This is a genomic window from Streptomyces sp. NPDC015144 (assembly GCF_043079735.1).
Taxonomy (GTDB): Bacteria; Actinomycetota; Actinomycetes; order Streptomycetales; family Streptomycetaceae; genus Streptomyces.
This window is the reverse complement of the sequence record NZ_JBIBUU010000015.1, coordinates 114,783-171,037: the sequence shown is the minus strand read 5'-3', so window position 1 is coordinate 171,037 and position 56,255 is coordinate 114,783. Positions and strand designations below refer to the sequence as shown.

The window sequence follows — 56,255 nt, the reverse complement described above, 5'->3', positions numbered from 1 at the left end:
GGCGGAAACGATGTTCTCGGCCGTCGGGCCCTTCTGGCCCTGCGCGATGTCGAAGCTGACCTTCTGGCCCTCCTGCAGCTCGCGGAAGCCCTGGGCGGCGATGTTCGAGTAGTGCGCGAACACGTCAGGACCGCCACCGTCCTGCTCGATGAAGCCGAAACCCTTTTCCGCGTTGAACCACTTCACGGTGCCAGTAGCCATGTCATATCTCCTTTGGGCAGTACACCGGAATCCGCACTGTACGGAAACCGTGTCGCCGCGATGATGCCCGCCCGGAAAATGACCGGAAATACAAAGCGCTTCCCTGTGGCCTGAAGGCCGACCGGAGGCGCTTGAAGTTTTTTTGGGTACCAAAACTGCAACTGAGTCCGACAGTAGCACGCCGCGGCGGATTGTGCGTGTCACATTTAATTCCCGTGCGCGCTGCGGCAGGAACTCTCCCGGTAAGGGCTGTCAAAGTCTGAGACCGCCGACACAGATATTCATTTACCTCGGGCATGTCGCTACCGGACCCGAGAATGCCGCGCGTGCCATGTCGAACATGCCGCGGTTGCCGCAGGGCCCGGTACGCAGCAGGGCCCGGGACGGCAGCAGGGCCAGAACCGCGCGTCGTGGTTCCGGCCCTGCTGCGTGCGGTGCCGCCCCCGGCGGCGGTGGTCAGCTCTGTGCGTTGCCGTCACCCGTCTGCCCGGCACCGTCGGCCGCGCCGGCCTTCTCGCGCATCTTGCGCACCAGCTCCGCCTTCCGGTCGGCGGCACCCTGACGGTCGAGGTTGCGATGCGGGCCGTTGTTCTGGCGTTCGGCGCGGGACAGCCTCTTGCGCTGGCCGCCGCCCATGCCCACAGGGTTGTTGATGTTCTTGCTCACGGTCATGGGTTCTCCGGAATGAAGTGAAGTGATCTAGCGATTGAACGGTGCGGAACGGGCGTGGCGATGCCGAGGAACGTCAGCAGAGGCCCGGCCCGGACAACAAACAAGGCCCTGGTCTCCGACCAAGGCCTTCGTCATGGAGCGGGTCACAGGGGCGAAGTGGTAGGGGCGTGCGTTGCGTTGCCCAGGGGCGCGGCAGTTGTTCAGATGGCGGCCGAGAGCACCTTGACCGCAAGGGGCCGGTAATCGTCCTCGCTCGCCTCCGCGACGTACCCAAGTGCCCCCAGCATGCAGAGGATCGTCGACGCCATTCGTTCCTGAATGCGACCCGCTGCCGCGATCACCGGGTCATCGAGTCGTTGTCCCCGGAGAGCCTCGATTGTTGCTTCCCGGAGGGAAGGGTGTCCCTCCCAGTGGAGCCAGATGCCGCCTGCGGCGTCGTCGAATTCATCCACTTCGACTCTCAGCCCGCCGACCGACGTTTCCCGATGCTGATTCTGCTGGCCGGATACGACGAGCCCGGACCGGGCCAGGTCCGCCGCAACCGCTGCGGCGAGCCCCCGGAGGCGGTCGGCTTCGCTTGGCGCGAGTGGCCGCAGCCCCCATTCGTTCTCTTCCGTCACGGCGGACACGGTACAGCCGAGGCCGGTGGAGCCACGGGGCCGGACCCCTTTGTGCGGGTGTGACTGCTCAGGCGGACGGTGCACCCCGCACATGGCGCACCAGCTGTTCGAGCGCGTGCCAGCTCTCGGCGGTCTCTCCGTCCCCGAGCGGGTAGTAAAAGCCGGGGCGGGCGTCCGGCCCCAGTCGCACCGGGCGTTCCTCGAGAGGTGTTCTGCTCGCGGTATCGCGCCCTGCCTCCCGGACCTCCTCGGGACCCAGTACGAAGGCGTAGGGCAGTGGTGGGTCTTCGAAGTGGGGTGGGGTGCTCAGGTCTTGGCGTGCCGCGCGGAGTTGGCACAGCATGGTCTTCAGCCCGTGCCGGGTCACCAGGTCGTCGGCCAGTTCCGGCAGTGCTTCCAGGGGCGGCTTCTCGTCGGGTCCGTAGCCCACTGTGAGGGTGATGTCCTCCTCGACGCCTTCCGGTGTGCGGATCACGCGCAGGGTGGCGAGGGCGGGACGGTCCGGGGCGCCGACGACCACCGTCCAGGTGGGCTTCGGGGCACGCCCGTACGCCAGCTCGGTCAACTGCCGTTTCGACCAGGACAGACCAGCCGGTTCCGATGTTCCCCAGCCGGTCGGCGGGCCGCCCGCCAGCGCCTGCCAGGCGGCTTCCAGCGCGCCGCCGAGAACGAGGTCCGCCCTGGGAGCGTGCAGGGTACGGAAAGAAACGACGAGCTGACGCTCGCCGCTGGGCCGAACCTCTGCGAAGGCGTCCGCCACCAGGGTCTCCCCGTTCTCATCCCGGACCGGGGAGAAGGCGTCGTCCTGCCAGCGCAGCACTGCGCCGGTCAGTCCGTCGTAGTAGCCGCACCGTTCGTCCTGGACCACCCAGCGCGAGGAGGTGGACTGCAGCAGCGTGCGGGTGGGCAGGGAGAGCCGGCTGTGCGGCGGGGTGACGATCTGAAGGGACCGGTCGCTGTCCACGGTGGCCCGCAGTGCCTCGGAGAGCCAGCTGGTCATGGGGACGACCGGCCGGTCCTGGAGGACAACGGCAGCCTTGTCGGTGAGCATGTCGACGGCCGGCTGGGCAGCGGCGGGAGCCGGTACGGCGGTGATGCCGGAGACATCGACCGGGCTGGCCGCACCGACGGTGCCGTGGGCATCCGACGGCCAAACCCTGCCGCCCAGAAGCAGGGTCAGCCGGGCTGCGAAGGCACCCGCGAGCTGTTCGGCCTGGGGAACCCCCGCGGCGGCACGGGCCTCGACCCACCACGCCGGACCATCGCCGGACGGCTCGAAGCGGGGCCCCAGCAGCCGAGCCGCCTCCCCCCGCGCCTGGAGCAGCAGCGGCACCTCGATCGAGACGAGCGGCCGCCCCCCGGCATCACACAGCTGGACCACGGCCCCCTCACCGGCAGTCTCGACCAGCAGATCCGGGCCGCCCGCGAGCAGGCCGGCCAGCACACTCAGCGCATCCGGCATGCGCTCGGTGAGCGCGATCACGTCCTTGGTCATGCGATGTCCCCCAGGTCATATGTGGTCGGCCGCCGTCCGCAGCGTCGAGCGCTGTCTGAACCAGCCAGGTCGCGTTGCCCGGGCGCCACGAGCGTGCCGCGCCCGGGCGGCGGTGTGCCCGGGTACATGCCGGGAACAGTACGAACGCGTGGTGCGTCACGTCGTCGGAGTCGTCCATCGGCCGGCCGTCGAAATTTGTGCCGAGCAATTCACGATATGTGTGCACGGGCCGGCTCCTCTGAATCCCCCGGAATTCGTTGCCCGCTGAGCTGCTCGTCCTCGAAGCGAGAACGAGCGGCTCAGCGAAACCGGTCACACACGTGAAAGCCATGGATTCCGGAAGGGCGCCCGCTCTACTGCTGGAGGCTCCCCGGAGCGGTCACCTCGACCTGGCCACCCCGCTCGCCGATCCACGCCTCAAGTTCCGCACCGGCCAGCTCCCGGGAGGATTCGCCACTGAAGACCGTGATCGGCCCGAAAACGGTACCCGTCAGGCCACGTACTACCGTAGCGTCGTCGACTGTGACCTTGAAGGTGTTCTGAAACAGGACCGCGTTGGTCAGGTCCGCTCCCCTCATATCGACGCCGAAGAGCGAGGCCCCCATGATCTGCGTTCCTCTGAAGCTCGCTCCCGATGCGTCGACCCCTTGCAGTGAAGCGTTGATCATGTCGGCACCGTCGAGCCGCGCCGAACGGAGCACAGCCCCGTCAAGATTCGCCCTGACGAGGTCGGCGCCAGTCAGATCCGCACCAGTGAGGTCCGCCGACTGAAGGTCGGCGCGGTAGAAGATCGCTCCCGCGAGCCGCACACCCGCCAGGACCGCCTGGGTGAACCACGAGTTCGAGAAGTCTCCGCCCGACAGGTCCGCACCTCGGAAGTCGTGCCCGACGCCGAAAAGGCTGTAGCCCTCCTCCGTAAGCCACTCCTGCAACTGGTGCGTCGCCTCAGGGTCGGCTGGGAGCGTCTTCGGCTTCCAGTTCTTATGGGTACCAGATGACATGATCTCCCCAACCATGGCTTTCAATAATTCCCTTGATGCTGTCGATCGCCGCTTGATCCGCGTTCCGAATGTCGACAATGACGACACGATGCTTTTCGGCAATCTGCTCTGTGAATGTATTCACCCAGGTCTGGGCATGCCTAGCCGGGTTGTATGCGCCAGGGAACGGCTGGGCGAGCATGGCCGGATTGCGCACATTGTTGAATGGAGGCCAGAACGAATGGACGCCTTTGATGTCATAGTACTTGCCGGTGGTTTCGGAGTAGAACTCTCCCCTATCGGCTAGCTCCGGACGGCGGATGTCCTTCGGAAGACGTCCGCTCTCCCGAAGGTCGAGGCCGACCCGGGCCTCATCCATGGATTTGTCATCGATCTGATTCCTGTGATCCGGGTCGTGCTTCAGGTGATCGAATTCTTCCGGAGACCGCTTCTCCACTTCTTCCAGATGGCCCCAGTGCGCTGCCTTTTCCTCCGCCGTCAACTCCGGAACCGGCTCGTTCACACGATCTCCGGGCGTCGTGCCCGTCTCACCCGAAGTATCCGATGTTCCTGTTCCCTCGTCCCGCGTATCCCCGCCGGGCGGGTGCTTCTCCACCTGGCCATCGGCACCGTCACCGGATCCGTGATCGGCGGAACCGGACGCAGAGTTGTCACCATCCGCGTCGCTGCCGTGAGCTCCGTCGCCGCCATGGTGGTTTTCCGAGTGGCGGCTCGCGCCCGCACCCGGGGTTTCGCCATGGCCACCGCCGCTGGAAGGCGTGTACGAACCTGCGGCGCTGGCCGAGTCTCGACCGGTCGTCAGGTGGTCCGCGGTGTGGCCGCCCGTGGGCGGTGTGTGGTGTGTGCCACCGCCATCCGTCAGGTGGGAAGCACCGCCCGGGTGCGCCGAGTCGGTCGGGTGGCTCGCCGTGTTCTCCGCGCGGCCGGGTCCGCCCGCGCCCTCGAGCACCTTCTCCTCGCCGGGTATGGTCTCGTGCGTGTTGGGCAAGTCGTCCTTGTGCGGCTCCGGGACGGGGTGGGTATCGGGAACGACATTGCCGTGCTCGTCCCTGATGTACGCGTCGTCGCCGATGATGCGCTTGTTGCCCGCGTGGTCGATGTATTCACGGCCGGGAGACGGAACCCCGGTGGGTGCGTTGCGGGCCATGTCGTCGATACCGGCCTGGCTGGCCTTCAGGCCCTCCATGAAGTCGCCGACCTTGAGCTTGGTGACACCCGCTGCCTTGCCCAGGTAACTCATCGGGTCGACGAGCACGCCCGCCTTCCCCAGCGCTGTCACGGCCTCCGCGCCCACACCCAGCTTTCCGGCTTTGCCGAGTTTGAGTAACGAGCCTGAACCGAGCGTCGCACCGTTGAAAAGCACCGCCCCGACCGCCCGTGAAGGATCCTTGTCCCACTCGTCCCATGCGACCAGCGACTTGCTGAAGTTACGCAGAACCGCCTTCTGCTTCTCGCGGTCACTGTGGTCGACCGGACCGAACATCTTGTCCATGGCCCAGTCGTAGGGCGTAATGAGGTAGGCGCTGACACCTCCAAAGGTATTGCCAATGCTTGACCAGGTGTTCTTGAAATTATCCCAGTCGAACACGTTGACCATGCTTCCCAGGCCCTTGAGGGTGCCCCAGACGCCATCGACGAAGAACCCCTTCAGTCCGCCGCCGACGTGGTCCTTCGTCCACTCCCACGCGGCCCGGAGACCCGTGTATTCACGTTCGTCGACCGTTCCCCAGGGTGTTTCCGTGGCGTCCTTGACGTCGCTTTCCTTGAAGCCGTACATGCCGGCCTTGTGTGACCCGTCATCGATTACGAAGCGCGTACCGCCCACCAATGAAGTGATCTTGTTGGCCGCATCACGCTCGACGCCCTGGAACGCCACCCATGTCGTGCCGACCTCACGGACAAGACGCGCGTTCTCGTCGATCTTGTCCTGATCCTTCTGCCAGTCGTCGTCTTCCTTGTTCTCCGCGACGAATCTCTCCGCATCCTCGCGGAGCTGCTTCATCTTGGTCACCAGTGGACGGGCAGTCGACGCGAACTCCGTCAACGCACCACTGACCGACTCCAGCTTTTTCGCGAACTCATCCGCCCCGTCCCGGACCGGGATGGTCGAATTAAGTAACTCTTCCTGCTCGGGAGCGTCATAGACCGCGTCCAGAGCTTGGAAAGCGTTGTGAGTGTCCTTGCCCGTGCCACGAATGCTGGAGGCGGTCGTCTTCAGTGAAGTCGCCTGCGTCTCCAAGGTCTCTAGATCGCCTGTGAAGGTCGGAATCTTCTCCAGGTCAATCATTTTTTGAGGCCCTTCAGCTCTTCCGGAGTCGGAGCCTTCGAATACTGCTCCTGCTTGTTCCTCGCCATCTCCAAGTCGCCCTTGATGTACTCCTCAGTGGCCAAGCGCGCCCCGGTGATGGATTTCCCCGTCCGGACGGCAAGGAACTTCAAGTCGCCGCTCGTATGGTTCTGGAACTCCTGCAGCGCCTGAGCCACGGGACCGAACGCACCGCCCTTGGGGATTTCGGTCCCGCCCAGAACCATCGTTCCCGCACTCGTCGCGGCCCCCAGCAGGCCTTCGCCGTACGAGGTGAACTCTTCCTCGAACTCACCACCGACCTCGCCTGTCCTGCTCAGAACTCCGCGAACACCATCCGGCTTGATGTCCCACTTGGACACGGTCCCCCCGCTCCGTAAACGTCTCTTTCCAGTGCCCCGGCGTCCGCCGATGGCTCCGACGGCGGCCGTGGCCCTGACCGGCGGCTGGTGCGCCGTGCCGTTGCTGTACCCCAACGTCGAGCGCGCGATGGTCAAGCAGGTGTCGTCACCATCCCGTGTCAGTCGTCGGTCCGGTCAACATCGCTTGATCACACCGCACTTCACGAGCTGGACTCCGCCGCTTCCCGGGGCCCGCCGTCCGGTCGCCATGGCCTGCACCGGTGCGTCATGTCTATCAACAGGGCATTACCACTTGCAAAGTGGATAGAGGAACGTCCACATACCTTTTACCGTAGCAATGGTATTCATGAGGGAATCAGCCACCGCTGCAATGAGTTTGCGGCAAATTGCGGCTCGGCCGGACAGATGAGCTGCCGCGCCCGGCAGGGACGATATGGCGGCTGACCTCGGCGGGAGTCGGGCATCGCGCCGGCCACCGTGACCGCTCCCCGTGTCGGCAAGCACAACGTGGTCGCAGGCGGGCTGCTCGTGGCGACCGTCGGCTACGCCACGCTGACTGCGCTCCAGGCCGACTCGGGAATCGGCCGCCTCGTCAGCGGTGTGGCCGTCGTCTTGGCCGTCGTCACCGAGGTGATCCTTTCCGCCGCGCCCCCGGAACGGGTCGGGGTGGCCTCGGCTCTCGCCGAGACCTCGGCCGAATTCGGTGGTGCCCTGGGCATCGCACTCCTGGGCAGCATCGGCACCACCGTCTACCGTTCGGAACTGTCCGCCACGGCTCCCGACGACCTCACGCCCGAAGCGCTGGGGGCTGCGAAGGGTGCCCTCGGCGGCGCGGTCGAGACCGCCGCAGCCCTCCCGCCGGGCATCGTGAACTGCCTGCGGAGTGCGGCCTTCGACACCTTTGCCCGGGAGGTCGGATCGCCTCGGTGATCAGCGCCGTCCTGATGGCCGGGGCGGCGATCCTCGCTGCCCTCCGAGCGAACGAACCATGGCCCCGCCCGTGCCGGAGAAAGGGCGCGAGGCTGTCCGAAGGGCTGGACAACGACGGAGCCCCAGGTCGCTGACCTGGGGCTCCGTGGAAGAGCGGGTGACGAGAATCGAACTCGCGCTCTGAGCTTGGGAAGCTCATGTTCTACCATTAAACTACACCCGCGAAAGCAGCCCGCCCGATCGGCGGCTACCGTCGCACACTGTACCCCATGCCAGGTCCCCGGCGTTTGAGCCGTGGGGCCTTCTTGGTGTGAGGGGTGGGTGGACGCGGGTGCGGGGGGCGGGAGTTGGGGCGTAGCGTGGGGGGTCGGAGTGCCGCGTGGAGCGGCGTCCCGTTCATCCCCTAATGTGGCGGTCTCGTCCACGGTTTGGTTGGGGAAGGGACTTGATGGACTCCATGGAGCGCACCGTCGTCCGCTGTGCCGAAGGGCACGTTTTCGCTACCGCTACGTTCCCGATGCAGCAGCTCGGGGCCGGGCGGATCGGTCCGGGGCGGCTCATCCGCTGTCCGCGCTGTGCGCGGCTGCGGCATGCCGTGCCCGTGGTTTCGGTGCGGCGGTAGCGGTTGACGGCAGGCGCGCGGGCGGACCTGATTGGGGTGGGCCCGCGCGTTCTGCGTATCCTCGGGACGTGCTTCTCTCAGATAAGGACATCCGGGCCGAGATCGACGCCGGACGTGTACGCATTGATCCGTTCGACACGTCGATGGTGCAGCCGTCGAGCATTGATGTGCGGCTCGACCGCTACTTCCGGGTGTTCGAGAACCACCGCTATCCGCATATCGACCCGGCCGTCGAGCAGGCCGATCTGACCCGCATGGTCGAGCCGGACGGGGACGAGGCCTTCATCCTGCACCCCGGTGAGTTCGTGCTGGCCTCGACGTACGAGGTCGTTTCGCTGCCGGACGATATCGCCTCGCGGCTGGAGGGGAAGAGTTCGCTGGGGCGGCTCGGGCTGGTGACGCATTCGACCGCCGGCTTTATCGACCCCGGTTTCTCCGGGCACGTCACGCTGGAGCTGTCGAATCTCGCGACGCTGCCGATAAAGCTGTGGCCGGGCATGAAGATCGGGCAGCTGTGCATGTTCCGGCTGAGCTCGCCGGCGGAGTTCCCGTACGGCTCCGAGCGGTACGGGTCGCGGTACCAGGGCCAGCGCGGGCCCACCGCTTCGCGTTCTTTCATGAATTTCCATCGGACCCAGGTGTGATGCCCCGTGAGCGGTGACATGAGCGTTGACATGAGTGGTGCCGGGACGACCGACGAGCGCGAGAACCTGACCTACGAGGGGTTCGGCCGCGCGGTGCGTGAGCTGGCGCAGGCCGTGGCGGACGACGGGTTCGAGCCCGATGTGGTGCTCAGCATCGCGCGCGGCGGGGTCTTCGTCGCCGGTGGACTGGCCTACGCGCTGGACTGCAAGAACATCCATCTGGTGAACGTGGAGTTCTACACCGGCGTGGGTACCACGTTGGAAATGCCGGTCATGCTGGCACCGGTTCCGAACGCGATCGACTTCTCCGACAAGAAGGTGCTGATCGCCGACGACGTCGCCGATACCGGAAAGACGCTGAAGCTGGTGCACGATTTCTGCATCGATCACGTCGCCGAGGTGCGCAGCGCGGTCATCTACGAGAAGTCGCATTCGCTCGTGAAGTGCGAATACGTGTGGAAGAAGACCGACAACTGGATCAACTTCCCGTGGAGCGTGGAGAAGCCCGTCGTACGGCGCAGCGGGCAGGTTCTCGACGCCTGAGTCGCCCCACGGTGTGGATGAACGGCTGAAGCCCCGGCACGGGAAGTGCCGGGGCTTCAGCCGTTCGTCCCCGGGCGGGCCGGGGCTGTGTATCAGAGCGTGCCGAGCTTGATGATCGACAGCAATGCGATGAGCTGGATCGCGGAGGCGCCCAGTGCCTTCGGCCACGGCAGGTCGTGGGATTTGCTCACCATCGAGGTGAAGAGCGCGGCCGAGGCGAGCCAGGTTGCCCAGCCGAGAATCTGGACCAGGGAGTTCTCGCCGCCGAGGAAGAGCGCGAATATCAGGCGCGGCGTGTCCGTGATCGACATGATCAGCATCGACAGGCCCACGGTCGGCTGCCAGGCCCCGTCGCCGCCGAGCTGGCGGGCGAGCGTGTGGGTGACCATGCCCAGGACCAGTCCGCCGAGGACGAAGCCGACGCCGGTGATGATCACGTACGGCACCGCGGTGGAGATCGTCGCGTGGATCGCGTCGTCGCGGGCCTGGTCGAAGCCGAAGAGCGCGAGCAGCCCGTACAGGAAGGTGACGATGAGCGCCGGGCCCCAGACGGGGTAGTCGCGCATCTGCCAGAACGTCGGTCCCGGGCGGAGCACGATGCCGCTGAGCAGCTGCTTCCACGGCAGCCGGGGGCCCGTGGGCTGGGCGGGGGCCTGGCCGGCGCGGTAGGTGTCGCCGGGGCCGTACGGGTCCTCGCCGATGCTGAAGGCCTGGGTGTGGCCGGGGGCGTCGGCGTACGGGTCGCCCGGCTGCGGGGAGCCGTGGGGGTGGTGCGGATTCTGGGGGTGCTGGGGCTGCTGGTACGGGTCGCCGAAGTACTCCGGCTCACCGTGGCCGCCACCGTGGCCGCCGCCGTGCCCGTAGCCGCCCTGGCCGCCGCCGTTGCCGTACCCCGGCTGGCCGCCGTTGCCGTAGCCGCCGTTGTTGTACGGGGGCGGGGCCGCGTTGCCTCCCGCCGGGGGCCATGACTGCTGACCGTACGGCGGTGGTGCCTGTGTGCCGTACGGCTGCTGCCGCGGTTGCTGTTGCGCCTGCTGCGGGGTGCGGTTGTCCCGGCCGCGTCCGATCCTGAATCCAGCCACGTCACTGAACGTACCTGGTCCGGGCCGGGACGGTCAGAGGGCCTGGGGTGCGGGCCCGCCATTGCGGCCGAGCTGTGACATCCCCTAGGGGAACCCCGGGGGGCCTGCCCCGGGCCGGAAAAGGCGGCAGCGGCCGGTCCCGCCCCCGAGGCGGATCCGGCCGCTGCCGACGCGCGGTCCGTACGGAACTACTTCACCGGTTCCGGCTCCGGAGCATCCTCCGACTCGGCCTCCCCGGCGGGGTCGGCCGGGGTCTTGACCGAGTCCAGCAGCAGCTGCGAGACGTCGACGACCTGGACCGACTCCTTCGCCTGGCCGTCGTTCTTCTTGCCGTTGACCGAGTCGGTCAGCATGACCAGGCAGAACGGGCAGGCGGTGGAGACGATGTCCGGGTTCAGCGAGAGGGCCTCGTCGACGCGCTCGTTGTTGATGCGCTTGCCGATCCGCTCCTCCATCCACATCCGGGCGCCGCCGGCGCCGCAGCAGAAGCCCCGCTCCTTGTGGCGGTGCATCTCCTGCTGGCGCAGACCGGGGACCTTGTCCATGATCTCGCGCGGCGGGGTGTAGATCTTGTTGTGGCGGCCCAGGTAGCACGGGTCGTGGTACGTGATCAGGCCCTCCACCGGGGTCACCGGGATCAGCCTGCCCTCGTCGATGAGGTGCTGGAGCAGCTGGGTGTGGTGGATGACCTCGAACTCGCCGCCGAGCTGCGGGTACTCGTTGGCGATGGTGTTGAAGCAGTGCGGGCAGGTCGCGACGATCTTCTTGGCCGACTTGGCCTTCTTCGTGGAGTCGTCTTCGTCGTCCTCGCCGAACGCCATGTTCAGCATCGCGACGTTCTCCTGGCCGAGCTGCTGGAACAGCGGCTCGTTGCCCAGGCGGCGGGCGGAGTCACCGGTGCACTTCTCGTCGCCGCCCATGATCGCGAACTTGACGCCCGCGATGTGCAGCAGCTCCGCGAAGGCCTTGGTGGTCTTCTTCGCCCGGTCCTCCAGGGCGCCGGCGCAGCCGACCCAGTACAGGTAGTCGACCTCGGTGAGGTCCTCGACGTCCTTGCCGACGATCGGGACCTCGAAGTCGACCTCCTTGGTCCACTCGACGCGCTGCTTCTTGGCCAGCCCCCAGGGGTTGCCCTTCTTCTCCAGGTTCTTGAGCATCGTGCCCGCCTCGGACGGGAACGCGGACTCGATCATCACCTGGTAGCGGCGCATGTCGACGATGTGGTCGATGTGCTCGATGTCGACCGGGCACTGTTCGACACAGGCGCCGCAGGTGGTGCAGGACCACAGGACGTCCGGGTCGATGACGCCGTTCTCCTCGACGGTGCCGATCAGCGGGCGCTCGGCCTCGGCGAGGGCCGCGGCCGGTACGTCCTTCAGCTGCTCCTCGGACGCCTTCTCCTCGCCCTCCATGGTCTTGCCGCCGCCGGCCAGCAGGTACGGGGCCTTGGCGTGCGCGTGGTCGCGCAGCGACATGATCAGGAGCTTGGGGGAGAGCGGCTTGCCGGTGTTCCAGGCGGGGCACTGCGACTGGCAGCGGCCGCACTCGGTGCAGGTGGAGAAGTCGAGGATGCCCTTCCAGGAGAACTGCTCGACCTGCGAGACGCCGAAGACGGCGTCGTCGGCCGGGTCCTCCCAGTCGATCTCCTCGCCGCCCGAGGTCATCGGCTGGAGCGCGCCGAGCGCCGTCGCGCCGTCCGCGTTCCGCTTGAACCAGATGTTCGGGAAGCCGAGGAAGCGGTGCCAGGCGACACCCATGTTGGTGTTGAGCGAGACGGTGATCATCCAGATCAGCGAGACGCCGATCTTGATCATCGCGACGAAGTAGATGAGGTTCTGCAGCGTGCCCGTCGCCAGCCCCTTGAAGGCGAGCACCAGCGGGTACGAGACGAAGTACGACGCCTCGTAGCCCTCCACGTGGTGGATCGCGCCTTCCAGACCGCGCAGGGTCAGGATCGCGAGGCCGATGGTGAGGATGACGTACTCGACGAAGTACGCCTGCCAGGCCTTGGAGCCCGCGAAGCGGGACTTGCGGCCGGCCCGGGAGGGCAGGTTCAGCAGCCGGATGGCGATCAGCACGAGGATGCCGACCGTCGTCATCAGACCGATGAACTCGGTGTACATCTCGAACGGGGCCCAGTCGCCGATGATCGGCAGGACCCAGTCGGCCTGGAAGAGCTGCCCGTACGCCTGGACCAGGGTCGGCGGCAGGGTCAGGAAGCCGATGGCGACGAACCAGTGCGCGAAGCCGACGATCCCCCACCGGTTCATCCGGGTGTGGCCGAGGAACTCCCTGACCAGGGTGATCGTGCGCTCTTTGGGATGATCGGTGCGGCTGCCTGCCGGAACCGGTTGGCCGAGCTTGACGAACCGGTAGATCTGCGCGACGGCTCGGGCGATGAGCGCAACGGCGACGACGGTCAGCACCAGCGACACGATGATCGCGGCGAGTTGCATTTGGGGGCTCCTCGGGCCTGCGAGGGTGGGACCCAGTGTCGATGAGCGGATACTGGGATCATCTGCGATTACTAAGCAGTAACTTAATGAGTCTGTGCTGACACTACCCACTTATTCCGTCGCTCTGTAGCCGGACAGGCGGTGATCTGTGTCGCTCACCCGTACCCGTGCCGGTACCTGTTCTCCGCGGGCGTGCCCGCGCGTGCGCGCTCGCGGCCGCGCGCGCCTCGTCGCCCGCGTCGATGTTCGTACCCGCATCGTTCCCTCTCGATCGGAAGTTCGGTAATCGGGGTGGGTGCTCTGTCGTGATTTCTGCATTTTGTGACAGAACGATCCCATGGGGCGATGATGGGGGAGGGGTGGCGGTGTCGGGGGTGAGGGGTGCTGTGCGCCGTGCGGAGGGGTGAATGACGTGGGGGCCGTGCACGATAGTTGAGTCAGGTCGACTCAGGTCTGTTGACAGTGGGATGGGTGTCGTGCATCCTTGAGTCAGTTCCACTCAAGTAGTCAAGCTGGAGGAATCGAAATGGCACGTGCGGTCGGCATCGACCTGGGCACGACTAACTCCGTCGTCAGCGTTCTGGAAGGCGGCGAGCCCACCGTCATCACCAACGCCGAGGGCGCCAGGACCACGCCGTCCGTCGTCGCCTTCGCGAAGAACGGCGAGGTGCTGGTCGGCGAGGTCGCCAAGCGCCAGGCAGTGACGAACGTCGACAGGACGATCCGTTCCGTCAAGCGCCACATGGGCACTGACTGGAAGATCGACCTGGACGGCAAGAGCTTCAACCCGCAGCAGATGAGCGCCTTCATCCTGCAGAAGCTGAAGCGCGACGCCGAGGCGTACCTCGGGGAGAAGGTGACCGACGCGGTCATCACCGTCCCCGCGTACTTCAACGACTCCGAGCGCCAGGCCACGAAGGAGGCCGGCGAGATCGCGGGCCTCAACGTCCTGCGCATCGTTAACGAGCCGACCGCCGCCGCCCTGGCGTACGGGCTCGACAAGGACGACCAGACGATCCTCGTCTTCGACCTCGGTGGCGGCACCTTCGACGTGTCGCTCCTGGAGATCGGTGACGGCGTCGTCGAGGTGAAGGCCACCAACGGTGACAACCACCTCGGTGGTGACGACTGGGACCAGCGCGTCGTCGACTACCTGGTGAAGCAGTTCGCCAACGGGCACGGCGTGGACCTGTCCAAGGACAAGATGGCTCTCCAGCGTCTCCGCGAGGCCGCGGAGAAGGCGAAGATCGAGCTCTCGTCCTCGACCGAGACCACGATCAACCTGCCCTACATCACGGCGTCCGCCGAGGGCCCGCTGCACCTGGACGAGAAGCTCACGCGCTCGCAGTTCCAGCAGCTGACCGCGGACCTCCTGGACCGCTGCAAGACCCCGTTCCACAACGTCATCAAGGACGCGGGCATCGCGCTCTCCGAGATCGACCACGTCGTTCTCGTCGGTGGCTCCACCCGTATGCCGGCCGTCGCCGAGCTCGTCAAGGAGCTGACCGGTGGCCAGGAGGCCAACAAGGGTGTGAACCCGGACGAGGTCGTCGCCATCGGCGCCTCGCTCCAGGCCGGTGTCCTCAAGGGCGAGGTCAAGGACGTCCTGCTCCTCGACGTCACCCCGCTGTCCCTCGGTATCGAGACCAAGGGCGGCATCATGACCAAGCTCATCGAGCGCAACACCACGATCCCGACCAAGCGGTCCGAGATCTTCACGACGGCCGAGGACAACCAGCCGTCCGTGCAGATCCAGGTCTACCAGGGCGAGCGCGAGATCGCGGCGTACAACAAGAAGCTCGGCATGTTCGAGCTGACCGGTCTCCCGCCGGCCCCGCGCGGCGTCCCGCAGATCGAGGTCTCCTTCGACATCGACGCGAACGGCATCATGCACGTCGCCGCGAAGGACCTCGGCACGGGCAAGGAGCAGAAGATGACCGTCACCGGCGGCTCCTCGCTGCCGAAGGACGAGGTCAACCGGATGCGTGAGGAGGCCGAGCAGTACGCGGAGGAGGACCACCGCCGCCGCGAGGCCGCCGAGTCGCGCAACCAGGGCGAGCAGCTCGTCTACCAGACGGAGAAGTTCCTCAAGGACAACGAGGACAAGGTCCCCGGTGACGTGAAGACGGAGGTGGAGACCGCGCTCACCGAGCTGAAGGAGAAGCTCAAGGGCGAGGACACCGCCGAGATCCGTACCGCCACCGAGAAGGTCGCGGCCGTCTCCCAGAAGCTCGGCCAGGCGATGTACGCCAACGCCCAGGGCGAGGGTGCTCCGCAGGGCGAGGGTGCCCAGCAGGCCAAGGCCGACGACGACGTCGTGGACGCCGAGATCGTGGACGACGAGAAGGACTCCAAGGGCGGTGCGGTGTGACCGAGGAGACTCCGGGCTTCGAGGAGAAGCCCGACGTCCCCTCCGGCGCCACCCCTGAAGGAGCCGAGCCGAAGGACGCCAAGCCCTCCGCGGAGGAGGAGGCGTCCCCGGCCGGGGACGGAGTGCAGACAGTCGGCCTGACGGCCCAGCTGGACCAGGTCCGCTCCGCGCTCACCGAGCGCACCGGCGACCTCCAGCGGCTCCAGGCCGAGTACCAGAACTACCGCCGCCGCGTCGAGCGGGACCGGGCCACGGTCAAGGAGATCGCCGTGGCGGGCCTCCTGTCCGAGCTGTTGCCGGTGCTCGACGACGTCGGCCGCGCCCGGGACCACGGCGAGCTGGTGGGCGGGTTCAAGTCGGTGGCCGAATCCCTGGAGACGGTCGTCGCCAAGCTGGGCCTGCAGCAGTTCGGCAAGGAGGGCGAGCCCTTCGACCCGACGATCCACGAGGCCCTGATGCACTCGTACGCGCCGGACGTCACGGAGACGACCTGCGTGGCGATCCTGCAGCCGGGGTATCGGATCGGCGAGCGCACCATCCGCCCCGCGCGGGTGGCGGTCGCCGAGCCCCAGCCGGGGGCGACCCCGGCGGCCGCCAAGGAAGAGAAGGCAACCGACGAGGAGAGCGGTGGCACCGAGGAGGTCTGACATTCCGTCCGACCACCTCGGGGCCCACCGCCCGGCCATGCGACCGGCCCACGCGCCGGCCGCATGGCCGATCGTCCGGAAGGAGGGACGTCGATGAGCACGAAGGACTTCGTCGAGAAGGACTACTACAAGGTCCTCGGCGTCCCCAAGGACGCCACCGACGCCGAGATCAAGAAGGCGTACCGGAAGCTCGCCCGCGAGTTCCACCCGGACGCCAACAAGGGCGACGACAAGGCGGAGGAGCGCTTCAAGGAGATCTCCGAGGCGAACGACGTCCTCGGCGACAGCAAGAAGCGCAAGGAGTACGACGAGGCCCGCGCCCTCTTCGGCAACGGCGGCTTCCGGGCCGGCCCCGGCGGCGCGGGCGGCAACTTCAACTTCGACCTGGGCGACCTCTTCGGGGGTGCCCAGGGCGGCGGCGGCCAGGGCGGTGCCGGCGGCTTCGGCGGCGGCGGCCTGGGCGATGTCTTCGGCGGCCTGTTCAACCGGGGCGGTACGGGGACGCGGGTGCAGCCGCGGCGCGGCCAGGACATCGAGTCCGAGGTGACGCTCAGCTTCACCGAGGCGGTCGACGGGGCCACCGTCCCGTTGCGGATGTCCAGCCAGGCGCCCTGCAAGGCGTGTTCCGGCACCGGTGACAAGAACGGCACCCCCCGGGTCTGTCAGACCTGTCTCGGCACCGGCCAGGTCTCGCGCGGCTCCGGCGGCGGTTTCTCGCTCACCGATCCCTGCGTGGACTGCAAGGGCCGGGGCCTCATCGCCCAGGATCCGTGCGACGTCTGCAAGGGGTCCGGGCGCGCCAAGTCCTCCCGGACCATGCAGGTCCGGATCCCGGCGGGCGTCTCGGACGGCCAGCGGATCCGGCTGCGCGGCAAGGGCGGTCCCGGCGAGCGCGGCGGTCCGGCGGGCGACCTGTACGTCGTGGTCCACGTCGACGCCCACCCGGTCTTCGGCCGCAAGGGCGACAACCTCACGGTCACCGTCCCCGTCGACTTCACGGAGGCGGCGCTCGGCGGCGAGGTGAAGGTGCCCACGCTCGGCGGACCTCCGGTCACCCTGAAGCTGCCCGCCGGCACGCCCAACGGGCGTACGATGCGGGCCCGTGGGAAGGGCGCCGTGCGCAAGGACGGCACCCGGGGCGACCTGCTGGTCACCGTGGAGGTGGCGGTCCCCGAGGACCTCGGCGACGAGGCCCGGGAAGCGCTGGAGGCGTACCGCCGGGCGACCGCGGGCCACGACCCGCGGGCCGAACTGTTCCAGGCCGCGAAGGGAGCTTGAGGTGGACGGCCGACGACGCAATCCGTACGAACTGACCGATGAGACACCGGTGTACGTGATCTCGATCGCGGCCCAGCTCTCGGGACTCCATCCGCAGACCCTGCGCCAGTACGACCGCCTCGGCCTGGTCTCGCCCGACCGCACGGCCGGGCGCGGCAGGCGCTACTCGGCCCGCGACATCGAGCTGCTCCGCACGGTGCAGCAGCTGTCGCAGGACGAGGGGATCAACCTCGCCGGCATCAAGCGCATCATCGAGCTGGAGAACCAGGTCGCCGCCCTCCAGCAGCGCGTCGCCGAGCTGTCGGCGGCCGTGGACGGCGCGGCGCAGGCGATGCAGCAGCGCGAGGCCCAGGTGCACGCCTCGTACCGGCGCGACCTGGTGCCGTACCAGGACGTGCAGCAGACCAGCGCGCTGGTGGTCTGGCGGCCCAAGCGGCCGAAGGGCTGAGAACGGGGCCGCGCGACGGCGCGACAGCCGGAGAAGGGCCGGGAGGCGTCCTGAGGGACGGCTCCCGGCCCTTCGGCCGTTCCGGGACGCCCTTTGTGCGGCAGGGGGTCCGTACGGGCGGTCAGGAGTCCTCTTCGAGGATGCCGGAGCGGGCTATCAGATAGCCGAGCTGGGCCCGGCTGTTGCTGCCGAGGGCGGCGGCGAGCTTGGCGACGTGGGCGCGGCAGGTGCGGACGTTCATACCGAGCCGGCGGGCTATGGAGTCGTCCACGTGCCCCTCCACCAGGAGTTGGGCGATGGACCGCTGGACCCCGCTGATGCCGAGCGAGGTCGGCTCGTACTTGACCTCCTCGCACAGCGGCGCCGCCCTGGTCCAGAACTGTTCGAACACGTTGACCAGGTAGTGCACGAGTCCCGGGTTGCGGAGCTCCAGGGCGATCTGGTCGTCGTCGCTGGCGGGTATGAACGCGACGGTCCGGTCGAACACGATGAGGCGGCCGATCAGCTCCTCCAGCGTGCGTATCTCGACGTTGGCGTCGTCCATGCGCTCCGCGTACGCGAGGGTGCTGGGGCTGTGGCGCACGGTGTGCTGGTAGAGCGTGCGCATCCGGACGCCCCGGTGGACGACGGACAGGCCCCGTTCCAGCGACTTGATGAGGCGGTCCTCGCTCCGCCCGCCGCCGGGCTGGACGGTGAGCACTTCGGTACGGCACTCTGCGGTGGCGAGGTCCAGTGCCGCGTTGATGCGGTTCACGCCTTCCAGCACCGTGATGGCATTGGTGGTGGGCGGCCCCACGGTGCTGATGTCCATGAACGGCTCGAACGATTCCGTCAGCTCGACCGAGTGCCGGCGCCGCTCCAGGATCTCGCGCTCTATGGGGTGCAGATGCTGCGCGAGAGCGGTGGACGGCGGAACGGGGCGGAGCCAGGTCGGGTCGTCCGGATCGGGATGAAGCAGCGCGAACTCCATGAGGCAGGGAGCCGGTTCCACTTCGACGCGGGCGATCCGTCCCAGTCGCAAAGCGCTGGCGTAAAGGCGTGCTCCGGCATCGCACAGTTCGGTGATCCCGTGAGGATGTGTCGGCTTTGCGTCACTTGTAGTCATATCGTCACCCCCCAGGTTCCTGAACATGCAAGAACATGATGCATCCACTCGGTGGTGCTCGCGTGCCCAGGTGAGACATCGTCTTAAGTGCGGGGGAGAAGAATCCACAAGTGAGGACGAAGCCGACTATGTATAAGCGAATGCATCGCTCGGCGCTTGCCGTCTCGTTCGTCGCGGCCCTGGGGATCGGGCTGCTGGGCGGCAGCGACATTGGCTGGAGCGAGGACCGTGCCGCCGGCGGCGACATCGGCTGGACCGTCCAGGCCACCGACATCGGTTGGGTCGCGCCTGCCACGTCGTCCGACATCGGCTGGGTCTCGCCCGCGAAGTCGTCCGACATCGGCTGGGTCGCCCCCGCCACGTCGTCCGACATCGGTTGGGTCTCCCCTGCGGGAGCGTCCGACATCGGCTGGGTCTCGCCCGCGAAGTCGTCCGACATCGGCTGGGTCGCGCCCGCCACGTCGTCCGACATCGGCTGGGTCGCCCCCTCCGTCACGGCCCGTACGAGCGCATGACCATCCCGCCGGACGACCGGACCTTCCGACGGGAGATGGCCACCGCCTACCGATCGGGCTGGCACTTCATCGACCTCGTCACCGCCGTTCCCCACCGTGGCGACTCGTTGATGGTCACTCTGTTCGGCGACCCGATCGTTGTCGCACGCGAAGAAGACGACGAAGTACGCGCCTACCGGTGTCTCCGCAAGCCGCGTGGAGCTCCGCAGCCCGTCCGCTGCGCGATCCGGTACGACATGATCTTCGTGAACCTCGACCGGCGTGACCACCAGCTGTTCGAGCCAGAGACTATTTCCGCCACCCCCCGCAGTGCCTGAGCGATCCCCCGTCGTTCCATGTCGCTCAGTCACTCCCCCACACAACGGCGCCATCGTGACCTGAACACGATGGCGCCGTTGTGCTTTTCCCCGGCGGCTCCCGGACGGCTCCGGGGTGCTCCGGGGTCCGGGCCGGTCAGGCCCTGCCGAGCGCCCGGTCCACCGCGATCTCGATGACGATCCGTTCCGGGTTCGGCCTCGGCGTACGCCCGTAGCGTTCCGCGTAGCGGCGTACCGCCTCGGCCACCGCCTCCGGCTCCGTGCGCACCGTCGCGCGCCCCTCCAGCGTCGCCCAGTGACGCCCCTCGATCTGGCAGACGGCGACCCGTGCCCCGTCCGGGCCCGCGGCCAGGACGTTGCGCGCCTTGCGGGTGTTCCGGCCGGTGATGATCCGGGCCAGCCGCGCCTCGGGGTCGTACGTCACGCCCACCGGCACCACGTGCGGGGTGCCGTCGGGGCGCGGCGTGGTCAGGGTGCACACGTGCCGCGCGCGCCAGAAGGCGAGGTACTCGGGGCCGGGGTTCGTCACGTCGACTGCCATGGGGCAGACCCTACGGTGCCCGCCGCCCCGGCGTTCCCGGCCGGGCGGGGGCCGGGGCTGCGGTGGCGGGTGGCCCGCGCGGCCGGTTCACTCGGAACAGCGGATCCGTCCGGTAGGGGCACGGAAGACCCCCGAATCAAGTTGAGTGGAGTGGACTCAACATTCACTTGAGTGGGGTAGACTCAACTTTACGCACGCTGGTCGAGTCAGGAGGAGAGAGCGCACGTGGACGCCGAGCTGACCAACAAGAGCCGGGACGCCATCAACGCGGCCACCAACAGGGCCGTGAAGGACGGGCACGCCGATCTGACCCCGGGGCACCTGCTGCTCGCGCTCCTCGCGGGCGAGGACAACGCGAACATCATCGATCTGCTCGCCGCCGTCGACGCCGACCAGATCGCCGTGCGGTCCGAGACCGAGCGGCTGCTGGGCTCGCTGCCCAGCGTCACGGGCTCGACCGTCGCCCCGCCGCAGCCCAACCGCGACCTGCTCGCCGTCGTCACGGACGCGGCGGAGCGGGCGCGGGACCTCGGCGACGACTACGTCTCCACCGAGCATCTGCTGATCGGCATCGCCGCCAAGGGCGGCCGTGCCGGTGAGATCCTTGCCGGTCAGGGGGCCAGTGCGAAGAAGCTGCTGGACGCGTTCGAGACGAGCAGGGGAGGACGACGGGTGACCACACCCGACCCGGAGGGCCAGTACAAGGCGCTGGAGAAGTTCGGTACGGACTTCACCGCGGCCGCGCGCGAGGGCAAGCTCGACCCGGTCATCGGGCGCGACCAGGAGATCCGCCGGGTCGTCCAGGTGCTGTCCCGCCGCACGAAGAACAACCCGGTGCTGATCGGCGAGCCCGGCGTCGGCAAGACGGCCGTCGTCGAGGGACTCGCCCAGCGCATCGTCAAGGGCGACGTCCCCGAGTCGCTGCGCAACAAGCGGCTGGTCTCGCTCGACCTCGGCGCGATGGTCGCGGGCGCGAAGTACCGCGGCGAGTTCGAGGAGCGGCTGAAGACCGTCCTCTCCGAGATCAAGGAGAGCGACGGCCAGATCATCACCTTCATCGACGAGCTGCACACCGTCGTGGGCGCGGGCGCCGGCGCCGACTCCGCGATGGACGCGGGCAACATGCTCAAGCCGATGCTGGCCCGCGGCGAGCTGCGCATGGTCGGCGCGACGACGCTCGACGAGTACCGCGAGCGGATCGAGAAGGACCCGGCCCTGGAGCGCCGCTTCCAGCAGGTGCTGGTGGCCGAGCCGAGCGTCGAGGACACCATCGCGATCCTGCGCGGTCTCAAGGGCCGCTACGAGGCCCACCACAAGGTCTCCATCGCGGACTCCGCGCTGGTGGCCGCCGCGACCCTCTCGGACCGCTACATCACCTCCCGCTTCCTCCCCGACAAGGCGATCGACCTGGTCGACGAGGCGGCCTCCCGGCTGCGGATGGAGATCGACTCCTCGCCGGTCGAGATCGACGAGCTCCAGCGCGCCGTCGACCGGCTGCACATGGAGGAGCTGGCGCTCAGGAACGAGACCGACCCCGCCTCCCGGGAGCGCCTGGAGCGGCTGCGCCGCGACCTCGCCGACAAGGAGGAGGAGCTGCGCGGTCTCAACGCCCGCTGGGAGAAGGAGAAGCAGGGCCTCAACCGCGTCGGTGAGCTGAAGGAGCGCCTCGACGAGCTGCGCGGCCAGGCCGAACGCGCCCAGCGCGACGGCGACTTCGACACCGCCTCCAAGCTGCTGTACGGGGAGATCCCGGGCGTGGAGCGGGAGTTGGCGGAGGCGTCCGAGGCGGAGCAGGAGGCCGCCAAGGACACCATGGTCAAGGACGAGGTGGGCCCGGACGACATCGCCGACGTCGTCGGCTCCTGGACCGGCATCCCCGCCGGGCGGCTGCTGGAGGGCGAGACCCAGAAGCTGCTGCGCATGGAGGACGAGCTCGGCCGGCGCCTCATCGGGCAGGGCGAGGCGGTGCGCGCGGTCTCGGACGCGGTACGGCGCACCCGCGCCGGGATCGCCGACCCGGACCGGCCCACCGGATCGTTCCTCTTCCTCGGCCCGACCGGTGTCGGCAAGACCGAACTGGCGAAGGCGCTCGCCGACTTCCTCTTCGACGACGAGCGGGCCATGGTCCGCATCGACATGAGCGAGTACGGCGAGAAGCACAGCGTGGCGCGGCTGGTCGGCGCCCCGCCCGGGTACGTCGGGTACGAGGAGGGCGGCCAGCTCACCGAGGCGGTCCGCCGCCGCCCGTACAGCGTCGTGCTGCTGGACGAGGTCGAGAAGGCCCACCCCGAGGTCTTCGACATCCTGCTCCAGGTGCTCGACGACGGCCGGCTCACCGACGGCCAGGGGCGCACGGTCGACTTCCGCAACACCATCCTGATCCTGACCTCCAACCTCGGCAGCCAGTTCCTGGTCGACCCGCTGACCAAGCCGGAGGAGAAGCGGACCCAGGTCCTGGAGGTCGTGCGGGCCTCGTTCAAGCCGGAGTTCCTCAACCGGCTCGACGACCTCGTGGTCTTCTCGGCGCTCTCCGGCGACGAGCTGGCCCACATCGCCCAGCTCCAGATCGACCGGCTCGCCAAGCGGCTGGCCGACCGCCGGCTCACCCTCGACGTCACGCCCGAGGCCCTGGCCTGGCTGGCCGAGGAGGGCAACGACCCGGCGTACGGCGCCCGGCCGCTGCGCCGCCTCATCCAGACGGCGATCGGCGACCGGCTGGCGAAGGAGATCCTCGCGGGCGAGGTCAAGGACGGCGACACCGTACGCGTCGACCGGGTCGGCGACGGTCTGCTCGTCGGTCCGGCGGTCTGAGAGGGCACGCCCGGACAGGGACGGCGTTCTGGAACGTGACACCCGAGGGGTCGGGTGTCACGTTCCCATGCATAGGGGGTGGGGGCCGGCCGCCCGGCCAGGGTGCCGCCGCGGAAACGGAGAATGCGGTGATTTCGGGAATTCGGAGAAATGGTCCCCGCCTGAAGTGATCCATTCTTCAACATCGATATCGCGCCAAACGCTCTCTCCGGTACCGGTGGGCGCTGGCGGCTTCCCCGTCGCCCCCTCTATCCCCTTGTACCGCTTCTGACAAGGGACTTCAGGGCACGGGTCGATGTCGTCCGCCCCGGCGGACACAAATAAACAGGACACCGCGACCCGCCCGTGGCTCCCCGCCCACAGTTGGGATTCGAGGCCGAATTGGGCAGCCGGTAGCGTGCCCGCATGAACGAGCGGATAGGCGATGAGATAAAAAGCGGGCCCAAGAAGCCCCGATCCGACAATCTCTTTCACCTTGGCGAATTCCGTACCCTTTGGGCTGCTTACGCTCAGTCGATCCTGGGCGACCAACTGGCCCGGGTGGCACTGTCGTTGCTCGTTTTCGAACGTACCGACTCACCGGGCTGGACGGCGGCGACCTACGCCCTGACCACCCTGCCCGCGCTGCTGTCCGGGGTGCTGCTCTCCGGTCTCGCCGACCGGTTCCCCCGCCGTACGGTCATGGTCAGCTGCGACCTGATCCGGATGGTGCTGGTCGGGCTGATGGCGCTGCCCGGGATGCCGTTGCCTCTGCTCGCCGGGCTGCTGGTGCTGGCGCAGCTGGCCGAGGCGCCCTTCGGCGCCGCCCAGGGCGCGATGATGCCCACCGTGCTCGGCGTCGAGCGGTACGAGCGGGGCCAGCGGGTCATGCAGATCACCCACCAGGTCGGCCAGCTCGTCGGCTTCGCCGGGGGCGGGCTGCTGGCCGCGTGGCTGGGCAGCAACCGCTCGCTGGCCGTGAACGCGGCGACCTTCCTGCTCTCGGCGGCACTCATCCGGTTCGGGGTGAAGGCCCGCCCGGTGGCGAGCGCCGAGGCCCGTACGGCGAAGCTCGGTGCCCAGGTCGGCGGTGCCGCCGCACTGATCTGGTCCGACCGCAGGCTCCGTTCGCTGCTCGCGCTGGGCTGGCTCGCCGGGTTCATCGTCCTGCCGGAGGGGCTGGCCGCCCCGTTCGCGGACGAGGCCGGCGGCGGGGCGTACTCGGTGGGGCTGCTGCTCGCCTCGCACCCGGCGGGCATGGTGCTGGGCGCGGCCCTGCTGGGGCGGTCCCGGGTCGGGGACGAGACCCGGCGCCGACTGCTCGGCCCGCTGGCGATCGCCGCGAACCTGCCACTGGTCGCCTACTGGCTCGATCCCGGCGTGGGCGTGGCGATGGTCCTGCTGCTGGTCGCCGGGGTGTGTTCGGCGTACCAGATCACCGCCGGGGCCACCTTCGTCCTGCTGACCCCGGCCGACCGGCGGGGCCAGGCGCTGGGGCTCGCCCGGTCGGGGGTGACCGCCATGCAGGGCATCGGTGTGGCGGCCGGGGGCGCGGTGACCGAGCTGACCGGCTCCTCGGCGAACACCATCGGGGCCTCCGGGCTCCTCGGGGTGGTCTGCGCCGTCCTGGTGGCAGCCGCCTGGACCCGGGCCCGGGGAACCGGGGCGATCCCCGCGAAGGCGTAGCCCGGGGGGTCTACGCCCTGGCGGTGAAACGCGGCTAGGGTCGTCGGCAGGAAACCACGTGCGATCCACAGGAGTACCCAGCGATGTCTATCGATCCGTCCTCGATTCCGAGTTTCGGCGTCCAGCCCGAACCGCAGGCGGCAGGACCCGCGGGCCCTGTTTTCCCCGACCAGGACCTGGTCAAGCAGCTCCTCGACCAGATGGAGGTGAAGTACGGCGTCGACGGCGAGGGTGACCTCGCGGCGGTCTGGGAGGACTTCCGCGTGTACTTCATGTTCCGCGGCGAGGCCGAGCAGCAGGTCTTCGCGGTCCGTACGTTCTACGACCGCCCGCACGCCGTCGACCAGCGTCCGGTCCTCCTCGACGCGATCGACGACTGGAACCGCAACACCCTGTGGCCCAAGGTCTACACCCACACCCACGAGCCCGAGGAGGGCTCCGAGGAGACCGAGGTCTCGGTCCGCCTCATCGGTGAGGCGCAGATGCTCACCGGCACGGGTGTCAGCCTGGAGCACTTCGTCTCCTCGACGGCCAGCTGGATCGGCGCCTCGATCCAGTTCGACCGCTGGCTCCAGGAGCGCCTCGGCCTGGCGCCCGCCGAGGCGAAGGAGGACGGCGAGGAGCAGGCGGACGGCGAGGAGAAGGCCACCGACGCCTGACCCGCCCCCCGAACGCACCCCGGCCCGGGGCGACGGTCACCCGACCGCCGCCCCGGGCCGGTCCGCGTCCCCACCCGATCAGGACGCCGCCCGACGCAGCCGGCCGACCGCCTCCCGCAACACCTCGTCCCTCTTGCAGAAGGTGAACCGCACGAGGCTGCGGCCCGCCTCCGGGTCGTCGTAGAAGACCGAGTTGGGTACCGCGACCACCCCGTGGCGTTCGGGCAGGGCGCGGCAGAAGGCGAGGGCGTCCGTCTCGCCGAACGGGGAGATGTCGGTGGTGATGAAGTACGTCCCCTGCGGCCGGTGGACCTCGAAGCCGGCCGCCCGCAGGCCGTCGGCGAGCAGGTCGCGCTTGCGCCGCAGATCGGCGCGGAAGGTGTCGAAGTAGGTGTCCGGCAGGCGCAGCGCCTCGGCGATCGCGTACTGGAAGGGGCCCGCGCTGACGTAGGTCAGGTACTGCTTGGCGGTCCGTACGGCGGTGACGAGCGGGGCGGGGGCGGTGACCCAGCCGACCTTCCATCCCGTGTACGAGAACGATTTGCCGGCGGAGGAGATGGTGACGGTCCGCTCGCGCATGCCGGGCAGCGAGGCCATCGGGATGTGCTCGCCCTCGAAGACCAGGTGCTCGTAGACCTCGTCGGTGACGACCAGGAGGTCGTGCGCCACGGCCAGCTCGGCGATGGCGGTCAGTTCCTCGCGGGTGAGGACGGTGCCCGTGGGGTTGTGCGGGGTGTTCAGGAGCAGGAGGCGGGTGCGCGGGGTGATCTTCGACCGCAGCTCGTCCAGGTCGGGGCGGAAGGCCGGGGCGCGCAGCGTGAGCGGTACGCGCTGGGCGCCGGCCATCGCGATGCAGGCCGCGTACGAGTCGTAGAAGGGCTCGAAGGCGATCACCTCGTCGCCCGGCTCCAGCAGCGCGAGCATGGCCGCCGCGATGGCCTCCGTCGCGCCGGCGGTGACCAGGACCTCCGTGTCGGGGTCGACGGCCAGGCCGTGGAAGCGCCGCTGGTGGTCGGCGATCGCGGTGCGCAGCTCGGGGACGCCGGGGCCGGGCGGGTACTGGTTGCCCTTCCCCTCCCGCAGTGCCCGGACCGCGGCCTCGCGGACCTCCTCGGGGCCGTCGGTGTCGGGGAAGCCCTGGCCGAGGTTGATGGAGCCGGTGCGTACGGCGAGCGCGGACATCTCCGCGAAGATCGTCGTGCCGAAGCCGTCGAGGCGGCGGTTGAGCAGCGGTCGTCCCTGTGTCATGACTGCCATCCTGCGCGGAAGCTCTGGAGTTGCTCAAGTCTGCTTTGGCCGTTCGGGCGCGGGGCATCCCACCTCCACGCGTGCGGTGCGCGCAGGCGTGGAAGCGGGGGGAGCTCGCTTCGGGGGAAGGGAAGGGCGGGAGCCATGCGTGTGGTCATAGGCGTGATAGCGGCGGCCGTGGTGGTCGGGCTGATCGTGATGATGGTGGCGAGGGCACGGCGGAAGGCGGCGCGCTACCGGAGCGTGCGCCGGGGCTCGGGCGGCGGCGGCACCTCGGGCGGAAGCTGGTGGGCGGGGAACAACAACGCCGCGAGCAGCTCCGCCGGCGGTGGCGGTACGTCCTGCGGCTCGGTGGCCGGTGACTCCGGGAGCAGCTCCGGCGGCCACTCCGGTGGTCATTCCGGTGGGCACTCGTGCGGCGGGGGACACTCCTGCGGCGGCGGTTCCTCGTGCGGCGGCGGAGGCGGCTGCGGCGGGGGAAGCTGACCGGGACATGAAGCACGGCCGAAAGGTGCCTGGTGGGTGAACTCCCGCCGGGCACCTTTTCGTTGGAGGTTTCGCGGGTCGTCCGTGAACAGATGATCCGAGGGGCCCCCGAGGGGATGGAAACCCCGGCAAGTTGGGTAAAAACGCTGTGGATGCGACTTATTCATGGTTCCCTCGGTTGAGAGAACTTTCAGCCCTAGGACCCTAGTTGGACCTGATCGGGCGCTACCCACCTCCCACGAGCAGCACGCCAGGGGGGCGTCCCCTGTCCATGCGTCCATGCTTTCCTGCGGAGCCGACCCATGCTCACGACCCTCCAGACTGCTTATTCAGACACCCGTGCTGCCGACCTCGCCTGGGCGCTGGGGCGCGAACCGCTGCCCGCGCTGGCCGTGCTGGACCTGGACCTCGACGGTGCCAAGTTGCAGATGCGCCTGCTCGGCGCCTCCCATCAGGTGCTCCTCGAGGAGGACCGCGGGACCTGTTCCGAAACCGTCGCCTGTATCCCCGGCAGCAGCACCCCGCTCCCGCTCGGTGTCTCCAAGCGGCTCGGGGGGTGGGAGTACGAGTTCGCGGCCCGCGTCGAGACGCTGTCGGCGGGCTCGTTCGCGGGGCGCGCGCAGGAGCTGCTCGCCCTGGTGGCCGACCATCCGCACGGACTCGCCGGGACGTTCCCCGGCAGCCCGCACGCCTTCACCGCCATGCTCGCCCAGCGGACCGAGGGTCAGGTGCGGTGGCGCACCTGGCACGCGTACCCGCAGGAGGGCCAGTTGGTGGTGACGCGGACCCGGGTGGGGGTGCGGACGCCCGCGGCGGTCTTCTGACCCGGTCCGGTGCCGCGGCCTCCCGCCCTTGTCGGGTGTCGGGATCACCTGCCCGTTCCGTCCAGGTCCGGTCGGCTCCGTCGGGTCCCCTCGGTCTCATCGGCTCCTCGCGCCGCGCCGATCCCTCCAACTCCGTTGTGAGCACGCCATTTGCACCCTTGTGGGTGACAGGCTGCCACGGGTTCGTGACGTAGCGTTCGGTCATGATCGACCAGCAGGTGTCGCTGCGAGGGGGCGCGGCGCGTCTTCCCGTACGACCGAGGACCGGTCGGTGTCTCGTCCTCGCCGCGGTCTTCGTCTGCGCCGCCTGCGGCCTGGTGTACGAGCTCGAACTGGTCGCGCTCGCCTCCTACTTGATCGGCGATTCGGTCACCCAGGCCTCCGTCGTGCTCTCCGTGATGGTGTTCGCGATGGGGGTCGGGTCGCTTCTCGCGAAACGTTTGCGCAGCCGGGCCGCCGAGGGGTTCGGGCTGATCGAGGCGACTCTCGCGCTCGTCGGCGGCTCCTCGGCGCTGGTGCTGTACGCCTCGTTCGCCTGGGTCGGGGAGTCGCGGTTCGCCCTGGTGGGGTTCTCGCTGACGATCGGCATCCTGATAGGCGCGGAGATCCCGCTGCTGATGACGCTGATCCAGCGGGTGGACCGGCAGGACGCGGGCGGTGCCGTGGCGGATCTCTTCGCCGCCGACTACGTGGGCGCGCTGATCGGCGGGCTCGCCTTTCCGTTCCTGCTGCTGCCGGTGCTCGGGCAGCTCACCGGGGCGCTGTTCACCGGGGCGGTCAACGCGGCGGCGGGCGGGGCGCTGGTGCTGTGCGTGTTCCGGCGGGACCTCACCCGGCGCTCCCGGCTGCTGCTGATCCTGTTCAACGTGGTGGTGATCGTGGTCCTGGCCGTCGCGACCGCGCTGGTCGGCGACTTCGAGCGGGCGGCGCGGCGCGCGGTCTACGGGGACGGGGTGCGGGTCGCCGAACAGACCTCGGTCCAGGAAGTGGTGCTGACGGGTTCGGACCGCGACTCCCTCGACCTCTACCTGGACGGGCGGCTGCGGGTCAGCGCGCGGGACGAGTACCGCTACCACGAGTCGCTGGTGCACCCGGCGATGAACGGGCCGCACGCCCGGGTGCTGGTCCTCGGCGGTGGTGACGGCCTCGCCGCCCGCGAGGTGCTGCGCTACCGGGACGTGCGCGAGGTCACCGTGGTCGAGCTGGACGCGGGCGTCACCCGACTGGCCCGCGAGGACCGGGCGCTCTCGGAGCTGAACGGCCACGCCTACCGCGACCCGCGGGTCACGGTGGTCACCGCGGACGCCTTCACCTGGCTGCGGGCGCGCCACGACCACTACGACGTGATCGTCTCGGACCTGCCCGATCCGGGGATCTCCAGCAGCACCAAGCTGTACTCGGCGGAGTTCTACGGACTGGCCGCCAAGTCGCTGGCGCCCGGTGGGCGGCTGGTGGTGCACGGGGGCCCGGCGCTGACCCGGCCGCGTACGTACTGGACGGTCGAGGCGTCGATACGGTCGGCCGGGCTCGCCACCCGCCCGTACTGGATGAGCGGCCGGCCCTCCGACTCCACCGCCGGGCCGGACCGGGCCACCCACCGGCGGCGTGAGGTGGGCGGCTGGGGCTTCGTCCTGGCCGGCCGGGGGAAGCGGCCGGGGCTCGGGCTCGCCGCGGGGACGCCGGTGCTGCGGTCGGTGACGGGGCGGACGCTGGCGGAGGCCGGGCGGCTGGCGGACCGGGCCCGGCCGTCCGGGCTGCCGCCGTCGACGCTGGTGCACCCGAGGTACTGGGAGGAGCGCTGAGGGGCGCGGGGCGGGTGGGTGCGGTGTGGGCCGCTCGGCGGCGAACCGCTGACGTGACGGCCGGGGCTGAGTAGGCTCGGTTTCCATGGAGCATGAGGTGTTCGTTCCGGTTCCGGTCCCGTCCCTCCGGCGGACGCTGGGCGACCCCGCCCGCGTCGCTCGGTGCGTTCCGGGGCTTCAGCAGGACGCCGACGCGTCCGCGGACCCGCTGTCCGGCCGGCTCAGGATCAGGGTGGACGGCCACACGATCACGTACCGGGGCGCGCTGCGGCTCGCCGACGGGGCGGAGACCGGTGCCGGGGACGCTCCGGTGGTCCTGGTGACCGGCGAGGGCACCGAGGCCCGGGGCGGCGGTTCGGTGCGGCTGCGGCTCACGGTCCGGCTGACCGGGCGGGACGGCGGCACGGCGATCGGCTTCGCGGGTACGGCGGACGGCGACGGCCGGATCCTGGAGCTGGACGCGGCGGCGGCGCTCGCGGCGGCCCGGCGGCTGCTCGACCGGTTCGCCCAGCAGCTGGTGACGGAGACGCTGGCGGGCGGCGCCGAGGCCGACGGCGGGGACGGGGCGGCCGCCGAGCGGTCCGTGGGCGAGGCCGTGGAACAGGCCATCGAGGAGGCGGCGGAGGAGGCCGACACGACCGGGGCGGCCGCCGGAGGCACGTCTCCCGCGGACGCGGATCCGGACGCGGACGCGGACGGCGATGCGGACGGGGACTCGGACGAGAACCCGGACGGGGACGCGGACGGGCGCGGGAACCCGCCGGGCACCGGCGCCGTCTTCGACGCCCCCGTACCGCCGCCCTCGCTCGATCCGGTCTCCGAGGTCGAGTTCACCGTTCCCGAGGAGCCCCCGGCGGAGGCCGCGCACGCCCGGCGCACCATGATCGGCCGCAGCGCCGAGGAGGTCGACCACGCGCCGCCGCGCGGCCGGTACGCCCCCGTCCCGTCGCCCGACGCGGTCAACGCGGGCGCCGCGCTCCGCTGGATCGTCCCGGCCGCCGCGTTCGCGGTGGCGTCCGCGGTGGTGGTGACCAGGGCGCTGCGACGGCGGCGGTGAGTGGTGCGGTCCGGGGCGCGCCAGGGCGGTGGCAAGGGTTTTCCCCCGGTCGGGCCGGGTCAGTAACCTCGTCGGGTGAGTAGCAGCGAGAAGGACGTCCGGCTGTCCGTCGGCGACGCAGAGTTGACCGTGAATCCCGCCAACGGCTGTCGCATCGACAGCCTGCGGATCGGTGGCACCGAACTGCTGAGGCAGGGGGACCACTACGGCTGCTTCCCGATGGTGCCGTGGTGCGGGCGCACCAGGAACGGCCTGTTCCACAACGGCGACGTCCCGCACCGGCTGCCGGTGAACGCCCCGCCGCACGCCATCCACGGCACCGGCCGGGACACCGCCTGGCACACCGCCCGAGTGGCCGAGCGCGAGGCGTCCTTCTACTACGACCTGGCCGACCCCTGGCCGTACCCGGGCCGGGTGACCCAGACCTTCGAGCTGTCCGAGGACTCGCTCACCCTCGCCTTCGGCATCGAGACGTACGGCGACTCGTTCCCGGCGCAGGCGGGCTGGCACCCGTGGTTCCTGCGCAGGCTCGGCGAGGACGGCGAGGAGGTACGGCTCTCCTTCGACGCGGCCTGGCAGGAGGAGCGCGGCGCCGACCATCTGCCGACCGGCCGCCGCATCCCGCCGCTGGACGGCCCCTGGGACGACTGCTTCGGGATGCCGGACGGGGTGGAGGTGACGCTCACCTGGCCGGAGCAGCTGGAGCTGACCGTGAAGAGCCGCACCGAGTGGGTCGTGATCTACGACGAGCAGGAGGCGGCGGTCTGCGTGGAGCCGCAGTCCGGCCCGCCGAACGGGCTGAACACCGCGCCCCGGTACGTGACCCCGATCGATCCGCTGGAGATCGCGACGACCTGGAGCTGGCGCCGGCTGTGACGGGCGGTGCCCGGCGGGCCCCGGGAGGCGGCGTGAAAGTCGGCGTCCGGTGTGCCGCTTAAGCTCGTAGCCATGACTGACGTACGTGCTGAGCTGCTCCAGCAGATCAAGGACAAGGCCGTGGTACACGGCAAGGTGACCCTCTCCTCGGGTCTTGAGGCCGACTGGTACATCGACCTGCGCCGCATCACGCTGGACGGCAAGGCCGCTCCGATGGTCGGTCAGGTGATGCTCGACGCCACCGCCGAGCTGGACTACGACTGCGTGGGCGGGCTCACCCTGGGCGCCGACCCGGTCGCCACGTCGATGCTGCACGCCTCCGCCGCGCGCGGGCAGGAGCTGGACGCGTTCGTCGTCCGCAAGGCGCAGAAGGCGCACGGGATGCAGCGCCGCATCGAGGGCACGGACGTGAAGGGCCGCCGCTGCCTGGTGGTCGAGGACACCTCGACCACCGGCGGTTCGCCGCTGACCGCCGTGGAGGCGGTCCGCGAGGCCGGTGGCGAGGTCGTGGCCGTGGCCGTGATCGTGGAGCGCGGTGCGGCCCCGGCGATCGCCGAGGCCGGCCTCCCGTATGTCCACGTCTACTCGGTCGCCGACCTCGACCTGGCCTGACCTGCGGTTTCTTTCAGGGGTGGGGTGTTTCACGTGAAACGCCCCACCCCTTTCGCGTGCCCGTGACCGGTCGGCGGGCCCTGGGACAGGGCCTGGGGCACACCGCCGGGTGGAGCCCGGACGGGAGTCTGGGAAGATGGGGGCGACGATGACGTCGCCCCCAGGTCAGGGAACCAGCACGCACACCCGCATATCCCAAGGAGCGGTCAGATGCCCATCGCAACCCCCGAGGTCTACGCCGAGATGCTCGACCGGGCGAAGGCGGGGAAGTTCGCCTACCCGGCCATCAACGTGACGTCGACCCAGACCCTGCACGCGGCGCTGCGCGGCTTCGCCGAGGCGGAGAGCGACGGCATCGTCCAGATCTCCACCGGTGGGGCGGAGTTCCTGGGCGGTCAGTACAGCAAGGACATGGTCACCGGCGCCGTCGCCCTGGCCGAGTTCGCGCACATCGTCGCCGCCAAGTACGGCATCTCCGTCGCGCTGCACACCGACCACTGCCCGAAGGACAAGCTGGACGGCTATGTGCGTCCGCTGCTCGACATCTCCGCCGAGCGCGTTGCCCGCGGCGAGAACCCGCTGTTCCAGAGCCACATGTGGGACGGTTCGGCCGAGACCCTGACCGACAACCTGGCCATCGGCCAGGAGCTGCTGGCCAAGGCCGCCGCCGCCAAGATCATCCTTGAGGTCGAGATCACCCCGACCGGCGGCGAGGAGGACGGCGTCTCGCACGAGATCAACGACGAGCTGTACACCACCGTCGACGACGCGCTGCGCACCGCCGAGGCGCTCGGCCTGGGCGAGAAGGGCCGCTACCTGCTGGCCGCCTCCTTCGGCAACGTCCACGGCGTCTACAAGCCGGGCAACGTCGTGCTCCGCCCCGAGCTGCTGAAGGACCTCCAGGAGGGCGTCGCCGCCAAGTACGGCAAGCCGGCCGGCAGCCAGCCCTTCGACTTCGTCTTCCACGGCGGTTCCGGCTCCACCGAGCAGGAGATCGCCACCGCGCTGGAGAACGGCGTCGTGAAGATGAACCTCGACACCGACACCCAGTACGCCTTCACCCGCCCGATCGTGGACCACGTGTTCCGCAACTACGACGGTGTGCTGAAGGTCGACGGCGAGGTCGGCAACAAGAAGGTCTACGACCCGCGCAGCTGGGGCAAGTCCGCCGAGGCGGGCATGGCCAAGCGCGTCACGGAGGCCTGCGCCAACCTGCGTTCCACCGGTACCCGGCTGAAGTAGCACCTGGTACGAAGTGTTGTCGAGGGCCCGGCATCCCGTGGGGTGCCGGGCCCCCGGCATGTCCGACACACACATACGCAAGCCGAAGGGGTCGCTGTGGGTTCCAGCGCGCGCTATGACTTCGACACCGTCGTCGACCGCCGGGGCACCTGGTGTGTCCAGTGGGACGGGGTCGCGGACCGGTTCGGGGTGGACGGACTGCTGCCGTTCACCATCTCCGACATGGACTTCCGCACCGCCCCGGAGGTGCTGGACGCACTGCGCTCCCGCATCGACCACGGGGTGTTCGGCTACACGGACTGGCGGCAGGACGACTTCCGCTCGGCGATAGCCCACTGGTACGCGACCCGGTACGGCACGGAGGTGGACACCGGGCAGCTGGTCTACGGGCCCTCGGTGCTCAGCCAGCTCTCGCAGCTGCTCCAGATGTGGACCGAGGAGGGCGACGGGGTGGTCGTCCACACCCCCACCTACGACGGTTTCCGCAAGGCGGTGACCGGGCTCCGGCGGGAGCTGCGCGGGGTGCCGGTGGGGGACGGGGCCGCGCTGGAGCGCGAGCTGGCCCGCCCGGACAGCAAGGTCCTGGTGCTGTGCTCCCCGCACAACCCGACCGGCCGGGTGTGGACGGAGGACGAGCTGCGCACGTTCGCGTCGCTCGCCGCCCGGCACGGGGTCGCGGTGATCAGCGACGAGATACACGCGGACTTCGCGCACGCCGGGCGGACCCATGTGCCGTGGACGCGGGTCGCGGGCGCCACCCGCTGGGCGCTGGTCACCTCCGCGTCGAAGGCGTTCAACTTCCCGGCGCTGTCCGGTTCGTACGGGCTGATCGGCGACCCGGCCGACCGGACGGAGTTCCTGCGCCGGATGGAGACCGCGGAGGGGCTGGCCTCCCCGGCGGTGCTGTCGCTGACCGCGCACATCGCGGCCTACCGGGAGTCGGCCCCGTGGCTGGACGCGGCCCGGGAGTACGTCGCCGGGAACCTGGAGCTGGTCGCGCGGCGGCTGGACGAGGAGCTTCCGGAGCTGGGCTGGCGGCCGCCGGAGGCCGGTTACCTGGCATGGATCGATCTGCGTCCGGCGGGCGTCGAGGGCGACGCGGAGCTCCAGCGGGTGCTGATCGAACGGGAGAAGGTCGCGGTGATGCCGGGCGGGGTGTACGGGGCGGAGGGCTTCGTACGGCTGAACGTGGGGTGCCCGCGCTCCAAGGCCGCCGCCGGGGTGGAGGCGCTGATCCGGGGCGTACGGGCGGTGACGGGCCGGGCGGCGTGAGCCGGGGGACGAGTTGACGCGGGCCGTGTGAGCCGGGGCGAGGTGGCACGGGCCGCGTGACGGTCCGGGTGCGGAGCCGTCGTTCCGATGGCACGGGCCGGGGGAAGCGGGGATGCTGCTCGTATGTCTGACGCAGCCGAGCCGGGAGCCATCCGCGTCGCCTCCGCCACCGGACGCCGGGTGGTCCTCACCACCGTCCTCGGCTCCAGCATGGTCATGCTGGACTCCACCGTCATCAATGTCGCCCTGCCCCGGATCGGCAAGGACCTCGGCACCGACCTGGCCGCCCTCCAGTGGACCGTCAACGCCTACATGCTCACCCTCGCCGGGCTGATCCTCCTCGGCGGCTCCCTCGGCGACCGGTACGGGCGGCGGCGGGTCTTCGTCGTCGGCGTCGTCTGGTTCGCCGCCGCCTCCGCCCTCTGCGGCCTGGCGCCGAACGCCGCCGTGCTCGTCGGCGCCCGCGCCCTCCAGGGCGTCGGCGGGGCCCTGCTCACCCCCGGTTCGCTGGCCCTGATCCAGGCGAGCTTCCACCCCGACGACCGGGCCCGCGCGGTCGGGCTGTGGTCGGGGCTCGGCGGGGTCGGGGCCGCCGTCGGGCCGTTCGTCGGCGGCTGGCTGGTCGACGGGCCGGGCTGGCGGTGGGTCTTCCTGCTCAACGTGCCGCTCGCCGCGATCTGTGTACCGGTGGCGCTGCGCCACGTACCGGAGTCGCGGGACCCGCGGGCGCGGGGCCGCTTCGACGTGCTGGGGGCCGTGCTCGCGGCGCTCGCCCTCGCCCTGGTGACCTACGCGCTGATCGAGGCGCCGGGGCAGGGGGCCTCCGCGCCGGTGATCGGGGCGGCCGTCTGCGGGGTCCTGCTCGGCGCGGTCTTCGTACGGGTGGAGCAGGTCCGGGCGGAACCGATGCTGCCGCCCTCGGTCTTCGCCTCCCGGCAGTTCACCGCCGTCAACGTCATCACCCTCTGCGTGTACGCGGCGCTCGGCGGCTACTTCTTCCTGGCCGCGATCCAGCTCCAGGTGGTGGCCGGGTACTCGGCGCTCGGCGCGGGCACGGCGCTGCTGCCGACGACCGTGCTGATGCTGCTCTTCTCGGCCGCCTCGGGCGAGCTCGGGCAGCGCATCGGGCCCCGAATCCCGCTGACCGCCGGGCCGCTGATCGCCGCCGCGGGCATGCTGCTGATGCTGCGGGTCGGGCCCGGGTCGGGCTCCGTCTCCGGCTACCTCACCGAGGTGCTTCCGGCGGTCGGGGTGCTCGGCGTCGGGCTGGTCACCCTGGTCGCCCCGCTCACCGCGACCGTGCTGGCCTCCGTCGACACCGCCCGGGCCGGCCTCGCCAGCGGGATCAACAACGCGGCCGCCCGTGCCGCCGGGCTGATCGCCGTGGCCGCGCTGCCGCTGCTGGCCGGCATGGGGCCGGAGGCGTACCGGGACGCCGGGGAGTTCGCCGCGACCTTCCGCCGGGCGATGCCGATGTGCGCCGGGCTGCTCGTCCTGGGGGCGGGGATCGCCTGGGCGACGGTGCGTACGCCCGCTCCCGCGCCCGAGGAGCACGAGCAGGCGCGGCCCGAATGCGCGGTGCACTGCGGGATCGCCGCCCCGCCGCTGGAGCCCGCGCCGGAGCAGGACGGGAGCGCCGGGCGGGCGGAGGGGACGGGGCGCGGGCGGCGCGACGCGGGCCGGGCGGGGGACGGTACGGGCTGACCACGCCGGGTATCCCGGCACGCGGGCGCCAGGCACACTGGAACCCATGTCGATCCACGAGAACCTGCTCGGGGGCCCGCCCCCGACCCACCTGCCCGACGACCCGGAGCCGCGCGAGCTGCTCGCGAACGGCACGCCCCCCACCGACGTCGCCGCGAAGCACCCGACCTCCTCCCTGGCCTGGGCACAGCTCGCGGACGAGGCGTTCGAGGGCGGCCGGACCGTCGAGTCGTACGCCTACGCCCGCACCGGCTACCACCGCGGGCTCGACGCGCTGCGCCGGGCCGGCTGGAAGGGCCACGGCCCGGTGCCGTTCGAGCACGAGCCGAACAGGGGCTTCCTGCGCGCCCTGCACGCCCTGGCGCGGGCCGCCGGTGCGATCGGCGAGAAGGAGGAGTACGAGCGCTGCACGGCCTTCCTGCGCGACTCCTCGCCGACCGCCGCCGAGACCCTGGGCTAGAAAGCGCCCGGGGAGTTCTGCCGGGGCCGGATCCGGCCGGATCCGGAACGGGGCGCCTCGGCGCGACCTGGGCGTTGTCGCCGGACGGACCTCGTGGGGAGCGGTTGCCCACGGGGTCCGTGTTGTTCGTAGGATGCGAACAGGGGACCGGAGCTCCACCACCTCACGGAAGGGGCGGACCGCTACCCGGAAGCTTGTGTCGAGGAGACAGCGATGTCGACGATCCACCCCGACCCCGAAGCCACCGGTGCGGAGACCCCGCACCTCGACTTCGCGGGAACGACTCCGTACGAGGACTATGTCCAGGCGGATGTCCTGACCCACCTCCAGCACCCCCGCTCCGACGATCCGGGCGAGATGGTGTTCCTGGTGACGACCCAGGTCATGGAGTTGTGGTTCACCGTAATCGTCCATGAGTGGGAGACCGCCGCGCACGCCCTGCGCGAGGACCGGCTGACCGTGGCGCGCGACGCGCTCAAGCGGTCGGTGCGGGAGCTGGAGGCGCTCAACGCCTCCTGGCACCCGCTGGCCCAGCTCACCCCCGCCCAGTTCAACTCCTACCGCGGCGCCCTCGGCGAGGGCTCCGGCTTCCAGTCGGCGATGTACCGGCGGATGGAGTTCCTGCTGGGCGACAAGTCGGCGTCGATGCTGGTGCCGCACCGCGGCGCCCCCCGGGTCCACGCCGAGCTGGAGAAGGCGCTGGCCGAGCCCGGTCTGTACGACGAGGTGCTCGCCCTGCTCGCCCGGCGCGGCTTCGCCGTGCCGCAGGCCGTCCTCACCCGCGACCTGACCCGGAAGTACGAGCCGTCGCCCGAGGTCGAGGCCGTCTGGGTGGAGATCTACGCCGAGCCCGAGCGCCACGAGGAGCTGCTCCGGCTCGCCGAGGCGCTCACCGACGTCGGTGAGCTGGTGTGGCGCTGGCGCAACGACCACCTGGTCGCCACCCGGCGGGCGATGGGCTCGAAGACCGGTACGGGCGGGTCCGCCGGGGTCGCCTGGCTGGAGAAGCGGGCCGCGAAGAACGTCTTCCCCGAGCTGTGGACGGCGCGCAGCCATGTCTGACAGCTCCTTCGCCGCGCGGGCCGCCGCGCTCGACGCCGCCGACCGGCTCGCCGGCACCCGGAAGCTCTTCGTCCTCGACGACACCGTCTACCTGGACGGCAACTCGCTCGGGGCGCTGCCCGCGCACGTCCCCGCCCGGATGCAGGAGGTCCTCACCCGGGAGTGGGGCGAGCTGCGCATCCGGTCCTGGGGCGAGAGCGGCTGGTGGACCGCGCCGGAGCGGATCGGCGACCGGATCGCCCCGCTCGTCGGGGCCGCCCCCGGGCAGATCGTCGTGTCCGACTCGACGAGCGTGAACGTCTTCAAGGCCGTCGTCGCCGCGACCCGGCTGGCCCCGGAGGGCCGCGACGAGATCCTGGTGGACGCGACGACCTTCCCGACGGACGGGTACATCGCCGCCTCCGCGGCCCGGATGACCGGCCACCGGCTCGTCCCGGTCGCCCCCGCCGACGTCCCCGGGGCGCTCGGCCCGCGCACCGCGGCCGTGCTGCTCAACCACGTCGACTACCGCACCGGCAGGCTCCACGACCTGCCCGGACTGACCGCCGCCGCGCACGCGGCGGGCGCGCTCGCCGTCTGGGACCTGTGCCACAGCGCGGGCGCCCTGCCGGTCGGGCTGGACGCGCACGGGGTGGACCTGGCGGTCGGCTGCACGTACAAGTACCTGAACGGCGGGCCCGGTTCGCCCGCCTACCTGTATGTCGCCGAGCGCCATCAGGCGGCCTTCGACTCGCCGCTGCCGGGGTGGACCTCGCACGCCGACCCGTTCGGCATGACGGCCGCGTACACCCCGGCCGACGGTGCCCTACGGGGCCGCGCCGGAACCCCGGACATCCTCTCCATGCTGGCGCTCGAAGCCTCGCTCGACGTGTGGGACGGGGTGTCGGTCGAGGACGTGCGGGCCAAGTCGCTGGCGCTGACGGACTTCTTCCTGGAGTGCGTCGCCGCGTACGTGCCGGAGGGCCGGGTCGCCTCGGTGACCCCGGTCGCGCACGCGGAGCGCGGCAGCCAGGTCGCGCTGCGCTGCGCGGACGCGGAGCCGGTGATGGCCGAGCTGATCGCCCGGGGCGTCGTCGGGGACCTGCGCCGCCCGGACGTGCTGCGGTTCGGGTTCACCCCGCTGTACGTCGGGTTCGCGGACGTGGAGCGGGCGGCGCGGGCGCTGGCCGAGGTGCTGGACGGCGTACCGGCGCCGGAGTAGCCCGGACCGGCGTATCGGTGGACCGGCCGGTACGCCGGTGGTTCGGCCGGTCCGCCGGCCGGTCCGCCGGCCGGTCCGTCGGTGGGTCGTGAGCGGGGACGGGAACCTTTCGTACTGGTACCGTCCCCGCAGGTCAGGCCAGTGGGGCTCAGCTACCGGAGGGTGGGGCAGCATGTCGGATTCCGCCGCGCGCGATCGGGACGCAGCCGAGACCGAGGCGGCCCTGGCGCATCCGCCGGTCGCCCCCGACGCGTCCGCCGCCTACGGCGACCACCCCGACCAGCTGATCGACTTCTACGCCCCGCGCGACGCGCGGACCGGGGCGCCGGTCGTGGTCGTGCTGCACGGCGGGGCGTGGCGGGCGCCGTACGACCGCGCCCATGTGTCGCCGTTCGCGGACTTCCTGGCCCGGCGCGGATTCGCCGTCGCGAGCGTCGAGTACCGGCGCGGGGGCGGTATCCCGGCGCAGCGGGGCACGGACCCGGTCGCGGGGCGCTGGCCGGAGACCCTCGACGACGTCGCCGCGGCGATGGACGCGCTGCCGTCGCTGCTGGCCCGGGAGGCTCCGGCGGCCGACCCCCGGCGGATCGTCGTCACGGGGCACTCGGCCGGAGGCCATCTGGCGCTGTGGGCCGCCGCCCGGCACGTGCTGCCCGGGGACGCGCCGTGGCGGCTGCCGGAGCCGCCGCCGCTGCGCGGCGTCGTCGCGCTCGCCCCGATCGCGGACTTCGCCTCGGCGGTCGCGCTGGACGTGTGCTCCGGGGCGATCGGCCAGTTCCTCGGCGGCGGGCCGGACGGGGCGGAGTTCGACGGGCGGGCCCGCCTCACCGACCCGGCCGTCCTGCTGCCCACCGGCATCGCGACCACCGTGGTCCAGGGGACCACGGACATCGTCGTGCCGAGGGCGGTCGCGGAGGCCTTCGCCGACGCGGCGGCACGGGCCGGCGAGACGGTGGGGCTGACCCTGCTGCCCGACGTCGGCCACTTCCCGCTGATCGACCCGGCGACGGACGCCTGCGCGGTGGTGGCGGAGGAGATCGCCCAACTCGCCTGGTGAGCCCGGGTTCCTGCGGTACGGGCGGGGCGCGCGGGGCCTGTGGGGGAGCGGTGCGGGGTGTCCCCGGCGTCGGGGGCGTCGCGCGTCGGCGATACGGACGGGCGCGGCGCGGCGGGTAGTACTTGCGACGGACGGCCCGGAATCCGCTTCACTGCGGACGCCCCGGCCCGGGGCCGCCGCCTACCGTGGTGGCGTGACCGAGACCAAGAGCAGAAGCCCGGAGTACCGGATGGCCGCGGGGGCGATGGGCGGCCTCCGGGAGGCCCTCTTCCACGAGGCGTTCGCGTACCGCCCGTTGCCGCCGATGCGGGACGACGGGCCGCTGGTCCGTCTGCTGCCCGAGCGGATACGGGCCCGCGCCGTGCGGGCCCCGCACGCGCTGGTGCTGCTGACCGCGCTCGTGGTCTTCCTGGCCGGGATGTCCCGGTCGGACGACCCGCTCGCCCAGCTGCTGACGCTGTTCCCGGCCATCGCCGTGGCGATGACGCTGATCAGGCCCGTCGGGGCGTTCTGGGTGTCGCTCGGGACGACCCCGGTGTTCGCGGTCTTCGGTGACCACGAATGGCCGTGGGGGCCGACCACCTTCTTCGCGCATCTGGTCGTGCTGGTCGTCGTCGCCGCCCGGACCCGGCCGCGCACCGCCGCCTGGATGTGGACCCTGACCGTGCTCCTCGGCACGTTCATGGACAACATGGTCTGGCGGCCCGGCACCACGACCGTGGCCATGGGCGTCGTCTCCGCGTTCGCCCTGCTCGTCGTCGCCCTGGTGCAGACCCGCCGGGACGCGGAGCGCGAGGTGACCGTGCAGCGCACCGTGACCGCCGTCGAACGCGACCGGCGCACCCTCCTGGAGGAGCGCACCACCATCGCCCGGGAGCTGCACGACGTCGTCGCCCACCACATGTCGGTCGTCGCGATCCAGGCCGAGGCCGCCCCGTACCGGGTGGAGAACCCGCCGCCCGAGCTGGAGCAGGCCTTCGCCACGATCCGGGAGAACGCCGTCGCCGCCCTGACCGAGCTGCGCCGGGTCCTCGGAGTCGTACGGGCCGAGGACTACCAGGCCCCGGACGCCCCGCAGCCCACCCTCGCCCAGCTCGACGGGCTCCTCGCCAATGTGCGCGAGGCGGGACTGGAGACGGAGAAGACGATCACCGGCGCGGTGCGGGAGCTGCCCCAGGGGGTCGAGCTGTCGGCGTACCGGATCATCCAGGAGGCACTCAGCAACACGCTGCGGCACGCGCCGGGCGCCACCGCCCGGGTCGAGATCGGCTATGTGCTCGGCGGGGTCGGGCTGCGGATCGTCAACGGGGCGCCGACCGGTCCGGTGAAGCCCTCACCGGGGGCCGGGCACGGCATCACGGGGATGCGGGAGCGGGTCGCGATGCTCAACGGGGAGATGACGGCCACGCCGACCGGCGAGGGCGGTTACGAGATCGCCGCGTTCATCCCCGTCCAGACCGAGCCCGGGACCCGCGACCAGGACGGTACGCGCACCGTGGTGCTCGACAAGACCGGCCCCACGGCCGCGGGTGCGGCGGCGGAACAGGCGGGCCGGGCATGAGCACCCTCCCCGCCGCCCCCACCGGCTCCGCCGCTCCGGCCATCCGGGTGCTGATCGTCGACGACCAGATGATGGTCCGCGAGGGCTTCTCGGTGCTGCTCAACGCCATGCCGGGGATCGAGGTCGTCGGCGAGGCGGTCGACGGCCGGCAGGCCATCGCGCAGGTCGCGGCGCTCCGCCCCGACGTGGTCCTGATGGACATCCGGATGCCGGAGCTGAACGGCATCGAGGCCACCCGCGAGATCGTCGCCGCCGACGCGGACGCCAAGGTCCTGGTGCTGACCACCTTCGACCTCGACGAGTACGTCTACCAGGCGCTGCGCGCCGGGGCCTCGGGCTTCCTCCTGAAGGACGCCTCCGCCCGCCAGCTCGCCGACGGGGTACGGGTGGTGGCCGCCGGCGAGGCGCTGCTCGCCCCGACCGTCACCAAGCGGCTGATCAACGAGTTCTCGAAGCTCGCGGAGGCGCCGCGCTCACCGGCGCTCGCCCGGATCGGCGATCTCACGGAGCGCGAGACGGAGGTGCTGGTGCTCATCGCGCAGGGCCGCTCCAACGCCGAGATCGCCTCGCACCTGGTGGTCGCCGAGTCCACCATCAAGACGCATGTGAGCCGGATCCTGGTGAAGCTGGGGCTGCGCGACCGCACCCAGGCGGCCGTCTTCGCCTACGAGGCCCGCCTGGTCACCCCGTCCTGAGAACGACGACCGGGGGTGTTGGGAGCAGATGGTCGGGACCAGGGGGTACGGGGGCGGGGCGCCCGGGGCGGTTGGTCGGTCACGGCGGGGTGCGGTTAGCGTCCGGTCATGCGCCCTTCTCCCCGTTCCGCGGCCGATGCCCCCTTCGACCCCTGGTCCCCGGCCTTCGTCGCCGACCCGTACCCGGCCTACGCCGCGCTGCGCGCCACCGGCCGGGTGCACCGCTTCGAGCCGACCGACCAGTGGCTCGTCCCGCACTACGCCGATGTGTCCGCGCTGCTGCGCGACCGCCGGCTGGGGCGTACGTATCTGCACCGCTTCACCCACGAGGAGTTCGGCAGGACCCCGCCGCCCGCCGCGCACGAGCCCTTCCACACCCTGAACGGGCAGGGGCTCCTCGACCTGGAGGCCCCCGACCACACCCGTATCCGGCGCCTGGTCTCCAAGGCGTTCACCCCGCGCACGGTCGAGGGGCTCGTCCCGACCGTACGGCGGCTGGCGGCCGAACTCGTCGACTCCCTCGTCGAGGCGGGCGGCGGCGACCTGCTCACCGCCGTCGCCGAACCGCTGCCGGTGGCCGTCATCGCCGAGATGCTCGGCATCCCGGAGTCCGACCGGGGCCTGCTGCGACCCTGGTCGGCGGCGATCGTCGGGATGTTCGAGCTGAACCCGTCCGAGGAGACCGCCGACGCCGCCGTCCGCGCCTCGCTCGAATTCTCCGCCTACCTGCGCGAGCTGATCGCCCGGCGGCGCGAGAACCCCGGTACGGATCTGATCTCCGCGCTCATCGCCGCACACGACGAGGGCGAGCGGCTGACCGAGCAGGAGATGGTCTCCACCTGCGTGCTGCTGCTCAACGCAGGGCACGAGGCGACCGTCAACACCACGGTGAACGGCTGGTGGACCCTGTTCCGCCACCCTGAGCAGCTGGCCGCCCTCCGCGCCGACCACGGTCTGCTGCCGACGGCGATCGAGGAACTGATGCGTTACGACACCCCCTTGCAGATGTTCGAGCGCTGGGTGCTGGACGACATCGAGATCGACGGCACGATCGTTCCGCGCGGCTCGGAGGTGGCCCTGCTCTTCGGTTCGGCCAACCGCGACCTGGCCCGGTTCGCCGAACCGGACACCCTCGACCTGGCCCGGCGGGACAACCCGCACATCACCTTCGGAGCGGGCATCCACTTCTGCCTGGGCGCCCCGCTGGCCCGGGTCGAGCTGGCCGCCTCCTTCGGCGAACTCCTGCGCCGCGCCCCGGCCCTGCGCCTGGCCGCCGAGCCCGAGTGGAACCCGGGCTATGTGATCAGGGGCCTGAAGGAACTCCGCGTCGAACTGTGACGGGCTGACGAGCCGACGAGCCGACGAGCCGACGAGCTGACGAGAGGGGCGCGGGGCGCGGGGCGCGGGGCGCGGGCGAGCCGGTGCCCCCGGCCCGGAGCGGCGACCCGGCTTCCCCGCGCCCTTTCAGCACCCCGGGCCGCAGGCCAGGGGCGGTCCCTCCAGTACGTCGAAGGCCACCCCGAATCCGGCGAGGGCCGCGAGCGCCGTCGCCGCCCCGAGCGCGCGCCGCCACTTCCGCCCCGCGAGAGCGGCGAGGGTGAGCCCGGCCGCCATGCCGCCGAGCGTCATGACCGGCAGCCCGAGCCACAGCACGTTCCACTCCTTCGCCCCCTCGAAACCGCTGACGAGGCCGTGCCTGCCGTACGGCGCCCAGGCCAGCATCCCGGCGACGCCGCCCGCGGCGACGACCAGGCATCCGGCGACCCCGCGGAATGCTTCGCTTCGGTTGTCCATGATCGGTGTGACGCATGGCCGCCCCGGCGAGGTTGCACCGCCGGGGCAGCCGTCCCGTCCGGCCCGGCTCAGCTCAGCATGTCCCGTCTGCGCAGGGCCGCCGCCCCGGCCCCGACCAGGGCCACCGCCACGGCGGTGAGCGCGAGCACCGGACCCCAGGCCATTCCCGTGCCGCCCGGGAGTCTCGGCAGATGTGTGAACGGGGACAGGTCCATCACCAGCCGCGGCAGGTCGAGCGCGGGACCGAGCCATCCCAGCACCAGGCAGATCCCGGCGACGCCCCAGGCCGCCACCGCCGCCTTCGGGACCGCCCCGTGCAGCAGGACCGCCACCCCGCCCAGCAGCCAGACCGCCGGGAGCTGCACCAGCGCCGCCCCCAGCACCGCCGGGAGGTCGTGGCCGTACCCCGCCGCGAGGCCGAGCCCGCCGACCGTCATGAGCAGGGCCGCGCCGCCGAAGGCGATGACCAGATGACCGGCCGCCCAGCCGATCCGGCCGACCCCGCCCGCCAGCACCGGCTCGGCACGCCCGGCGGTCTCCTCGCCGTGCAGCCGCAGCACCGACGCCACGATGTACAGCGACGCGACCATGCCGAGCATCGAGACCATCGTGGCGAGGAACGCGTCGGTCAGGCCGGACTGCCCGCCCATCCGCTCGACGATCTCCCTGGTCCGTTCGTTGCCGCCGACGAGATCGGCCGCCCCGTCGGCCAGCCCGCCGAACGCGACCCCGACCACGGCGAAGCAGAGCGTCCACCCGGTCAGCGCGCCGCGCTGGAGCCGCAGGGCGAGACCGGCCGCCGTGCCGATCCGCCCCCGGGCGGGCCCCGGTCTCGCCGCCAGGAAGCTCATGCCGAGGTCGCGCCGCCCGGCCAGGGCGTAGGCGACGGCGGCCTGGGCCGCGACGGCCGCCGCGAGCAGGAGCAGCACCCACCAGCGCTCGTCCGCGTAGGCCCGGACGTTCTCCGTCCAGCCGATGGGGGAGAGCCAGGTCAGCACGGACGAGCCGTCGTCCGCCGCCGCGTCGCCCGCCGCCTTCAGGACGAACGCGGCGCCGATCACCGCCGCCGTGAGCCCCTTGGCCAGCCGGGCACTCTCGGTCAGCTGGGCGGCGATCGCGGCCGTGCAGGCGAACAGCGCGCCGGTCCCGGCGACCGCCAGCGCGAGGGACACCGCCCCCGCCCCGCCCGCCCCGGAACCCGCCAGGCCCGCCGCGATCACCAGCGCCAGCGCCGCGTCGGCGATCAGCGCGGTGAGGAGCGCGGCGGTCAGCGGGGCGCGGCGCCCCACCATCGCGGCCGAGAGCATTTCCTGACGGCCGGTCTCCTCTTCCTCCCGGGTGTGCCGGACGACGACGATCAGACTCATCACGGCCGCCAGCACCGCCCCGAGCGAGGCCATCCGCCAGCCGACCAGCCCGCCGACCGAGTTGTCGAAGACCGGCCCGTACATCGCCCGGAGCGAGCTGTTCGCGTTCATCGACGCGGCGAGATCGGCGCGCTGGGCGGCGGTGCCGTACAGCGAGGCGATCGAACCGGCCACCGAGGAGAAGGAACCGCCGAGCGCCAGCACCCAGATCGGCAGCATGATCCGGTCCCGCCGCAGGGCGAGCCGCAGCAGCACCCCCGTACCGGCGAACCGGCCCGTCTCGGCACCGCTCCGGCGCCCGCTCCGGCTGTCCGCGCCGGCCGGGGCGGTCGTGGTCGCGGCGCTCATCGCGCGGTCACCCCCTCGGGGGCGGTGTCCCCGGGGGCGTCCGACGCGTAGTGGCGCAGGAACAGCTGCTCCAGGGTCGGCGGGGTGCTCGCCAGCGTCCGTACGCCCGAGGCGGTGAGCGCGCGCAGCACCGCGTCCAGCTTGTCCGTGTCGACCTGGAGGGTGACCCGGTGCCCCTGGACGTCCAGGTCGTGGACCCCGGGCAGCCCGGCCAGCCCGTCGGGCGCACCGGCCAGCTCGGCGGCGATGCTCGTCCGCGTGAGATGGCGCAGGTCGGCCAGCGAGCCGGTCTCCACCGTTCTCCCCTGGCGGATGATGCTGACCCGGTCGCAGAGCGTCTCGACCTCGCTGAGGATGTGGCTGGAGAGCAGCACCGTGCGCCCGCGCGCCCGCTCCTCGGCGACGCATTCCTGGAAGACCTCCTCCATCAGCGGGTCGAGCCCGCTGGTGGGTTCGTCGAGGATCAGCAGCTCCACGTCGGAGGCGAAGGCGGCGACCAGGGCCACCTTCTGCCGGTTCCCCTTCGAGTACGTGCGCCCCTTCTTGGTCGGGTCCAGCTCGAAGCGGTCGATCAGCTCGGCCCGGCGGGTCGCGTCCAGCCCGCCGCGCAGTCTGCCGTACAGGTCGATCACCTCGCCGCCGGAGAGGTTGCGCCACAACGTGACGTCACCGGGGACGTAGGCCACGGAGCGGTGCAGCTCCACCGCGTCCCGCCAGGGGTCGCGGCCGAGCAGCTGAGCGGCCCCGGAATCGGCCCGGAGCAGACCCAGCAGCACCCGGATGGTGGTGGACTTCCCCGACCCGTTCGGCCCGAGGAAGCCATGGACCTCGCCGGTCTCGACGGTGAGGTCGAGACCGTCCAGCGCATGCGTCCGGCCGAACGACTTGTGCAGTCCGGCCACGGTGATCGCCCTAGTCATGTTTCTGAATCTACGCTACGTTCACAAATTTGTGAAGTTAAGGAAGCGTATAAAGTTGGCGTCACGGCGGGGGCCGGAAGGACAGGGGAGACGATCGGGCCATGACCAGCGAGACCGAACAGACGGCGCGTGCGGAGTCCGGGCGGCACGGCGAATCCGGGCGGGACGTGGAGGCCGTGTCCCGGTTCGTGGAGCGGTTCGCGGCCGAGATGACCGAGGCGGGGATGCAACGGATGGCGGCCCGGGTCTTCGCCGCGCTCCTCGCGGACGACGACGGCTCCATGACCTCCGCGGAGCTGGCCCTCGCGTTGCAGATCAGCCCGGCCGCCGTGTCCGGCGCGGTCAGCTACCTCACGCAGGTCAGCATGGTCGGCCGCGAGCGCGAGCCGGGTTCGCGCCGCGACCGGTACCGGCTGCACGACGAGGTCTGGTACACGACCTTCGCCAACCGGGACCGGGTGCTGACCCGCTGGGAGAACACGCTCAGGGACGGTGTCCGCGTCCTGGGCGAGGACACCCCGGCCGGGTCCCGGCTCGCCGAGACCGTGGCGTTCTTCGAGTTCCTCCAGGCGGAGCTGGTCGGCGTGATGGGGCGTTGGCGCGAGCATCGCAAGACGCTCGGCTTCCCGCCCCACGAGGAGCACGCGAGCGCCTGACGGACGCCTGACGGACGCCTGGCGGCCGGCTCGTCGGCCACCGGGGAGGGCCCGCGTCGGCCACCGGGGCGGGCCCGCGTCGGCCACCGGGGAGGGCCCGCGTCGGCCACCGGGGCGGGCCCGGGGCAGTCACCGGGGCAGGAGCCCGTCAGCGAGCAGGGCGGGCCCGCCCCGGCCACCGCCCTCGGGAGCCGTCACATGGGCCCGGGCAGCATCTCCGCCACCGCGCGGAGGGCCGCCGGGTCGGACGGGTCGATGGCTTCGTACGGGGTCTGCGGCCAGTACGGCTGCCCCTCGATCCAGGCGACGACCAGCGGTACCCCGTCGATCCACCCCCGCAGCCGGACCGTCCCGGTGGGCGCGGGCAGCCCCTCCCAGGGGCGTTTCTCCGATCCCGGCGGCAGCAGCCGCAGCATCCCCTCCGGCAGGTCGTCCCCGCCCGCGTCCCCCTCCCCGGCCGGGAGGACGTCCCCCTCCTCTGCCGGGAAGACCAGGAGCAGCGGACCGGCCTCCGCGCCGTGCCTGTCGGACAGCAGGACGTAGCGTCGCGTCCGCGACTCCGGCGCCGTGGCCGCGCGGCCCACCCGGCGCGCGAGCGGAATGCCCGAACGGAGCGTCCGCCAGCCGAGGTAGATCCCGGCGGGTCCGCTGAGCAGCGCCAGCGCCGCGGCCGGGCCCGAGACGGTATCGGGCCCCATGACCCCGTAGAGCACCACGATCAGGGCCGTGTACGCCAGCGGCCAGGCGGCCCGGCCGAGCTCGGAGAGCCGCCGCAGTGCCCGCACCCGCCACCAGGTCACCGGCTGGTCCGGGCCGACCGGCAGGGCCCCGCCCGGCTCCCTCTTCGCTCCCGCCTCCGCCTTCGCTCCGCTCCCGGGCCGGTCCGGCCCCCGCAGCTCGCTGTGGCGCTCCGCCATGGCGGCCAGCACGGAGTGGCGCAGGTTCGCCTCCCGGACGCCGGCCCCGGCGTTCCCGTTCCCGCCCCCGTCCCCGTCCGCACCGCCGATGGACACCTGCGGTGCCACGGGCACCGGGCGGGTGCGCAGCGCGTCGATCTCCGGCCTGGCCACCAGCGCGCGGGCCCGGCGCCCCCGTAGTGGCCCGGCCCAGAGCAGCTGCCCGCCACCGGGCGGGGCCAAGACCCCGCCGGTACGCGGGTCGCCGCACCACCACAGCACCCCGGCGGGCCCGCTCAGCAGCGGGAACCGCCACTGCGCCGTGAGCGGCCGCAGCGGCAGCAGCTCGTCCGCCGAGCCCCCGCCGCCCAGTACCACTGCCGCCCCGCTCATCCCGGACATCACCGCGACCGAGGAGCGGGCCTGCCACGGCCGCGCCTCCAGCACCCGCCGCATCCGCCGGGCCCGTCGCCGTACCAGCACCCCGGTCAGCGCCGCTGCCAGGCCGCAGCCGACCGCCTCCGGAAGCACCCCGAGGAACGGCCCGTCGACGAACACGGCGAGCAGCACGCACGCCACCACCCACGCCATGCCGGCGGCGACCCAGCGCCACGCCGTGCCCCGGTAGCGCTCCAGCCCGAGCGCCGTCTCCGGCACGTCCAGTGCCACGGGCGCGCCCGCACCTGCGTCCGCGCCCGCGCCCGAGCGGACACCCGCGCCCGCGCCCGAGCGGACACCCGCGCTCGCGCCCGCGCAGGGATCCGCGTCCGACACGCCGCACCCCCGTCACGTTTTCTCCGTGATTCCACCGCTGCCGGACGCTACCGCTCCTCCGCCGGGAGCATCAGCCCCCAGGCCCCTTCCCGCACCGTCCAGGTCCGCGTCCGGACCGGGCCGCCGACCTGTATGTCGGCCCGGTAGCGGAAGTCGGCGCCCGAGACGGTGACGGCCTTGGCCTCCGTCGTCTCCGGGGCGGCCGACGGCGGCCGGATCACCACCTCCGCGAGCCCCCCGCCGGCGCGCGGGGTCACGGTCACCGACTCGACCGGCCGGTCCAGGCCGTTCAGCAGGGCCCCGTCCGCCTCGACCCGCAGCCGGTGCACGGGCGGCGGCTCCGCGGACGCCGCCGGAGCCGGGCGCACCAGCGTGCGGACCAGGTTGCGGCAGGTGTCCCACACGGCGGTGGCCCCGGTGTGCGCGGCCGCCGCGCCCGGCAGCACGCTCGGAGCCGGGATGCGCAACGCGTCCAGCACCACCCCGTCGCTGTCGTCCACCAGCAGGTCCAGCCGCCGCACGGCGCCGTCCAGCGCGGTGCGCGCCGCCACCACCGCGCTCCGGGGCACCCCCAGCGCGTGGGCCAGCTCCAGCGTGCCCGCCCGGCCCACCGGGACCAGCGCCAGAGCGCCGCCGGACGGCTCGCGCTCCCGGTGCAGCTGGGCCACGGCCCGCCGCAGCGCGCGGTCGTCGCCGACCACCACCGGCCGCCGACCACCCCGACGGGCGAGCGCGCGGGCAAATTCCTCGGGCCCGTCGGGCAGGCAGATCTTGGCGTGCGATCCGGCGCTCAGGACGTCCTTCGCGATACGTACGGACTCGCCGTCGGTCCGGCGGGCGACCGGGTCGATGACCACCAGCAGCTGGTGCGCACCGTCGCCGGGGGGCTGGGCAGCCGACACCTCGGTCCTTCCTCGGGTAGCATCTTGGTGCAAGAGCCCCTTGCGCTATTGCGCCAGGGGCTTCGTCTATTCCGGGGCAACCGGTTCGACGGTTCAGGCCGTGTCGTACATCGTCGTACGGCATGTACGACGTTCACGTACGCCCCCTGACCTTGGACATGCCCCGCCCGGAAGGGGTGTACGCCTGTGCCCGCACTTGTGCTGCTCGGTGCTCAGTGGGGTGACGAGGGCAAGGGAAAGGCCACCGACCTCCTCGGTGGATCCGTGGACTACGTGGTGCGCTACCAAGGCGGCAACAACGCCGGCCATACGGTGGTGGTCGGTGACCAGAAGTACGCACTGCATCTCCTCCCCTCCGGAATCCTTTCACCGGGTTGTACCCCGGTCATCGGAAACGGTGTCGTCGTCGACCCGGCCGTCCTGCTCTCCGAGCTGAGTGGGCTGAACGACCGCGGCGTGGACACGTCCAAGCTTCTGATCAGCGGCAACGCCCATTTGATCACCCCGTACAACGTCACGATGGACAAGGTGACGGAACGGTTCCTCGGGAAGCGGAAGATCGGTACGACCGGTCGCGGCATCGGCCCGACGTACGCCGACAAGATCAACCGCGTGGGCATCCGCGTCCAGGACCTCTACGACGAGTCGATCCTGGAGCAGAAGGTCGAGGCGGCTCTGGAGCAGAAGAACCAGCTCCTCGCCAAGGTCTTCAACCGGCGCGCGATCGAGTCCGGGAAGATCGTCGAGGAGATGCTCCAGTACGCGGAGCAGATCAAGCCCTACGTCGCCGACACGACGCTGATCCTCAACGACGCGATCGACGCCGGGAAGGTCGTCCTCTTCGAGGGCGGTCAGGGCACGCTGCTCGACGTCGACCACGGCACGTACCCGTTCGTCACCTCCTCGAACCCGACCGCGGGCGGCGCCTGCACCGGCGCCGGGGTCGGCCCGACGAAGATCAACCGGGTCATCGGCATCCTCAAGGCGTACACCACCCGCGTCGGCGCCGGCCCGTTCCCGACGGAGCTGCACGACGAGGACGGCGAGGCGCTGCGCCGGATCGGTGGCGAGCGCGGTGTCACCACCGGCCGTGACCGCCGCTGCGGCTGGTTCGACGCGGTCATCGCCCGGTACGCGACCCGGGTCAACGGCCTCACGGACTTCTTCCTCACCAAGCTGGACGTGCTGACCGGCTGGGAGCAGATCCCGGTCTGCGTGGCGTACGAGATCGACGGCAAGCGCGTCGAGGAGCTGCCCTACAGCCAGACGGACTTCCACCACGCGAAGCCGGTCTACGAGATGCTGCCGGGCTGGTCCGAGGACATCACGAAGGCCAAGACCTTCTCCGACCTGCCGAAGAACGCGCAGGCGTACGTGAAGGCGCTGGAGGAGATGTCCGGCGCCCCGATCTCCGCGATCGGCGTCGGCCCCGGCCGCACCGAGACCATCGAGATCAACTCCTTCCTCTAGCAGCGCCTTCGGGAAACGCTTCCGGAAGACCCCCCGAGGGGCCGCCACGACATGTGGCGGCCCCTCGGTGCTCCTACCGTGGAGACATGCGGGTGCTGGTGGTGGAGGACGAGGTCCGCACGGCGGAACTGCTGCGCCGCGGCCTCACGGAGGAGGGGTACGCGGTCGACGTGGCCGCGGACGGGCCGGAGGCCGTCCGACAGGCGGACGAGGTGCCCTACGACCTGATCGTCCTGGACGTGATGCTGCCCGGCTTCGACGGCTTCGAGGTCTGCCGCCGGCTGCGGGCGGACGGCTGCTGGGCCCCCGTCCTGGTGCTCACGGCCCTCGGCTCGGTCGGCGAGCGGGTGCACGGCCTGGACGCCGGGGCCGACGACTACCTCGCCAAACCGTTCAGCTTCGCCGAGCTCTTCGCCCGGCTCCGGGCCCTGGTGCGCCGGGGCGCCCACCCGAGACCGGCCATGATCACCGTGGGCGATCTGCGCCTGGATCCGGCGAGCCGCCGGGTCTGGCGGGGCGAGCGGGAGCTGAACCTGTCGCCCAAGGAGTTCGCGCTGCTGGAACTCTTCCTGCGCAACCCCGGTGACGTACTGACCCGGACCCGCATCCTGGAACACGTCTGGGACTTCCCCCTCGACGGGGTCTCCAACGTCGTCGACCAGTACGTGGCGTACCTGCGCCGCAAGGTCGACCGGCCGGACGAGCCGTCCCACCTGGAGACGGTCCGGGGCGCGGGCTACCGGCTGCGGGCCGGGGCCGCACGGGGCGGCTGAGCGGCATGCCGCTGCGTCTGCGGCTCGCCCTGGTCTTCGCCCTCGGCACCGCCCTGGTCATCGCCGCCGCCGGATTCCTCTTCCTGAGCCGCCTGGGCACCGGCCTCGACGCCTCCCTGGCCGAGACTCTGCGCGCCCAGGCCGACGCCGAGGCGGTCCGGCTGGAGGTGGCGGGCCCGCTCCCGCCGCTGCCGCCGCCCTCCGCGCACGACGCCGACCAGGACCACGACACGGGCGCCGGGGCGGAGAAGGTCGCCCAGGTGCTCGCCCCGGACGGCCGGCTGCTCGCCTTCACCGACGGCGCGGGCCGCACCCCGCTGGCCGACCCGGCGCAGGCCGCGGCCGGGAACCGGCGGGAGGTCTGGTTCACCACCTCCGTGCAGGGCCAGGAGTACCGGATGCTCGCCGTCCCGGCCGCCAACGCGGGCCACGACGTCGTCGTCCTGGTCGGCGCCTCCACCCGGCTCGTGGACACCGCGACCGCGCACACCCGTGACGCGCTGCTGATCGGCGGGCCGCCCGCCGTGCTCGCCGCCGGACTCGCCGCGTACTGGCTGGCCGGTTCGGCGCTGCGCCCGGTGCACCGGATGAGCGGCCGGCTCGCGGAGATCACCGGGCAGGACACCGGGGCGCGGCTGCCCGTGCCCGCCACCCGCGACGAGATCGCCACCCTCGCGGTCACCATGAACGACGTACTGGACCGGCTGGCCGACGCCCTGGCCCGGCAGCGCGGGTTCGCCGCCGACGTGGGCCACGAACTGCGCACCCCGCTGACCGCGCTCAAGGCCGAGCTGGAGCTGGCGGCGCAGCCCGGCCGCACCCGGGAGGAGCTGGCCGCCGCGGTGGCCGCCGCCGCCCGGGACACCGACCGGCTCATCCGGCTCTCCGAGGACCTGCTGCTGCTGAGCCGCACCGACGAGGGGCGGCCGGTGGTGCGGCCCGAGCCGCTGGACCCGGCCGGGCCGCTGGCCCAGGCGGTACGGGCCGCCGCCTCCCGGGCCGCGCCCCGCGACGTACGGATCCGGCTGCGCACCGAAGGCCCCGTGGCGATGGAGGCCGACCCCGACCGGCTGCGGCAGGCCGTCGACAACCTCCTCGACAACGCCCTGCGCTACGCCCCCCGGGGCAGCGAGGTCGACGTGGGGCTGACCGTCCTCGGTACGGGGGCGAAGGCCCGTGCGGTGATCGAGGTCCGCGACCGCGGCCCGGGGTTTCCACGGGCCTTTCTGCCGCTGGCCTTCGAGCGGTTCCGGCGCGCCGACGCCGCCCGCAGCCGCGACGGCGGCGGCGCGGGCCTGGGGCTGGCCATCGTCCGGTCCATCGCGCAGGCGCACGGCGGCACCGCCACCGCGGACAACGCCCCGGGCGGCGGCGCACGGGTCCGGCTGGAACTGCCACTCACGGGCCCGGTACCACCGGACCCGGTACCACCGGACCCGGTACCACCGGACCCGGTACCACCGGATCCGGAACCGCCGGCCCCGGATACGCGGCCTCCGGGCACCCCGGACCCCCCGGGCCAGGAGGGGGCGGCCCCGCCGGACGCGCCCGCGCGCTGAACATGTCAGCACTCACATCCGGCGTACACGTTCGCCTCACCGACCGCCGCGCACCCTGGACGCAACGGCGCACCGGAGCGCCGGACGGCACACAGCGCGAGGTGAACACTCATGAACGCGAAGGTCTCCACGAAGAAGGGTCTCCGGACGCGCGGCCGGGCGGCGGCGGTCGGAGCGGTCTGCGCGGCCATGCTCGCCGGTGGCGCGGGCGCGGCGATCGCGGCCCCGGCGACCGTACCGACGGTCCATCCGGCGACGGTCGCCGCCGCGACACCGACCCCGACGAAGACGGCCTCCATCACCGCCCACGCCAAGCCCACCTCGGTCAAGGCCGGCGGAAGCGTCGTGCTCTCCGGCAAGACGATGCACATCAAGGCCGGCAGCAAACTCGGGGTGCGCCACCTCGGCAGCAACGGCAAGTGGACCCCGCTGCACGCCAGCGCGACCGTCCGGCACGGCGGTGTCTACGCCGTGCACGTGAAGCTCCACCACAAGGGCGAGCAGCAGCTGCGCGTGGCCCACGGCAAGACGATGTCGCCCATCGTGAAGGTGCACGTCACCTGACCAGGACTCCCTCCGGAGCACGAGAGCCCCAATGGTCTGGACCTTGACAGGTCCAGACCAGCGGGGCTTGAGTGGCGGGACGTCCCGACGGCCCGCTGAGGTGCTCGGCGTGCCCCGCCGAAGGAGTGAGCAGCGCTGAAACGCATCAAGAGCCTCCTGGTCGTGCTGAGTTCCGTCATCGCCGCAACGGCCTTCCTCCCCGCCACCACCGCCTCCGCCGCCCCCGCTCCCGTCTCCGCATCCGCCGCCGAACCGGCCGCCCGGTGCGCACCGTTGTGGAACTCCACGACGGCCTACACCCAGGGCGGCACGGTCTCCCACCACGGCCGCAACTGGACCGCCAAGTGGTGGACGCAGAACGAGAATCCGGGCGCCACGGGCGTCTGGGCCGACCAGGGGGCCTGTACCGGCGGGGTCTCGGACTTCGTCGTCAGCGAGGCGCAGTTCGACGCGATCTTCCCGGACCGCAACCCCTTCTACACGTACCAGGGCCTGATCGACGCCCTGCACGCCTACCCGCGCTTCGCCAACACCGGCACCCCCACCACCCGCGCCCAGGAGGCCGCGGCCTTCCTCACGCACGCGGACTTCGAGTCGGTCGGCCTCCGGTACGTGAAGGAGATCAACGAGGACAACTACTGGCGCAAGTGCGACTACGGCCAGCCCTACGGCTGCCCCGCCGGGCAGAAGGCGTACTACGGCCGGGGCCCGATCATGTTCAGCTGGAACTTCAACTACAAGGCGGCCGGTGACGCGCTCGGCCTCGACCTCCTGAACAACCCCTGGCTGGTCGAGCAGGACCCGTCCGTCGCCTGGCAGACCGCGCTCTGGTACTGGAACACCCAGAACGGCCCCGGCACCATGACCTCGCACGAGGCGATGGTCGGCGGCGCCGGGTTCGGCGAGACGATCCGCTCGCTCAACGGCGCCCTGGAGTGCGACGGCGGCAATCCGGCCTCGGTCGCGGCCCGGGTCGCCGGGTACGAACGGATCACCGGCGTCCTCGGTGCCGCCCCTGGCTCCCGGCTGGGCTGCTGACCGGGAGTCGTCGCGGCGTCCAGCTGCCGAGGGATGTCGTCCCGCATGCTGGACGGGCCCGGAGGTTTTTACCTTCGGGCCCGTCCCCGTCGCGCCCGTCGTTCCGGACGAACCCCCTCCGGAATTACCCCTGTTGAGGCGGCGAATAGCGACGCGAAACATCGGGCGGGGAGAGGTGGGGGCGCCTGGTTGCGAACACTTTCCCGAATGGTCCAGACCTTGACAGGTTCAGACCAGCGACGCTTCAGTGGCCGTCAACCCCCCTCTCGCGGCGCACCGTTCGGCTCGCCGGTCCGTTGTGCCGCACCGAAGGAGTAGTGATCGCATGATCAGACGCCTCATGGGCCTGCTGGCAGCGCTGGGAGCGGTCGTCGCACTGGTCGTCGCGCTTCCCGCGACCACCGCCGCGGCAGCCGACTGCGCGGCACCCTGGAACTCCTCCTCCGTCTACACCGGCGGCATGACGGCCTCGTACAACGGGCACAACTGGTCCGCCAAGTGGTGGACCCAGAACGAGACCCCCGGCAGCTCCGACGTCTGGGCCGACCAGGGCGGTTGCGGCGGTGGCGGCACGGACCCGGGCAACCCGAACCCGTCCGGCTTCATCGTCAGCGAGGCGCAGTTCAACCAGATGTTCCCGAGCCGGAACTCGTTCTACACGTACAGCGGGCTGACCGCGGCACTGAGCGCCTACCCGGCCTTCGCGAACACCGGCAGCGACACCGTCAAGCGCCAGGAGGCGGCG

At 71.2% G+C, this 56,255-nt stretch carries 52 protein-coding genes and 1 tRNA gene (2 of these 53 cut by a window edge); 35 read left to right on the top strand and 18 right to left on the bottom strand.

Going from position 1 to position 56,255, the window contains the following annotated elements; all coding sequences use genetic code 11:
- The 7 genes from ACF08W_RS24835 to ACF08W_RS24805 form a co-directional block, all read right to left on the bottom strand.
- Positions 1–201 carry the 5' portion of a cold-shock protein gene (locus ACF08W_RS24835; protein WP_123453305.1) on the bottom strand. Its footprint begins 3 nt before the window's first position, so the window shows 201 of its 204 coding nt (coding positions 1–201); the start codon lies at positions 199–201; its stop codon lies beyond the left edge, outside the window.
- A 456-nt stretch (positions 202–657) separates the two neighbouring features.
- On the bottom strand, positions 658–873 hold the full coding sequence (locus ACF08W_RS24830) for a DUF6243 family protein (RefSeq protein WP_385203247.1): 216 nt from the start codon (positions 871–873) through the stop codon (positions 658–660).
- 200 nt (positions 874–1,073) lie between these two features.
- Positions 1,074–1,493, bottom strand: a complete 420-nt coding sequence (locus tag ACF08W_RS24825) for a hypothetical protein (protein WP_392280568.1) — start codon at positions 1,491–1,493, stop codon at positions 1,074–1,076.
- 67 nt (positions 1,494–1,560) lie between these two features.
- Positions 1,561–2,988 carry a DUF6177 family protein gene (locus ACF08W_RS24820; RefSeq protein WP_392280567.1) on the bottom strand — a complete coding sequence of 476 codons (1,428 nt, stop codon included), beginning with the start codon at positions 2,986–2,988 and terminating at the stop codon, positions 1,561–1,563.
- Between the two features lie 353 nt (positions 2,989–3,341).
- Positions 3,342–4,004 (bottom strand): pentapeptide repeat-containing protein, encoded by a 663-nt coding sequence (locus ACF08W_RS24815; RefSeq protein WP_392280566.1) that lies wholly within the window; start codon positions 4,002–4,004, stop codon positions 3,342–3,344.
- Entirely contained in the window at positions 3,970–6,276 is a 2,307-nt protein-coding gene (locus ACF08W_RS24810; RefSeq protein WP_392280565.1) for a hypothetical protein, read from the bottom strand. The genes ACF08W_RS24815 and ACF08W_RS24810 overlap by 35 nt, the downstream gene beginning before the upstream one ends.
- Positions 6,273–6,656: a DUF6507 family protein gene (locus tag ACF08W_RS24805; RefSeq protein WP_385203262.1), complete on the bottom strand. Its 384-nt coding sequence runs from the start codon at positions 6,654–6,656 to the stop codon at positions 6,273–6,275. Before ACF08W_RS24805 ends, ACF08W_RS24810 begins: the two co-directional genes overlap by 4 nt.
- Positions 6,657–7,133: 477 nt before the next feature.
- Between ACF08W_RS24805 and ACF08W_RS24800 the strand changes: the two genes are divergently transcribed.
- Positions 7,134–7,586 (top strand): hypothetical protein, encoded by a 453-nt coding sequence (locus ACF08W_RS24800; RefSeq protein WP_385203265.1) that lies wholly within the window; start codon positions 7,134–7,136, stop codon positions 7,584–7,586.
- A gap of 152 nt (positions 7,587–7,738) precedes the next feature.
- On the opposite strand, the gene ACF08W_RS24795 is transcribed toward ACF08W_RS24800, so the two are convergent.
- Positions 7,739–7,809, bottom strand: a tRNA-Gly gene (locus ACF08W_RS24795).
- 467 nt (positions 7,810–8,276) lie between these two features.
- Here ACF08W_RS24795 and dcd point away from each other — a divergent pair.
- A complete protein-coding gene (gene dcd / locus ACF08W_RS24790; RefSeq protein WP_352275745.1) occupies positions 8,277–8,852 on the top strand; it encodes a dCTP deaminase in 576 nt (191 codons plus the stop codon).
- A 30-nt stretch (positions 8,853–8,882) separates the two neighbouring features.
- Positions 8,883–9,395 (top strand): phosphoribosyltransferase, encoded by a 513-nt coding sequence (locus ACF08W_RS24785; protein WP_392280588.1) that lies wholly within the window; start codon positions 8,883–8,885, stop codon positions 9,393–9,395.
- Between the two features lie 92 nt (positions 9,396–9,487).
- On the opposite strand, the gene ACF08W_RS24780 is transcribed toward ACF08W_RS24785, so the two are convergent.
- Both ACF08W_RS24780 and ACF08W_RS24775 read right to left on the bottom strand, forming a co-directional pair.
- The gene (locus ACF08W_RS24780) at positions 9,488–10,477 is read right to left on the bottom strand and encodes a Yip1 family protein (RefSeq protein ID WP_392280564.1); all 990 of its coding nucleotides are present in this window, start codon (positions 10,475–10,477) and stop codon (positions 9,488–9,490) included.
- A gap of 188 nt (positions 10,478–10,665) precedes the next feature.
- On the bottom strand, positions 10,666–12,933 hold the full coding sequence (locus ACF08W_RS24775) for a (Fe-S)-binding protein (RefSeq protein ID WP_352275742.1): 2,268 nt from the start codon (positions 12,931–12,933) through the stop codon (positions 10,666–10,668).
- Between the two features lie 526 nt (positions 12,934–13,459).
- Between ACF08W_RS24775 and dnaK the strand changes: the two genes are divergently transcribed.
- The 4 genes from dnaK (at position 13,460) to ACF08W_RS24755 (ending at position 17,677) form a co-directional block, all read left to right on the top strand.
- Positions 13,460–15,304 (top strand): molecular chaperone DnaK, encoded by a 1,845-nt coding sequence (gene dnaK / locus ACF08W_RS24770; RefSeq protein ID WP_385203276.1) that lies wholly within the window; start codon positions 13,460–13,462, stop codon positions 15,302–15,304.
- Positions 15,301–15,951, top strand: a complete 651-nt coding sequence (grpE, locus tag ACF08W_RS24765) for a nucleotide exchange factor GrpE (protein ID WP_352275740.1) — start codon at positions 15,301–15,303, stop codon at positions 15,949–15,951. The genes dnaK and grpE overlap by 4 nt, the downstream gene beginning before the upstream one ends.
- 93 nt (positions 15,952–16,044) lie before the next feature.
- Entirely contained in the window at positions 16,045–17,229 is a 1,185-nt protein-coding gene (gene dnaJ, locus ACF08W_RS24760; protein WP_385203280.1) for a molecular chaperone DnaJ, read from the top strand.
- Between the two features lies 1 nt (position 17,230).
- Complete coding sequence (locus ACF08W_RS24755) at positions 17,231–17,677, top strand: heat shock protein transcriptional repressor HspR (protein ID WP_352275737.1); 447 nt, start codon at positions 17,231–17,233, stop codon at positions 17,675–17,677.
- A gap of 121 nt (positions 17,678–17,798) precedes the next feature.
- Here ACF08W_RS24755 and ACF08W_RS24750 read toward each other — a convergent pair whose 3' ends face one another.
- Positions 17,799–18,782 carry a helix-turn-helix transcriptional regulator gene (locus tag ACF08W_RS24750; protein ID WP_385203284.1) on the bottom strand — a complete coding sequence of 328 codons (984 nt, stop codon included), beginning with the start codon at positions 18,780–18,782 and terminating at the stop codon, positions 17,799–17,801.
- A 140-nt stretch (positions 18,783–18,922) separates the two neighbouring features.
- Between ACF08W_RS24750 and ACF08W_RS24745 the strand changes: the two genes are divergently transcribed.
- Entirely contained in the window at positions 18,923–19,297 is a 375-nt protein-coding gene (locus ACF08W_RS24745; RefSeq protein ID WP_392280563.1) for a hypothetical protein, read from the top strand.
- Entirely contained in the window at positions 19,294–19,614 is a 321-nt protein-coding gene (locus ACF08W_RS24740) for a (2Fe-2S)-binding protein (RefSeq protein WP_352275733.1), read from the top strand. Before ACF08W_RS24745 ends, ACF08W_RS24740 begins: the two co-directional genes overlap by 4 nt.
- Positions 19,615–19,750: 136 nt before the next feature.
- On the opposite strand, the gene ACF08W_RS24735 is transcribed toward ACF08W_RS24740, so the two are convergent.
- Entirely contained in the window at positions 19,751–20,155 is a 405-nt protein-coding gene (locus ACF08W_RS24735; RefSeq protein WP_385203288.1) for a pyridoxamine 5'-phosphate oxidase family protein, read from the bottom strand.
- A gap of 225 nt (positions 20,156–20,380) precedes the next feature.
- Here ACF08W_RS24735 and clpB point away from each other — a divergent pair, with 225 nt between their 5' ends.
- The 3 genes from clpB to ACF08W_RS24720 all read left to right on the top strand — a co-directional run bounded on the left by clpB (position 20,381) and on the right by ACF08W_RS24720 (position 25,290).
- Positions 20,381–22,966 carry an ATP-dependent chaperone ClpB gene (gene clpB, locus ACF08W_RS24730; RefSeq protein ID WP_392280562.1) on the top strand — a complete coding sequence of 862 codons (2,586 nt, stop codon included), beginning with the start codon at positions 20,381–20,383 and terminating at the stop codon, positions 22,964–22,966.
- 405 nt (positions 22,967–23,371) lie between these two features.
- Entirely contained in the window at positions 23,372–24,631 is a 1,260-nt protein-coding gene (locus ACF08W_RS24725) for an MFS transporter (protein WP_352275729.1), read from the top strand.
- Between the two features lie 83 nt (positions 24,632–24,714).
- Positions 24,715–25,290 (top strand): YbjN domain-containing protein, encoded by a 576-nt coding sequence (locus ACF08W_RS24720; RefSeq protein ID WP_385203295.1) that lies wholly within the window; start codon positions 24,715–24,717, stop codon positions 25,288–25,290.
- A gap of 78 nt (positions 25,291–25,368) precedes the next feature.
- On the opposite strand, the gene ACF08W_RS24715 is transcribed toward ACF08W_RS24720, so the two are convergent.
- Positions 25,369–26,538 (bottom strand): pyridoxal phosphate-dependent aminotransferase, encoded by a 1,170-nt coding sequence (locus ACF08W_RS24715; protein WP_392280561.1) that lies wholly within the window; start codon positions 26,536–26,538, stop codon positions 25,369–25,371.
- A 144-nt stretch (positions 26,539–26,682) separates the two neighbouring features.
- Here ACF08W_RS24715 and ACF08W_RS24710 point away from each other — a divergent pair, with 144 nt between their 5' ends.
- From ACF08W_RS24710 to ACF08W_RS24635, 16 genes are all read left to right on the top strand, one after another.
- A complete protein-coding gene (locus tag ACF08W_RS24710; protein WP_392280560.1) occupies positions 26,683–27,024 on the top strand; it encodes a hypothetical protein in 342 nt (113 codons plus the stop codon).
- A 302-nt stretch (positions 27,025–27,326) separates the two neighbouring features.
- Positions 27,327–27,848, top strand: a complete 522-nt coding sequence (locus ACF08W_RS24705) for a DUF2617 family protein (RefSeq protein ID WP_385203305.1) — start codon at positions 27,327–27,329, stop codon at positions 27,846–27,848.
- A gap of 203 nt (positions 27,849–28,051) precedes the next feature.
- Positions 28,052–29,650, top strand: coding sequence for a polyamine aminopropyltransferase (locus ACF08W_RS24700; protein WP_392280559.1), 1,599 nt, complete (start codon positions 28,052–28,054; stop codon positions 29,648–29,650).
- Between the two features lie 85 nt (positions 29,651–29,735).
- Complete coding sequence (locus tag ACF08W_RS24695; protein ID WP_392280558.1) at positions 29,736–30,707, top strand: carbon monoxide dehydrogenase; 972 nt, start codon at positions 29,736–29,738, stop codon at positions 30,705–30,707.
- Between the two features lie 75 nt (positions 30,708–30,782).
- Entirely contained in the window at positions 30,783–31,583 is an 801-nt protein-coding gene (locus ACF08W_RS24690; RefSeq protein WP_352275719.1) for an aldose 1-epimerase, read from the top strand.
- Positions 31,584–31,655: 72 nt separating this feature from the next.
- Positions 31,656–32,195, top strand: coding sequence for an orotate phosphoribosyltransferase (gene pyrE, locus ACF08W_RS24685; protein WP_136326594.1), 540 nt, complete (start codon positions 31,656–31,658; stop codon positions 32,193–32,195).
- Positions 32,196–32,405: 210 nt separating this feature from the next.
- Entirely contained in the window at positions 32,406–33,437 is a 1,032-nt protein-coding gene (fbaA, locus tag ACF08W_RS24680; RefSeq protein ID WP_385203314.1) for a class II fructose-bisphosphate aldolase, read from the top strand.
- Between the two features lie 96 nt (positions 33,438–33,533).
- Positions 33,534–34,709, top strand: a complete 1,176-nt coding sequence (locus ACF08W_RS24675; RefSeq protein ID WP_392280557.1) for a MalY/PatB family protein — start codon at positions 33,534–33,536, stop codon at positions 34,707–34,709.
- Between the two features lie 123 nt (positions 34,710–34,832).
- Positions 34,833–36,413, top strand: coding sequence for an MFS transporter (locus ACF08W_RS24670; RefSeq protein WP_392280556.1), 1,581 nt, complete (start codon positions 34,833–34,835; stop codon positions 36,411–36,413).
- A 46-nt stretch (positions 36,414–36,459) separates the two neighbouring features.
- Positions 36,460–36,873 (top strand): DUF3151 domain-containing protein, encoded by a 414-nt coding sequence (locus tag ACF08W_RS24665; protein ID WP_352275712.1) that lies wholly within the window; start codon positions 36,460–36,462, stop codon positions 36,871–36,873.
- A 213-nt stretch (positions 36,874–37,086) separates the two neighbouring features.
- Positions 37,087–37,935: a tryptophan 2,3-dioxygenase family protein gene (locus ACF08W_RS24660; RefSeq protein ID WP_352275710.1), complete on the top strand. Its 849-nt coding sequence runs from the start codon at positions 37,087–37,089 to the stop codon at positions 37,933–37,935.
- Positions 37,928–39,136, top strand: coding sequence for a kynureninase (gene kynU / locus ACF08W_RS24655; protein WP_392280555.1), 1,209 nt, complete (start codon positions 37,928–37,930; stop codon positions 39,134–39,136). Before ACF08W_RS24660 ends, kynU begins: the two co-directional genes overlap by 8 nt.
- A 172-nt stretch (positions 39,137–39,308) precedes the next feature.
- Positions 39,309–40,193, top strand: a complete 885-nt coding sequence (locus tag ACF08W_RS24650) for an alpha/beta hydrolase (protein ID WP_392280554.1) — start codon at positions 39,309–39,311, stop codon at positions 40,191–40,193.
- A 244-nt stretch (positions 40,194–40,437) separates the two neighbouring features.
- Positions 40,438–41,754 carry a sensor histidine kinase gene (locus tag ACF08W_RS24645; RefSeq protein WP_392280587.1) on the top strand — a complete coding sequence of 439 codons (1,317 nt, stop codon included), beginning with the start codon at positions 40,438–40,440 and terminating at the stop codon, positions 41,752–41,754.
- The gene (locus ACF08W_RS24640) at positions 41,751–42,449 is read left to right on the top strand and encodes a response regulator (protein WP_392280553.1); all 699 of its coding nucleotides are present in this window, start codon (positions 41,751–41,753) and stop codon (positions 42,447–42,449) included. Before ACF08W_RS24645 ends, ACF08W_RS24640 begins: the two co-directional genes overlap by 4 nt.
- 108 nt (positions 42,450–42,557) lie before the next feature.
- Complete coding sequence (locus ACF08W_RS24635; protein WP_392280552.1) at positions 42,558–43,787, top strand: cytochrome P450; 1,230 nt, start codon at positions 42,558–42,560, stop codon at positions 43,785–43,787.
- Between the two features lie 126 nt (positions 43,788–43,913).
- On the opposite strand, the gene ACF08W_RS24630 is transcribed toward ACF08W_RS24635, so the two are convergent.
- From ACF08W_RS24630 to ACF08W_RS24620, 3 genes are all read right to left on the bottom strand, one after another.
- Positions 43,914–44,243, bottom strand: a complete 330-nt coding sequence (locus ACF08W_RS24630; protein ID WP_385203338.1) for a hypothetical protein — start codon at positions 44,241–44,243, stop codon at positions 43,914–43,916.
- 68 nt (positions 44,244–44,311) lie between these two features.
- Complete coding sequence (locus ACF08W_RS24625; protein WP_392280551.1) at positions 44,312–45,958, bottom strand: ABC transporter permease; 1,647 nt, start codon at positions 45,956–45,958, stop codon at positions 44,312–44,314.
- Positions 45,955–46,878, bottom strand: a complete 924-nt coding sequence (locus tag ACF08W_RS24620) for an ATP-binding cassette domain-containing protein (protein WP_392280550.1) — start codon at positions 46,876–46,878, stop codon at positions 45,955–45,957. The genes ACF08W_RS24625 and ACF08W_RS24620 overlap by 4 nt, the downstream gene beginning before the upstream one ends.
- A gap of 101 nt (positions 46,879–46,979) precedes the next feature.
- On the opposite strand from ACF08W_RS24620, the gene ACF08W_RS24615 reads away from it, so the two are divergent.
- Positions 46,980–47,534 (top strand): GbsR/MarR family transcriptional regulator, encoded by a 555-nt coding sequence (locus tag ACF08W_RS24615; protein WP_385203347.1) that lies wholly within the window; start codon positions 46,980–46,982, stop codon positions 47,532–47,534.
- Between the two features lie 194 nt (positions 47,535–47,728).
- On the opposite strand, the gene ACF08W_RS24610 is transcribed toward ACF08W_RS24615, so the two are convergent.
- The gene (locus ACF08W_RS24610) at positions 47,729–49,099 is read right to left on the bottom strand and encodes a hypothetical protein (protein ID WP_392280549.1); all 1,371 of its coding nucleotides are present in this window, start codon (positions 49,097–49,099) and stop codon (positions 47,729–47,731) included.
- A gap of 152 nt (positions 49,100–49,251) precedes the next feature.
- On the bottom strand, positions 49,252–50,106 hold the full coding sequence (locus ACF08W_RS24605) for a diacylglycerol kinase (RefSeq protein WP_392280548.1): 855 nt from the start codon (positions 50,104–50,106) through the stop codon (positions 49,252–49,254).
- Positions 50,107–50,292: 186 nt separating this feature from the next.
- Here ACF08W_RS24605 and ACF08W_RS24600 point away from each other — a divergent pair, with 186 nt between their 5' ends.
- The 6 genes from ACF08W_RS24600 to ACF08W_RS24575 all read left to right on the top strand — a co-directional run.
- A complete protein-coding gene (locus ACF08W_RS24600) occupies positions 50,293–51,576 on the top strand; it encodes an adenylosuccinate synthase (RefSeq protein WP_352275694.1) in 1,284 nt (427 codons plus the stop codon).
- An 86-nt stretch (positions 51,577–51,662) separates the two neighbouring features.
- Positions 51,663–52,349: a response regulator transcription factor gene (locus ACF08W_RS24595; RefSeq protein WP_385203354.1), complete on the top strand. Its 687-nt coding sequence runs from the start codon at positions 51,663–51,665 to the stop codon at positions 52,347–52,349.
- Between the two features lie 5 nt (positions 52,350–52,354).
- Positions 52,355–53,908 (top strand): ATP-binding protein, encoded by a 1,554-nt coding sequence (locus ACF08W_RS24590; RefSeq protein WP_392280547.1) that lies wholly within the window; start codon positions 52,355–52,357, stop codon positions 53,906–53,908.
- A 111-nt stretch (positions 53,909–54,019) separates the two neighbouring features.
- Positions 54,020–54,472, top strand: a complete 453-nt coding sequence (locus ACF08W_RS24585; protein ID WP_385203360.1) for a hypothetical protein — start codon at positions 54,020–54,022, stop codon at positions 54,470–54,472.
- A gap of 162 nt (positions 54,473–54,634) precedes the next feature.
- Positions 54,635–55,510, top strand: a complete 876-nt coding sequence (locus tag ACF08W_RS24580) for a glycoside hydrolase family 19 protein (protein WP_392280546.1) — start codon at positions 54,635–54,637, stop codon at positions 55,508–55,510.
- Positions 55,511–55,835: 325 nt separating this feature from the next.
- Positions 55,836–56,255, top strand: the 5' end (the start) of a protein-coding gene (locus ACF08W_RS24575) for a glycoside hydrolase family 19 protein (RefSeq protein ID WP_392280545.1). It continues 471 nt past the right edge of the window; the window shows 420 of its 891 coding nt (coding positions 1–420); its start codon is at positions 55,836–55,838; the stop codon falls past the right edge of the window.

Excerpts from the sequence above, each read along its gene's own strand:
- fbaA (WP_385203314.1), top strand. The coding sequence starts at position 32,406 with ATGCCCATCGCAACCCCCGAGGTCTACGCCGAGATGCTCGACCGGGCG.
- ACF08W_RS24670 (WP_392280556.1), top strand. The coding sequence starts at position 34,833 with ATGTCTGACGCAGCCGAGCCGGGAGCCATCCGCGTCGCCTCCGCCACC.
- ACF08W_RS24660 (WP_352275710.1), top strand. The coding sequence starts at position 37,087 with ATGTCGACGATCCACCCCGACCCCGAAGCCACCGGTGCGGAGACCCCG.
- ACF08W_RS24620 (WP_392280550.1), bottom strand. The coding sequence starts at position 46,878 with ATGACTAGGGCGATCACCGTGGCCGGACTGCACAAGTCGTTCGGCCGG.
- ACF08W_RS24720 (WP_385203295.1), top strand. The coding sequence starts at position 24,715 with ATGTCTATCGATCCGTCCTCGATTCCGAGTTTCGGCGTCCAGCCCGAA.
- ACF08W_RS24710 (WP_392280560.1), top strand. The coding sequence starts at position 26,683 with ATGCGTGTGGTCATAGGCGTGATAGCGGCGGCCGTGGTGGTCGGGCTG.
- ACF08W_RS24700 (WP_392280559.1), top strand. The coding sequence starts at position 28,052 with ATGATCGACCAGCAGGTGTCGCTGCGAGGGGGCGCGGCGCGTCTTCCC.
- ACF08W_RS24615 (WP_385203347.1), top strand. The coding sequence starts at position 46,980 with ATGACCAGCGAGACCGAACAGACGGCGCGTGCGGAGTCCGGGCGGCAC.
- ACF08W_RS24695 (WP_392280558.1), top strand. The coding sequence starts at position 29,736 with ATGGAGCATGAGGTGTTCGTTCCGGTTCCGGTCCCGTCCCTCCGGCGG.
- pyrE (WP_136326594.1), top strand. The coding sequence starts at position 31,656 with ATGACTGACGTACGTGCTGAGCTGCTCCAGCAGATCAAGGACAAGGCC.
- ACF08W_RS24715 (WP_392280561.1), bottom strand. The coding sequence starts at position 26,538 with ATGACACAGGGACGACCGCTGCTCAACCGCCGCCTCGACGGCTTCGGC.
- dnaJ (WP_385203280.1), top strand. The coding sequence starts at position 16,045 with ATGAGCACGAAGGACTTCGTCGAGAAGGACTACTACAAGGTCCTCGGC.
- ACF08W_RS24645 (WP_392280587.1), top strand. The coding sequence starts at position 40,438 with ATGGGCGGCCTCCGGGAGGCCCTCTTCCACGAGGCGTTCGCGTACCGC.
- ACF08W_RS24810 (WP_392280565.1), bottom strand. The coding sequence starts at position 6,276 with ATGATTGACCTGGAGAAGATTCCGACCTTCACAGGCGATCTAGAGACC.
- ACF08W_RS24640 (WP_392280553.1), top strand. The coding sequence starts at position 41,751 with ATGAGCACCCTCCCCGCCGCCCCCACCGGCTCCGCCGCTCCGGCCATC.
- ACF08W_RS24625 (WP_392280551.1), bottom strand. The coding sequence starts at position 45,958 with ATGAGCGCCGCGACCACGACCGCCCCGGCCGGCGCGGACAGCCGGAGC.
- ACF08W_RS24585 (WP_385203360.1), top strand. The coding sequence starts at position 54,020 with ATGAACGCGAAGGTCTCCACGAAGAAGGGTCTCCGGACGCGCGGCCGG.
- ACF08W_RS24740 (WP_352275733.1), top strand. The coding sequence starts at position 19,294 with ATGACCATCCCGCCGGACGACCGGACCTTCCGACGGGAGATGGCCACC.
- ACF08W_RS24665 (WP_352275712.1), top strand. The coding sequence starts at position 36,460 with ATGTCGATCCACGAGAACCTGCTCGGGGGCCCGCCCCCGACCCACCTG.
- ACF08W_RS24725 (WP_352275729.1), top strand. The coding sequence starts at position 23,372 with ATGAACGAGCGGATAGGCGATGAGATAAAAAGCGGGCCCAAGAAGCCC.
- ACF08W_RS24785 (WP_392280588.1), top strand. The coding sequence starts at position 8,883 with ATGAGTGGTGCCGGGACGACCGACGAGCGCGAGAACCTGACCTACGAG.
- ACF08W_RS24590 (WP_392280547.1), top strand. The coding sequence starts at position 52,355 with ATGCCGCTGCGTCTGCGGCTCGCCCTGGTCTTCGCCCTCGGCACCGCC.
- ACF08W_RS24705 (WP_385203305.1), top strand. The coding sequence starts at position 27,327 with ATGCTCACGACCCTCCAGACTGCTTATTCAGACACCCGTGCTGCCGAC.
- ACF08W_RS24815 (WP_392280566.1), bottom strand. The coding sequence starts at position 4,004 with ATGGTTGGGGAGATCATGTCATCTGGTACCCATAAGAACTGGAAGCCG.
- ACF08W_RS24820 (WP_392280567.1), bottom strand. The coding sequence starts at position 2,988 with ATGACCAAGGACGTGATCGCGCTCACCGAGCGCATGCCGGATGCGCTG.
- ACF08W_RS24775 (WP_352275742.1), bottom strand. The coding sequence starts at position 12,933 with ATGCAACTCGCCGCGATCATCGTGTCGCTGGTGCTGACCGTCGTCGCC.
- ACF08W_RS24830 (WP_385203247.1), bottom strand. The coding sequence starts at position 873 with ATGACCGTGAGCAAGAACATCAACAACCCTGTGGGCATGGGCGGCGGC.
- ACF08W_RS24745 (WP_392280563.1), top strand. The coding sequence starts at position 18,923 with ATGCATCGCTCGGCGCTTGCCGTCTCGTTCGTCGCGGCCCTGGGGATC.
- kynU (WP_392280555.1), top strand. The coding sequence starts at position 37,928 with ATGTCTGACAGCTCCTTCGCCGCGCGGGCCGCCGCGCTCGACGCCGCC.
- ACF08W_RS24735 (WP_385203288.1), bottom strand. The coding sequence starts at position 20,155 with ATGGCAGTCGACGTGACGAACCCCGGCCCCGAGTACCTCGCCTTCTGG.
- ACF08W_RS24650 (WP_392280554.1), top strand. The coding sequence starts at position 39,309 with ATGTCGGATTCCGCCGCGCGCGATCGGGACGCAGCCGAGACCGAGGCG.
- ACF08W_RS24750 (WP_385203284.1), bottom strand. The coding sequence starts at position 18,782 with ATGACTACAAGTGACGCAAAGCCGACACATCCTCACGGGATCACCGAA.
- dnaK (WP_385203276.1), top strand. The coding sequence starts at position 13,460 with ATGGCACGTGCGGTCGGCATCGACCTGGGCACGACTAACTCCGTCGTC.
- ACF08W_RS24630 (WP_385203338.1), bottom strand. The coding sequence starts at position 44,243 with ATGGACAACCGAAGCGAAGCATTCCGCGGGGTCGCCGGATGCCTGGTC.
- ACF08W_RS24635 (WP_392280552.1), top strand. The coding sequence starts at position 42,558 with ATGCGCCCTTCTCCCCGTTCCGCGGCCGATGCCCCCTTCGACCCCTGG.
- ACF08W_RS24595 (WP_385203354.1), top strand. The coding sequence starts at position 51,663 with ATGCGGGTGCTGGTGGTGGAGGACGAGGTCCGCACGGCGGAACTGCTG.